Source organism: Mammaliicoccus sp. B-M6, from assembly GCF_022386965.1.
Taxonomy (GTDB): domain Bacteria; phylum Bacillota; class Bacilli; order Staphylococcales; family Staphylococcaceae; genus Mammaliicoccus; species Mammaliicoccus sciuri_A.
In genome coordinates this window covers 1-57,671 of the sequence record NZ_JAJNHJ010000005.1, presented here as the reverse complement: position 1 = coordinate 57,671, position 57,671 = coordinate 1, and the positions used below count along the sequence as shown (strand labels likewise).

The following is a 57,671-nucleotide window of genomic DNA, read 5'->3' as shown; positions in this document are numbered from 1 at the left end:
ACAGTTCAAGCGCTAGGACTTAAAAAAACAAACTCAACTGTAGTAGTTGAAGATAATCCTGCGATTCGTGGGCAAATCAACAAAGTAAGTCACTTAGTAAAAGTTACTGAAAAATAAATTCATCTAAAGTATTAAGGAGGTGCCAAAATGAAATTACATGAATTGAAACCAGTTAAAGGTGCTCGTAAAGAACGTAACCGTGTTGGTCGTGGTATGGCTACAGGTAACGGTAAAACAAGTGGCCGTGGTACTAAAGGTCAAAAAGCACGTTCAGGTGGCGGTGTTCGTTTAGGTTTCGAAGGTGGTCAATTACCATTATTCCGTCGTTTACCAAAACGTGGATTCACTAACATCAACCGTAAAGAATATGCAATTGTTAATCTTGATCAATTAAATCGTTTCGAAGATGGAACTGAAGTTACACCAGCGTTATTAGTAGAATCAGGTGTTGTTAAATCTGAAAAATCTGGCGTTAAAGTTTTAGGAAACGGTTCATTAGAAAAGAAATTAACAATAAAAGCTCATAAATTCTCAGCTTCAGCAATTGAAGCAATCGAAGGTAAGGGCGGAACGCATGAGGTGATCTAATGTTTGAAACGATCATTAGTTTTTTGAAGACTAAAGATATTCGTAACAAGATATTATTCACACTAGCAATGCTCGTTATATTTAAAGTTGGAACTTACATTCCAGCTCCTGGTGTTAATCCAGATGCTTTTAATCAAAATAAAGGTTCGCAAGGTATTACCGATTTGTTTAACACATTCGGTGGAGGTGCCTTGCAGAACTTCTCAATTTTAGCGATGGGTATTATGCCTTACATTACTGCTTCAATCGTAATGCAATTATTACAAATGGATGTTGTACCTAAGTTTACAGAGTGGTCTAAACAAGGCGAAGTTGGTCGTAAAAAGATTAATCAATTTACACGTTACTTCACAATTGTATTAGCCTTTGTTCAAGGCTTAGGTATGTCGTATTCATTTAATAATATGCTCGGTGGTAATTTAATTGAAAATACTTCAGTCTTAAATTATGTGTTAATAGCACTTGTTTTAACTGCAGGAACAGCTTTCTTAATGTGGTTAGGTGAGCAGATAACACAATTTGGTGTTGGTAATGGTATTTCTATTATTATCTTCGCTGGTATTTTATCTTCTATGCCAAACTCATTGATTCAGTTCTACCAACAAAGTTTTGTTGGTGCAGATGATACTACTATGGCTTGGTTAAAAGCGATTGGTTTATTCGTAGGTATGATTTTACTTACTGTTGGTGCAGTTTATGTACTTCAAGCAATTCGTAAAATTCCTATTCAATATGCTAAACGTCAAACTCAAGGTGCAGGTGGTTCATTATCTGCAAACGCAACATATTTACCTTTAAAAGTTAATGCAGCTGGTGTAATTCCTGTAATCTTTGCGATGGCATTCTTCATGCTTCCGAAGACATTAACATTGTTCTTCCCAGATCAAGAATGGGCGCAAACAGTTACTAATTACGCAGATCCATCTCATAATATTGGTATGATCGTATACGTTATTTTAATTATAGCTTTCGCATACTTTTATGCATTTGTTCAGGTTAATCCTGAAAAAATGGCAGAGAACTTACAAAAACAAGGTAGTTATGTACCAGGTATTAGACCTGGAGATCAAACTAAAAAATACATCACTAAAGTGCTTTATCGTTTAACGTTTGTGGGATCAATTTTCTTAGCTGTAATTTCTATTATTCCAATTTTAGCAATTAAGTTAATGAATTTACCTCAAGCAATACAAGTTGGTGGTACTAGCTTACTAATCGTTATCGGTGTTGCAATTGAAACAATGAAAACTTTAGAAGCTCAACTCAATCAACGTGAATATAGAGGCTTTAGAAGACGATAAGCAAGTAGGAGGGTTTTTATGAACATCATTTTAATGGGTTTACCTGGAGCAGGTAAAGGTACTCAAGCGAGTGAAATTGTTAAGAAATACCCTATTCCTCATATCTCAACTGGTGATATGTTCCGTAAAGCGATCAAAGAAGAGACTGACCTTGGTAAAGAGGCTAAATCTTATATGGATCGCGGGGAACTTGTACCAGATGAAGTGACTATAGGTATCGTTAGAGAAAGACTAGCTGAAGAAGATGCGAAAAAAGGATTTTTACTAGATGGTTTTCCTCGTACAGTTGAACAAGCTGATGCATTAAATGAAATTTTAAGTGACTTAGATCGTAAAGTAGATGCTGTTATCAACATCGAAGTTGCGGAAGAAGAACTTATGAATCGTTTAACTGGTAGAAGAATTTGTGAAGTATGTGGAACAACTTATCATTTAGTATTTAATCCGCCAAAAGTTGAAGGTGTTTGTGATCTTGATGGTGGTAAATTATATCAACGTGAAGATGATAACCCTGAAACAGTAGCAAATCGTTTAAGTGTTAATGTTAAACAAACTAAACCACTTTTAGATTTCTATGAAAATCAAGGTGTCCTTAAAAACATCGATGGTTCTAGACAAATTGATAATGTTACTGAAGATGTTATTCAAATTCTTGAATCATTATAGTAATGACGCTTTCACCCCGAATTCGCCTAGCTTTAGGTGATTCTTGAACGCGTGAATGCGTTCAATTTTAAGAATCAAGATAGTATTTAGGTTTTTGGAATACAATCGGAGTGATTACAAGAAGCGATAAGTATTTGAAGTGTTGTCGAATGCAAATCTTAAGTATTAAATCATCCCAATTTTATAAACCTGTGCTTATTCTATGTGATTTAATCACCTAAAGTATGTCTCTAATTTTGGACCAGGTTTTAAAACATGAAATACGTTTGTATTTCACGAGAATGAATAGAAAAAGGGGGAAATGATCATGGCTAAACAAGATGTAATCGAATTAGAAGGTACAGTATTAGATACTTTACCAAACGCTATGTTTAAAGTAGAATTAGAAAATGGACATGAAATTTTAGCACACGTTAGTGGTAAAATCCGTATGAACTATATTAGAATTCTACCTGGCGACAAAGTAACAGTTGAAATGTCTCCGTATGACCTAACACGCGGAAGAATCACTTATCGTTATAAATAATCGTCACTCCAAATACAAGGAGGTATACAAAGATGAAAGTAAGACCATCAGTAAAACCAATTTGCGAAAAATGTAAAGTTATTCGTCGTAAAGGTAAAGTAATGGTGATTTGTGAAAATCCAAAACACAAACAAAAACAAGGCTAATAAAAGAGAGGTGTAAATAAATGGCTCGTATTGCAGGTATTGACGTACCACGTGAGAAACGCGTAGTAATCTCGTTAACTTACGTATATGGTATCGGAAAAACAACAGCACAAAAAATTCTTAAAGAAGCAAACGTATCTGAAGACACACGTGTTCGCGATTTAACTGATGACGAATTAGGTCGTATCCGTGAAGTTGTAGATGGTTACAAAGTTGAAGGTGACCTTCGTCGTGAAAGAAACTTAAACATTAAACGTTTAATGGAAATCGCTTCATACCGTGGAATTCGCCACCGTCGTGGTTTACCAGTTCGTGGTCAAAACACTAAGAATAATGCGCGTACGCGTAAAGGACCAGTTAAAACAGTAGCGAACAAGAAAAAATAATAAGTAAAGGAGGCACATATAAATGGCACGTAAACAAGTTTCTCGTAAACGTAGAGTTAAAAAGAATATTGAAAGTGGTGTAGCTCACATCCGTTCAACATTCAACAATACAATCGTAACGATCACTGATGATTTCGGTAATGCATTATCATGGTCTTCAGCAGGTGCGTTAGGATTTAAAGGTTCTAAAAAATCAACACCTTTTGCAGCTCAAATGGCTTCAGAAACAGCTTCAAAAGCTGCTATGGAACACGGTTTGAAAACTGTAGAAGTAACAGTTAAAGGTCCTGGCCCAGGTCGTGAATCAGCGATCCGTGCGTTACAATCAGCTGGATTAGAAATCACAGCAATTAAAGACGTAACACCAGTTCCACATAACGGATGTCGTCCACCAAAACGTCGTCGTGTATAATTTTTGTTAGTTCTAATGTTCAAGAGTCACTGGATAGAAATTAATAAAGTTTAATCGACGTTTATAAGGAGGATATATTTAAATGATTGAAATCGAAAAACCTAGAATTGAAACAATAGAAGTTAGTGATGATTCTACATTCGGTAAGTTCGTTGTTGAACCGCTAGAACGTGGTTATGGTACAACACTAGGCAACTCCTTACGTCGTATCCTATTATCTTCATTACCAGGTGCGGCAGTTAAAAATATCGAAATTGAAGGTGTACTTCACGAATTCTCAGCAGTTGAAAATGTAGTTGAGGATGTTACTACTATCATTATGAACATCAAGAAATTAGCTATAAAAATCTACTCTGAAGAAGACAAAACACTTGAAATCGATATTAAAGATGAAGGTGAAGTTACTGCGAAAGATATCATGCATGACAGTGATGTTGAAATTTTAAATCCAGATTTAAAAATTGCAACAGTTTCTAAAGGTGGACACCTTAAGATGCGCTTAATTGCTAATAAAGGTCGCGGATATGCTTTAGCTGAACAAAATAACACAAGTGATTTGCCAATTGGTGTCATTCCAATCGACTCACTTTATTCTCCAGTAAATCGTGTGAACTATACAGTTGAAAATACACGTGTAGGGCAAAGTAGTGATTATGATAAATTAACAATCGATGTGTGGACAGATGGTTCATTATCTCCTCAAGAAGCTGTTTCTTTAGGTGCTAAAATCATGACTGAACACTTAAACATTTTTGTTAACTTAACTGATGAAGCACAAAATGCTGAAATCATGATTGAAAAAGAAGAAGATCAAAAAGAAAAAGTACTTGAAATGTCTATCGAAGAATTAGACTTATCAGTACGTTCTTATAACTGTCTAAAACGTGCAGGAATTAATTCTGTACAAGAATTAGCAGACAAATCTGAGGCAGATATGATGAAAGTTCGAAACTTAGGTCGTAAGTCTCTTGAAGAAGTTAAATATAAATTAGAAGATCTTGGTCTTGGTTTAAGAAAAGAAGACTAATAAAGGAGGTTAATTCATGGGTTACAGAAAATTAGGTCGTACTTCTGATCAACGTAAAGCAATGTTACGTGACTTAGCTACTCAACTTATCGTTTCTGAACGTATCGAGACTACAGAAGCTCGTGCTAAAGAAGTTCGTAAAGTTGTTGATAACTTAATTACTTTAGGTAAAAAAGGTGATCTAGCTTCACGTCGTAGAGCTGCTCAAACGATTCGTGACGTTAAAATCTTAGAAGATGACAAAACAATTACTGCATTACAAAAATTATTCAATGATGTTGCGCCACGCTATGAAGAGCGTCAAGGTGGATATACTCGTATCATGAAAGTTGGTCCACGTCGCGGTGACGGTGCTGAATCAGTAATTATTGAATTAGTATAATCTATTCTTTATTGGAGTGACGAAAGTCACTTCAATCATTTCTATATAAATACAATTTATTTAACACACACAAAGCAAATGAGTGCAATGATAATGTTTACCACACATAGATATTGTCTAGCTCAGAGTACTCCACCACATTTGAATGACTTATCGCGTGAACTCGTCTATGGTGGAGTGCGCGCTTTTTTATTTTAAATCCGTTTTTACGGATTTTTTTTATTGCATTTTATTTTATAATAGGTAATATGTTTAAAGTAATTAATGCTTACAATTTCGTATGTATACTGTAAAATATATAGTAATTAACTTGTTGAAGGATGAATGTTATGGTGCAGGAAAATTTGATTAGGTTCTCGAACGTTACATTTAAATATGATGAAAATGAACCAGCTGCACTTCGCGATGTTTCGTTTAATATACAAAAAGGCAAGTGGACATCCATTGTCGGGCATAATGGTTCTGGAAAGTCTACAATTGCTAAATTAATGATGGGTATTAATCAAAATTATGAAGGTGAAATCGTTGTTGATGGCATCCTACTGTCGAACGATACAATTGATGAAGTGAGAAGACATGTAGGTATTGTATTTCAAAATCCTGATAATCAATTTATTGGTTCAACAGTGGAGTATGATGTAGCATTCGGTATGGAAAATCAAAGTATAGACTATCATGTAATGCATGAAATAGTTGATGAGGTATTAACGGAAGTTGGCATGTCAGACATGAAAACATTCGAACCAAGTCATCTTTCAGGTGGACAGAAACAACGTGTCGCGATTGCAGGCATATTAGCTATGTCACCAGACATTATGATTTTAGATGAAGCGACAGCTATGCTTGATCCTGAAGGTAAAGAGAGTATTATGAACTTAATTAAATCTATTCAAAGTGAACACCACTTAACAGTTATCTCTATTACACATGATTTAGAAGAAGCTGTTAATGCTGATGAGATTATTGTGATGAATAAAGGTGAAGTTTATAAACAAGACATACCTGAAGAAATATTTAAGCAAGGTGCCTATTTAACTGAAATTGGCTTAGACTTACCTTTTGCTATGAGAATGAACTACTTGCTCAATCATAATTATGAATATACAACATTCGAACAGTTGGTGAATCGAATATGAAAATAACGTTTGATCACGTTACTTATGACTACAGTATAAAGACACCTTATCAATATAGAGCTTTAAATCAAGTTTCGACGACATTCACAGAATCTAAATTTTATGCCATTGTTGGCCAAACAGGTTCTGGTAAATCAACATTAATTCAGCACTTAAATGCTATATTAAAGCCGACAGAGGGACAATTAACAATCGGTGATACGAATATTACGAAGAAGACGAAATCAAAGAAATTAGCGCCTGTACGTAAAAAAGTAGGTATCGTCTTTCAATTTGCAGAACATCAATTATTTGAAGATACAGTTGAAAAAGATATTATTTTTGGACCGCTCAATTACGGTATGGATAAAGAAGCAGCTATTCAAAAAGCAGAATCTCTTATGGATTTGTTAAACATGGATCGTAGCATATTAAAGAAATCGCCATTTGAGCTCTCAGGTGGTCAGAAACGACGAATAGCCATTGCTGGTGTATTAGCTATGGAACCTGAAATACTTGTCCTTGATGAGCCTACAGTGGGCTTAGATCCGAAAGGACAACATGATATGATGGAACTCTTCAATGACATTCATGAAAATCTCGGTATTACGGTTATATTAATTTCACACCAAATGGATATCGTACTTAAATATGCGGATGAAGTTAAAGTCATTAAAGCTGGAGAAATCGTTGCAGAAGATAAGCCAGTTAATATTTTTACAAATAAAGAACTTCTGAATCAAACGCATCTTGAACCACCTAATATTATTAAACTTCAACAAGCAGTTGAAGCTAAATATAATATGAAGTTTGATCAAATCGCGACAAGTGAAGAGATGTTTAAAGATATGTATGAAAAGCAGGTGAAGCCTCATGACTGATAAGTTAATAATCGGGCGATACATACCTGGTAATACAATTATTCATCGATTAGATTCACGCATGAAAATGCTGTATGTATTTATATTTATGATATTAATATTCTTTTGTAATTCATGGGCATCTTATGGCTTTATGGTGTTAACCGTGTTAATCATTATGTATTTAGCACAAATAAGATTTTGGTTCTTAATTAAAGGACTAACACCTGTTATGCTGCTGTTTATTTTTACGTTCATCATGCATTTAATTGTGACGAAAGGCGGACCAGTCATTATTGATTTAAAGCTATTCACAATTGAACAAAATGGTGTTGTACAAGGTGCATTTATTGTTTTAAGACTTGCGCTTTTAGTGATGATTTCAACAATCATGACGTTAACAACAAGTCCGATAAGCTTAACAGATGCAATAGAATCAATGTTGAGACCATTAAAAAAGGCTAAGTTCCCAGTACATGAACTTGCAATGATGATGTCCATATCCCTTAGATTTATCCCAACATTAATGGATGAATTAGATAGAATCATAAAAGCACAAACATCGAGAGGATCTGACGTAACAGCAGGTAGTATATTTAACAGGTTAAAAGCTATTATTCCACTACTCATACCAATGTTCATATCGGCTTTTAAACGAGCAGATGACTTAGCAGTGGCTATGGAAGCTAGAGGTTATAATGCTTCAAATCAACGAACAACCTATCGTAAATTAAAATGGAAACTAAGAGATAGTATTGGATTCGCAACAATTATTGTTGTTGCGATAGCATTATATTTATTAAGGAATTGAGGTGCAGACTTTGAGATTGTTAGTGAAAATTTCATATCACGGTGGACAGTTTATGGGATTTCAAATTCAACATCATGAACGAACTGTGCAATATGAATTTGAGAGAATTCTAAAAAGAATGCATCAAACATTTGTAAGAATACATCCTTCAAGCAGAACCGATAAAGGCGTGCATGCTATTGAGCAGTATTTCCATTTTGATACACCATTAAATATTAAACCTGATAAATGGGAATATGCTTTTAATTCAGCATTGCCTAAAGATATACATGTACAAAGTGTAGAACAAATTGATGAAGACTTTCACTGTAGGTATGATTGTGTAGGTAAGAAATATCGTTATAAAGTTTATATCGATCCAGAAAGACATGTATTTGAACACGACACAAAAGTACAACAAAAGAAACCTGTTGATATTGATTTGATGAATCAAGCTGCACAACATTTTATAGGTACACATGACTTTACAAGTTTCTGTTCACAAAAGACTGAAGTACAAAATAAAGAACGTACAATTTATCAAAGTGAAGTCGTTAAAACTGATGACGGATTTGAATTTATCGTCACAGGATCAGGCTTTCTTTACAATATGGTAAGAGTAATGGTTGCTTATTTAATACTCGTCGGTGAAGGGAAGAGAAGCGGTGATGATATTCATCAGCTTCTAGAAGAAAAAGATCGAAACAAAGTACCACATACAGCACCAGCACATGGGCTATATTTAGAAAAAATTTACTTAGATAAAGCAGAACTTATTAATGAGTTCGGAAATGATATCAAAATATATAATAAAAAGTCTTCAGAAAATGTTTAAAACCAATTGACAAAAAGACAAATAAATTATATTATAGACAACGGTATTGTTTTATATCACCACCACGATAAGCCCCGGAATCTTATTGTGTTTTAAGATATAGAAGCAGGAATCAGACTAAGGAAATAAGATGTATGTATGAAGCTTTGGTACAGGTTAATATATACATCTTAACCCAGAACTTTTTTAAAATTTAGGAGGACACTATAATGCGTCAAACATTTATGGCTAATGAAGCAAACATCGATCGCAAATGGTACGTTGTTGATGCTGAAGGACAAACGTTAGGTCGTTTATCATCAGAAATCGCATCAATCTTACGCGGTAAACATAAAGTAACTTACACACCACACGTTGATACAGGAGATAACGTTATCATCATTAACGCTGAAAAAATCTACTTATCAGGTAATAAAGAACAAGATAAAATTTACTACCGACACTCAAATCACCCAGGTGGATTAAAATCAGTATCTGCTGGTGAATTAAAAGAGAAAAACCCAGTTCGTTTATTAGAAACATCTATCAAAGGTATGTTACCTAAGAGCAAACTTGGTGAAAAACAAGGTAAAAAATTATTCGTATATGCTGGTGCAGAGCATCCACATGCTGCACAACAACCTGAAAACTACGAGTTACGTGGTTAATTAAGAGGAGGATACTACATTGGCACAAGTTGAATATAAAGGCACAGGTCGTCGTAAACATTCAGTAGCACGTGTACGTTTAGTACCTGGTGAAGGTAACGTAACAATTAACAAACGTGACGTACGTGACTACTTACCATTTGAATCATTAATTTTAGATTTAAACCAACCATTTGATGTAACTGAAACAAAAGGTAACTACGATGTTTTAGTAAACGTTCAAGGTGGAGGTTTCACTGGACAAGCACAAGCTATCCGTCACGGAATTGCACGTGCATTGTTAGAAGCAGATCCAGAATACCGTGGATCATTAAAACGCGCTGGATTACTTACACGTGACCCACGTATGAAAGAACGTAAGAAACCTGGTCTTAAAGGTGCTCGTCGTTCACCACAATTCTCAAAACGTTAATATGCCAAAGTTGTTGCGAACTTGTTCGCTTACAAATTTGTGTTCAATTGAATCAACGTTTAAAGCACTCTTTGGATTATTCCAAAGAGTGCTTTTTTGTGGTTTTATTGATGTATTCAATTACCTTTTAGTTACCCCTAGGGGAACTATTTTGTGTGAAGCTTGCTTAAAAATCAATGATATGAAACTGTTTGAAACTATATGAAATGACCTGGTTTTTCTCTGGTATTTATACATATTACATATTTTTTGAATGTGTATATACTTATTGAATATTAAATTAACTTCCTTCCTATAATTTCTGTACAAATTTAATAGATAATATTTCTCTATTATTTTATATGATGTATGTATGGAGGGATGGTATGAAATATTTTGGCGATGCATCATTGTGTTATAGTAATTCTTTGTTGATGTTATTGGAATCATATGGATATGAATACACTATTGAGTACATTGAAGCTATTATGTCTATGGGAAATGGAGCGACTTTAATTAACAATAACTCACAATATCCATTGGTATATTTTGATAATGGATTACCTGATAAATCAATTTCCAATACTCTGAATATTTTGGGGTATGGTTTTGAGGAATTTTATGTAGAAGATATTGAGGTAAATGTTTTAGAAGAAGTAATACACAAACTCAATAAATATTTGGAAAATGGAAGTGTAATTGCTGGGCCAATAGATATGGGGTATTTAAAATATAATCCAAATCATAGTAATTTATTAGGTGTCGATCACTTTGTATGTATAACGAAATTTGTAAAAAGTAATATCTATTTACATGATCCGGCAGGATTTCCATTTATGAAAGTGCCTCTTAAAGAGTTTATTAAATCTTGGGAAGCTAAAAATATTGAATATAAACGTGGATCTTTTTCAATGTGGGGCAACTTAAAAAAAGTATCAGAACCTTGTGATAGAAAGATATATAATTCGGTAATAAGTATTATCAAAACTAGATATATGCATAGTGAAGAAAATGTAATAGAAAATTATGCAGAAGCAATATTTCAAAATGGTCTAAATGAAATGCAAGAAGAAATGCATAAATACTTTAGTTTTAGATTGGCATCTGTTAGAAATCTTTATATAAGTAATTTTTTAAGAGAATTTGATAAAGAGAAGGCATTGATTAAAGAAAAGATAGCAATCAATTTTAGTAAAGCACATATTGAAAGTGTGAATAAAGAGTTCAAGAAATTATCAAATACTTTAAAAGAAATATCAATATTAGATAATAAGTTTAAACAGTTATGTATTAATTAGGAGGAGGAAAAACTATGAATGAAATATTAAAAACAGAATTAGGTAATGTACAGAAAGTTCAAATAGATAAGCTTCATTTAATTTATTCAGAGATTGACAATAGCATAGAAGATCAGCAGAAAGGTTGGCCGGAATTTGAAGCGAAATTTCCATCTCTTACAGGGCGTAAGCTTTTAGGTTTAGATTATGGTGAAAAAAACAAATATCGAATGTGTTCGATTGTTAAAGAAGAAGATAATGGAGATACATTTGGATTTAAAACTTTTATGTTTGAAGGAGGTACTTTTATGAGATTACGTTTAAATTATGAGCCTCCTGAACTTTATGAGAAAATAGGTCCTGCATATAAATTGCTTATAAGTAACTATGATCAACAAATTGATTGGTCATTACCCTTCATTGAACAGTATAAAGCTAGAAATATTCTTGATATAATGGTACCAGTTAAACAATAAAATAGATTAAGCAAGGAGATTGTTTATGGTAATCATTAAATCATTTAACGATACCATTCGTTATATTGAAAATGTTCTTGATGATGAAATTGATGAAGCTGAAATTACTCGATTATCAACTTATTCTTATGCTATGTTCAGTAGATTATTTTCAATTTTAACGAATATGACTTTATCTGAATATATGCGATTAAGAAAATTGTCTAAAGCTGCAATAGAAATAAGGAGTTCAGATATAAAAATAATTGATGTAGCCATAAAATATGGTTATGAATCTTCTGATGCTTTCACTCATGCGTTTAAATTATTTCATGGTGTTACACCGAGTGACGTTAGAAGAGGTTTAGCTTATAAAGTCATATCACCTATACAATTATCCCTCAGTGTTAGAGGTGGTAAAGACATGGAGGTTACTATCCAAAGAAAAAAATCAATTTATGTTTGTGGCGTTCTTTTAGAAAATATTGATGCTGAACAATGTTCAAATGCATGGTTAGAGCTATATAAAAGATATAGTCATAAAGAATTATCTCATTTTGGTAATGGAAAATCATATGGAGTATGCTTGATAACAAATGAAGCGAATAAATTAAATTATATGGCTTCATATGATATTAGAAAGAGTGAGATTGATAAAAAAATGAATTTAGATTTTATGGAAATTGAAGAAACAGAATATGCTATTATTAAATTAAAAGGCAAAGTTCCAGAATGTATACAAGAAGGCTGGAAATACGCAATGGAAGTTTTCTTTCCTGAAGAAGGATACCGTCATTCTGGCAAACCAGATTTAGAAGTATATTTTGAAGGAGATATGAAAAAAGAAAATTATAGTATGGAACTTTGGATTCCAGTTGAAAAAGAAAATTGAAATAACCACCGGCCAGCAGTTTATTTAGTTACCCTTTAGTTACCCCTGAGTGATATTTGGCGCTATTCTATGCAATCGAAAAAATCAGAAATCCTTTAATATCAATGCTTACGATAGTCTATACAACTGTACGAAATCCTAAAGTTTTTTGAACGTAAGAAACCTGGTCTTAAAGGTGCTCGTCGTTCACCACAATTCTCAAAACGTTAATATATTTCAAATATATCAAGGTTTCAACACTTCTCGAACAACTTCGAGGAGTGTTTTTTTATGTAATGGTATAATATATTCCATAACCTTATAGACTAAAAGGGGTTTTTTCGATGTATAAACATATTTTATTTGATTTGGACAATACGTTATTAGATTTTAATGCTGGTGAAAGGGAAGGGATTATGGCGGTTTTTGAATCTGAGGGTATTGTGTTTAATGAATTGAATTTTAAACAGTATCAGGATATTAACAAGCGTTTATGGTTAGAGCTTGAGCAGGGCAAGGTTTCTAAGGATGAAGTGTTAACGACTCGCTTTAAAGAGTTTTTTGAGCTATTTGATTTAAATGTTGATGCGCGTGCTAAAGAGGCTATTTTTAGAAAGACATTGAATGATAATCATGAGCTGGTTGATGGTGGGAAAGATATATTAAGTTATTTGAAAGAAGCGGGTTATCATCTTTATAGTGCTTCTAATGGTGTTTATAATACTCAGATGAAACGCATGAATGACGCAGGTATTTTTGATTATTTTGATGATCATTTTATTTCAGAGAAAATTGGATTTGAAAAGCCTCATAAACAATTTTTTGATCATTGTTTAAATGTTATTAAAGACGATGATGTGTCACATTATTTAATGATAGGAGATACGTTAACATCTGATATTGCTGGTGCTAATGAATATGGTATTGATTCATGTTACTTTGACCATCAAAATCTTGGTAACGGCGATCTTGCGACATATGTTATTAATCATTTAGAAGCGTTAAAGGATATATTGAAATAAGCTGAGACGTATTGTCTCAGCTTTTATTGTGCTTATATTTAGTTCTCTTCGTTGATATACATTCTATAATAGAATCCTTGTTTCTCTATAAGTGTATCGTGATTACCAGATTCTATAATGCCTTCTTTTGTTAGGACGTATATGTTATCTGCATTTCGAATTGTTGATAATCGATGGGCGATGACGATAGTTGTGCGATTGAGTGTCAGTTGTTCCAATGATTGTTGAACGACTTTCTCACTTAAATTATCTAAAGAACTTGTGGCTTCATCTAAGATGACGACTTCTGGGTTTTTTAAAAACATTCTTGCGATACTAAGTCTTTGCTTTTGACCGCCAGAAAGTTTAGCACCTTTTTCACCAATTTGTGTGTGATAACCATTTGGCAGTTGTTGAATAAATTCATGTGCATTGGCTAATTTAGATGCATGAATAATTTCATCCATTGAAGCTTCAGGATTACCATATTTAATATTCTCATAAACTGTACTAGAGAATATATAGACATCTTGTTGAACGATACCTATTTTTTGTCTGAGTTCTTCAAGAGGCATCGTTCTAATATCTTGATGATTAATCTTTATGGATCCTGATGTAACATCGTAAAATCTTGGTAGCAGATTGGCGATTGTTGATTTACCTGAACCTGATGGGCCAACTATCGCAATATATGCACCGTGTTCGATTGTTAAATTTAAATTATGGATAATATATTCTTGGTCATATTGAAAGTAAACATGGTCAAATTGAATAGCACCGATTGAATGTCGTGTTTGTTGTTGGTGAGTATTCTCTGATGTTATATCCGGTTTAAGTTGCATTAATTTAAAGAAGCGGTTAAAACCTGAAATACCTTCATTATATTGAACAGACAGCTTAACAAGTACTTCAATAGGTGTTGCGATATTACCTACATAAAGTACAAATGCTAACAAATCCCCGATAGAAATTTCTTTTTTCATAATTAGTAATGCACCGAGCACAATGATGATGACAGGCATTGCTTGAATAATTGACCCTATAATCTCATTATATAGAGCTTCATATTTATGAACTTTCTTTTTAATTTCAATTGCTTTTTTATTAAGTGATTTATACTGATTACTTTCAAATGATTCATTCGTAAATGATTTTGTAACTTTAATTCCTGATATCGTATTTTCTAAAAATCCATGAATTTCAGCATTGGTAGCTTTATCTTGTTCATAGATAGAAGAGAGCTTTTTGATGTAATACCAATAAACCACAATCATAATAGGAATAAATAGCATCATCACAATTGTTAATTCTACATTGATATACAAGAGAATGACGACAGCACCTATAAAACGAATAATGTACATTAAGATATCTTCAGGACCGTGATGATATAACTCTGATAAGTTCTCAAGATCACCCGTTAATCTCGACATCAAACCACCCGTACTATTTCGGTCGAAAAAGTGATGAGGTTGGCTTTGAATATGTTCATATAACTCTTCGCTCATATCTTTCTCCATCTTTGCACCCATAACATGACCATAATAATCTATAAAAATATGGCACAAAAATTGAATCAATATGAGCAATACCATAGCAGCACCTAGTAAGTAAATTTCTTTAACATGCACTTCAGAGAAATGTTGAATTAAATTCTCTGTGATATAACGAATAATCAATGGTATTACAAGCGTTATAACCGTAACAAGTAATGAACAAATTAAAGTTAAACCGAAAATTCGTTTATAAGGTCTGTAGTATGATATGAATTTTTTAAATTTCACAATAATAGCTCCTTAAGTTTTATTGGTGTCGTTTACCAATAAACTTAATACATTTCACTTAAAGGTAAACGACCTCAGTGGCAGTAGTTAAAAGGATACGATTATTATTTTTTCTCATGGTAATCTTCCTCTCTAGTGTAAAATTACAGTAAAGACTGTTACTGAGAGTATAAGTTAAAATCGAATAAAACACAACGCGGATGAGAATTATAAATATATGACTCATTTTTATCGAAAAACGATAATTTTTATTGATAAACAATAAAAAAGGTGTTAAACTTTTATTGAAAAACGATAAAAGGGTGAGATTTCGATGAGTAAAATTAGTAATACTGAAAAACGTAGTTATTTGATTACATTAATAGCGATGATCATACATGCTTTGTTAGTAGTTGTTAATCTTGTGGTTTTCTTTAGAAAAGTACCTTTGAGTACTGCATTTGATATAAAGAGTGGCGTATTATACTACATGATATGTTTTATTATTCAAGCACTGTTGTTAATTGCTTTCTTTATATTCGTGTTGAGCTTTATAAAGAACATCAACAAAAAGGATTTCTTTAATTCAGGAAATTATAATAAAATATTCTTTTCTTCAATCATTATTATGGTATATGGTACATTAAACTCAATGAAGAGTTTAATTGGTGTTGACGTCACATATAAAGAATTATTAAGTACTACTCCTTATACAACGGTATTATTGCTGAGTATCTCTTTAATGATGTTAAACTTCTTAACAATTTATAATGAATCTGAATCAATGAAAGAAGAACATGATTTGACTGTTTAAGGGTGACAAGATGATAAAAATTAAATTAGATGAAATATTAAAAGAGAGACATGTTTCTCTGACTGAACTTGCTCAAGAGGTAGATATTACGATTGCAAATTTATCTATTTTAAAGACTGGAAAAGCTAAAGCGGTTAGATTTAGTACGCTAGAAGCAATTTGTGAATACTTGGATTGTCAGCCTGGTGACATCATGGTTTATGAAAAGGATGCAGAGTAAAATTAAACTTTGTTATTTTTGCACTTGAATCATATATAGCGTATTCTAAATGTAATAAATGAATGAAGGTGATATATATGATTGAAAAGTTACATCAAGTCATGTTATACGTTGATGATCAAGAAAAGGCTGTTGAATTTTGGAAAGATGTAATGAACTTTGTTGTGAAGTCAGAAGATGAGTTGCCTGAAGGTTTCAAGTCTGTAGAAATTGCACCTAGTGAAGAGGCTGAAACGTCATTTGTATTATTTGATAAAGCTTTTATTGAAAAGTACAGTCCTGAAGTGAGTTTAGAAACACCTTCTTTAATGTTTAAAGCTTCGAATTTTGATGAATTATATAAGTCGTTAAAAGAACAAGGATTAACTGGTCATGATATTATAGAAATGCCTGAGGGTAGAGTATTTAATTTTCATGATAAGCAAGGTAATTATTTTGCAATTACTGAGTAAAAACGGAGGGAATTGAAATGATAGAATCACAGTTCCGAATTTCTTATAGTATGTTATCTGATGTTGTCAAAGATATAGATGAGAAACAAGCGGATTTTCAACTGGAGTTAGAGAAAAACAATATTAAATGGCAACTTGGTCACGTAATTGTGGCAAATGAATCATTTGTCTTTGGTACAAGTGAAGAAGGTAATATACTCGGTGAAAAGTTAGGTAAATCATTCTCACCAGGTACTTCACCACAAGATTTTACAGGTGTAGAACCAACTTTCCAAGAATTAAAAGGTATATTAAATCAACAACTAGAAAGAATATTAAATGCACTTGATGAACAAATGGACAAATCAAGAAAAGCACCGATAGCAAATATGGATACTTTTGCAGAAACAATTTCATTTGGCATATTGCACACGAATTATCATACTGGTCAAATTAAGTTGATGAAATCAATGTTAGATAAATTAGATCAAGGCGTATAAAAATATTGAGAGAAAAGAAACGTTTAAGTTTCTTTTCTCTCTTTTTCATTAGAACAGTCAAAGCATAATAATGCTTTGTCTTCTTGCACAACACCTTCTATAAAGCCACTATTACAATAAATATCTGTTTGGCATTTTGCACATTTACCTACGAATTCTTTTTCCATAGAATCACACCTTAAAATTCATTTTATGTACTTAAAAGTGATATGATAATTATGTATATACTAACATATTTTTATGGAGTGATAGAAATGGCTTTAGAGATGAAACCAAATTGCGAAAAATGCGGATATGAATTTCATAAGAAAAGTAATGCTTTTATATGTGTACAAGAAACAACATACTGTAGAGAATGTGCGGAAAATTTATATTATGTATGTCCAAAATGTAATGGGGAACTTGTCGTTCGTCCGAAAGCAAAAGCTGATACTAAAACTGTAATGGGAGACCGATAATAATAAATGAGGTGATGGATTGAATATTCGAAGATTACAACTCAATGAGATAGAGAAAGTTGTTGCTGTATTTGATGACTATCGTGTTCATTTTGGTCAACAATCAGATATAAAGGCGACGTATGAATTTATATATAGAAATGTTTCTCGTGAAGATGCTGTTATATTTATAGCTGAAGCGAATGAGCAAGTGATAGGATTTGTACAACTATACAAGATGTTGTCATCGATGAAAATGTCAAACCTACTTATTATTAATGATTTATTTTTAACAGCAGATGCGAGAGGTCAACGAATTGGTGAGCAATTAATGAATCAAGCATTTACTTATGGGAAAGAAAATGGATATGAGACAATATATTTAGAAACCGAAAAATCAAATATAGCTGGTAATCGTTTATATCAAAAATTAGGCATGCAAATCGATGATGAACATAACTATTATCATAAACATTTATAAACAAGAGGTGACTTTTAGATGAAAGCAATTGGGTTTAGTAACAGTTTTGATTTGAAAGTATCAAATGAATTTGAAGAAAGAGATATACCAGTTCCAGAAGCTAAAGGAAGAAATATTTTAGTGAATGTGAAGGCTGCGAGTATAAATCCTATAGATACGAAATCAAGAAATACATCTGATGGGGAATTTAAAATATTAGGGTATGATGCAGTAGGTGTCGTAGAAGCGGTTGGAGAAGAAGTAGAATTATTCCACGTAGGTGATGAAGTATATTATTCTGGCACAAATACGAAACAAGGGTCGAATGCAGAGTATCAATTAGTTGATGAACGACTTGTTAGCATTAAACCAGAACACTTATCTTACGTTGAATCAGCAGCTTTACCTTTAACTGCACTAACGTCATTTGAAGCATTATTAGAAGGACTAAACATTTCATCTAACCCGGAAGATAATAAAGATAAGAAGTTACTAATTATTAATGGTGCAGGTGGTGTAGGTTCTGTCGCAACTCAAATTGCGAAGCATTTGGGGCTAACAGTTATCACGACAGCATCTCGTAAAGAAACAAGAAGATGGTCAGAGAAAATGGGTGCTGACATCGTGCTCAATCATAAACACCACTTACCAGATGAATTAAGAGCACATAAAATTAATCAAGTAGATTATATCTTTAATACACATAGTAGCGATGCATACTTTAATGTCATGGCAGAAATGATTAAGCCAAGAGGAAAAATCGTAGCACTTGTTAATTTTATGGATAAAGTAGATTTAAATTTATTAAAAGATAAAAGTGTGACATTCTCATTTGAGTTTATGTTTACTAGACCAAAATATGAAACAGACGACATGATCGCACATCATGAATATTTAAGAAAGTTAACATATTTATTGGATAGAGGAACGATTAAAACGACAGTAAATAAGACACTAAAAGGATTAAGTGTAGAAACAATTACAGAAGCACATCGTTTAATAGAAGAAGGAAAAAGTATTGGTAAAATAGTAATAGAATATTAAGAGTATTATTAGAGATGACATTACGAACACTTCTGGTCAAACTTGTTCATAACGGCTGCGTTAATTACAAAAGTCGCAACAACTGTAACTAACGGCGCCGTCACTACTTAAAATAAACTACAAAAAAAGCACAACCTCACGAGAGGTTGTGCTTTTCTACATCTTAATAGTCGTTTTCGTTTGCGATACGTCTTAAGTGTGGATATTTAGAACGTATTACATATACAAGTAATGTTAGTGCTGCGAATACAATTGCGATAAGTCCGATTATAAGCATTGATTGTCCATAAGTTACGTCACTAGTGAAGTTAAAGATATTCTCTCTTAATGCTTTAATTACATAACTCATTGGAGAGAATGGGTGTAAGTCTTGGAAGAACTTACCTGATAATTCTATTGGGAATGTACCTTCACTTGATCCTAATTGTAAGATTAATAGTATAATCGCTAAGAATTTACCGATATTACCTAATACAACTGTTAGGAATGTCACAATCATATATGCTGCAATACTCCATAAGATGAGTGTTAAAGTGAAGTGTCCTGGATTAGCGATATCAATTTCAAATCCGTATAAACATAGTACCGCTAATGCTAATGCTGATCCTAAAGCTTGCATCATGAATATTGCAAACTTACTTAACCACCATTTGAATCCCGTAGAATCACCAATTCGTTTATCAATAGGGTAAACTGCTGAGAATGCAACTGCACCTACATATAAACTTAATGATAGGATATATGGTGCAAAGCTTTGACCATAGTTATTAACTTCTGTTAAATCATCTTCGTTTGATACGACTGGATTATTGATTGCTTTAACATTTTTATCTTCAAAGTATTTATCATCTGATTGCTTAATAGCTTTATCAATATTTGCTTTTAATTTGTCATTGTTAGCTTGTAAATCACTTAAACCTTGAGATACTTTCATACTGCCTTGTAAAAGTTGTTGTCCTTCTGCGCCAGCCATTGGAGCAAGTTGTTCTAATCCAGATTCAACTTGTTTATTACCATCAATCAGTTGAGATTCTGCATCTGACATTTGTCCAAGTGCTTTAGAAGTATCTTTATAACCATCTGTTAATTTATTCATACCTTTAAATGATTCTGAAATGTATTTCTCACGAACAGATTCACTTAAATTATCTTCAACAGCTGTAATAGCTTTAGATGCGATTTGTGAACCAGTGTAACTATAACCAGGGTTCGTTTTGACATTTAAGTCGATTTTTTTAGGATTTTTATCTAACATAGAACCTGCATTTTTAGTCGTTTCAGCTGGTATTGAAATGACAGCATAAGATTCACCATGTTCTAAATGTTTGTCTGCAGTTTCTTGAGAAACAAATTCCCATTTAAATTTATCATTGTCTTTTAATTTATCTACTACGTCTTTACCGATGTCTGCCTTTTCACCATTGATTTTTCCACCGTTATCGCTATTCACTACAGATATCTTTAATGAATCCGTCTTTCCGTATGGATCCCATAAAGAACCTACAAATACTGAACTATAAATAAGTGGAATAAGCATAATTGCTATAAGTGATACGAGTAGAAACTTATGTGTCCATAAATTTTTTATATCATCAAACATGATTAACATTGTCCTTTCCTGTTATAAGTTTATTAGCTTTCTCTAATTGTTTAACAAACGTTATAATCTCTTCGTTTGAAAAGTGAGAAGACAATTTACGATTAAATGTTTCGTAAATAACATCTTCAGTACGCTTTACAAGTTCTAAACCTTTATCTGTTAGCAAAACAGATTTCTCTCTCTTATCTTCGCCTTGCTGAATAGCAATGAGGTCTAGATGCTTTAATTTATTAATCCTGTTTGATATAGCAGTCTTAAAGACGCCTTGTTTAGCAGCAATAAAACTGTATGTGCATCTAGGAAAATCTTTAATAATTTTTAAAGTTTGATATTGTTCTTTAGAAACAACTTCATCTAACCCAGAATTATTTAAAATCTTTGCAACTTCACTGTGTATATTAATGATGGATTCTTGGAATAGGTTAAAAGCTTTTTTTAATTCTTCTTCCATAATTAGTACACCTCCTGTACTTAATACAAAGAGTATAGTACACCCTATGTACTATAATTGCAAGAGGTTCAACTCAAAAAAATACAATCGTTTGCGTGTAAAGGCTTTCTTTTGAAAATAAATGGTTTATATTGTCGCGAATTATTAAAGCAATCGTTTGCATAAAATTGTTGACTTTTTAACTTTTTACACATATGATAAATCTATATTAAATTTTGAAAGCGATTACAATTATGGAGGGTTTATCTATGGCTGAAATGAAATTAGAGAATATAAAGAAGACTTACGACAAAGGTAATACTGTAGTACATGATTTTAACTTACATATAAAAGATAAAGAGTTTATTGTTTTCGTTGGTCCATCAGGGTGTGGAAAGTCTACAACTTTGAGAATGATCGCAGGATTAGAAGACATTACATCAGGAAATTTTTTAATTGATGATCGAAGAATGAATGATGTCGCACCGAAAGATAGAGATATCGCAATGGTCTTTCAAAATTATGCTTTATACCCACATATGACAGTATATGACAATATGGCATTTGGTCTTAAACTACGAAAAATGAATAAAAAAGAAATAGATAAAAGGGTTCAATACGCAGCTGAAATTCTTGGATTGAAGGAATATTTGCCAAGAAAACCTAAAGCTTTATCAGGTGGTCAAAGACAAAGGGTTGCATTAGGTCGAGCAATTGTAAGGGATGCGAAAGTATTCTTAATGGATGAGCCTTTATCTAATTTAGACGCGAAATTAAGAGTTCAAATGAGAACAGAAATATTAAAGTTGCATGAACGATTACAAACTACAACGATTTATGTCACACATGACCAAACAGAAGCTTTAACGATGGCAACACGTATTGTTGTCTTAAAAGATGGCGATATTATGCAAATAGGTACACCACGTGAAGTATATGATGCACCAGAAAATGAATTTGTTGCCCAATTCATTGGATCACCTGCAATGAATATTTTTGACGCAAAAGTTAATAAAGACGAGTTAGTGATTGGCAAACAAGTGATTAAATTAAATGAAAGTAAAGCACGCATGCTTAATCATAATGGCTATGATGGCAAGACGATACGATTCGGTATTCGACCAGAAGACATTCATGATGAACCTGTATTTATCAATGCTAATAAGGATGTAACCTTCAAGACTAAAGTACTTGTTAGTGAATTATTAGGTTCTGAAATTATGATTCACGGATTATTTAACGATGAAGAAATTTGCGCCAAGTTAGATGCTAGAACAGTGATTCATCCAAATGAAGAAATTGAGCTCGCATTAGATTTAAATAAATGTCACTTCTTTGATAAAGAAACTGGAGAAAAAATAAAAAATTAATTGATTGAGTGAATTAACAATTAATGAAAGAAGGGGATTAGATGAAACATTTAATAAAAATTTGCTCAATATTACTCGTGACATTATTGCTTGCAAGTTGTGGTCCTAATCGAACGCAAGAAGATATTGATAAAGCACTGAATGATGATGAAAAAACAGCCAAACCTAAGTCACTTACGATGTGGGTAGATGGCGATAGACAAATGGCTTTTTATAAGAAAGTAACAGAAGATTATACAAAAAAGACAGGTATTAAAGTCATTCTTAAAAATACAGCTCAAGATGATCAAGTAGATAACTTGTCACTTGATGGTCCTTCAGGTAATGGACCTGACTTATTCTTTCAACCGCATGACCGTGCAGGAGATGCTTATTTACAAGGATTAGCGGCAGAAATTGATTTTACAGATGAAGAATTAAAAGGTTATTCCAAAGAAGCATTACAAGCTTTAAATTATGAAGGTAAACAGTTAGCATTACCCGTTATCGTAGAATCAACGGCTGTTGTCTATAACAAGAAACTCGTTAAGACACCACCAAAGACGATGGATGATGTTGAAAAAATCGCAAAAGATGTAACTGACAAAGATAAAAAGCAATATGGATTTATGTTTGATGCAAAGAACTTCTACTTTAATTATCCATTTTTATTCTCACAAGGCGGATACATATTTAAAGAAGAAAAAGATGGATTTAATACAAATGATGTAGCAGTAAATGATCCATCTGTCGTGAAAAATGGAGAGAGATTACAATCATGGTATGACAAAGGTTATATTACGAAGTCAGCTAATCAAGATGTAATTGTAGGACTTTTTAAAGAAGGTAAAGTAGGCATGTTTGTAACAGGTCCTTGGCAAACGAATGAGTTTAAAGAAGCACTTGGCGATGATTTCGGTACAGCAACATTCCCAACTGATAATGGTAAAGAAATGAAACCATTCCTAGGGGTAAGAGGTTGGTTTATATCCGAATATAGTGAAGAGAAATACTGGGCTAAAAACTTAATGCTGTATTTAACAAATAAAGATAATATGCAGAAATATACAGATGAAATGCAAGAAATTACAGGTCGTACAGACGTCTCTTCTAAAAATAAATTATTAAAGCCATATGAAGAACAAGCTCAAAATGCTATTCCAATGCCAAATATTCCGGAGATGAGTCAAGTATGGGATCCGATGGGAAATGCAGCGACATTTATGTCCAACGGTAAAGACCCTAAAGAAGCACTTGATGAAGCGAAAAACGGTATTGATGAACAAGTAGAAATTATGAATGCATCTAAAAAATAAAAGAAGGTGTGAAAATGAGAAATCCAAAATTAGCAGCCATGCTATCGATTATTCCAGGTATTGGCCAATTCTATAATAAAAGATATATAAAAGGTAGTATATTTATCGTATTTTTTATTAGTTTCATTTCAGTATTTTATCAATTTATGAATATTGGATTCTGGGGATTATTCACTTTAGGTACAGTTCCTAAATTAGATGATTCAAGAGTTCTATTAGCACAAGGTATCATTTCGTTATTATTAATTGCATTTGCGATCACTTTATATGTCGTGAATATCATAGATGCTTATCGTAATGCAGATCAATATAATAAAGGATTTGAAATTAAAGATCGTAAAGGTCGAATGACGGCGACATGGGATAAGACTTTCCCATATTTATTAATATCACCAGGTATCTTTTTATTAATATTTGTTGTCGTATTTCCACTTTTATTCATGTGTTTTTTAGCTTTTACAAATTATAATTTATATAATGCACCGCCTAGACATTTATTAGAATGGGTAGGATTTGATAACTTTAAATCATTAGTTACAGTACCTATTTGGAAGACAACATTCTTTAACGTATTAACTTGGACGATTGTTTGGACTTTAGTAGCGACTACTTTACAAATCGCGTTAGCGTTATTACTCGCTATTATTGTTAATCATCCACTTATTAGATTTAAAAAGCTTATTAGAACAGTATTAATCTTACCTTGGGCAGTTCCATCGTTTGTGACAATATTAATCTTTGCGGCCATTTTTAATGATGATTTTGGTTCGATTAATAATGATATCCTACAACCATTATTCGGTATTGCACCAGCATGGTTAAATGATCCATTCTGGGCAAAGGTTGCTTTAATTTTAATTCAAGTATGGCTTGGATTCCCATTTGTATTCGCTTTATTCACTGGTGTTCTACAAAGTATTTCATCAGATTGGTACGAAGCGGCAGATATGGACGGCGCATCAAGTTGGCAAAAATTTAGAAATATTACGTTTCCACATATTTTATTTGCGACTGCACCATTATTAATTATGCAATACGCAGGAAACTTTAATAACTTTAATTTAATTTACTTATTTAATAAAGGTGGTCCACCTGTTTCTGGTCAGAATGCAGGTAGTACAGATATCTTAATTTCATGGGTTTATCGATTAACATTTGATATGCAAAATTATAATATGGCTGCAACGATTTCATTAATTATCGGTGTGTTTATTGCCATTATTGCATTCTTACAATTTAGAAAGACAAGTACTTTTAAAGATGAGGGGGATATTTAATGAATAAGAAGAATAAAAATATATTAAGAGCGATTATCATGTATGGCATTTTGATTATTATGTTTATTATCATTATTTATCCATTACTGTGGACTTTAGGGTTATCACTTAACTCAGGTTCCAATCTTTATGGTTCTTCTATGATTCCGAAAGATGCATCTTTGAAAAATTATATTTATTTACTAACTGATCCATCGAGTGATTATCTCACTTGGTATAAGAATACATTAATCGTGGCAACGGCTAATGCGCTATTCTCAGTAATCTTTGTTGGTTTAACGTCATATGCATTTTCAAGATATCGTTTTGTCGGCAGAAAATACGGACTAATTGCATTTTTAATTTTACAAATGTTCCCGGTATTGATGGCAATGGTAGCAATTTATATCTTATTAAATACAATAGGCTTATTAGATTCATTATTCGGTCTTACTTTAATTTATATAGGTGGTTCCATTCCGATGAATGCTTTCTTAGTAAAAGGATATTTCGATACAATTCCTAAAGAATTAGATGAATCTGCTAAAATAGATGGTGCAGGACATATGAGAATATTTTTCACAATTATGTTACCGTTAGCTAAACCGATTCTAGCAGTTGTTGCTTTATTTAATTTTATGGGACCATTTATGGACTTTATTCTGCCAAGAATTTTATTAAGAAGTCCTGAAAAATACACACTAGCAGTCGGACTATTTAATTTTATAAATGATAAATTCGGAAACAACTTTACAGTATTTGCTGCTGGAGCAATGATGATTGCAATTCCAATCTCAATAGTATTCTTATTATTACAAAGATACTTAGTGACTGGTTTAACGGCAGGTGCTACAAAAGGATAATAAAGGAGTGATCTCGTGGTTACAATAAAAGATGTTGCGAAAGAAGCAAATGTTGCACCATCAACAGTATCAAGAGTAATTAGTGGACATAAAAGTATAAGTGAAAAGACATCAAAGAAAGTTAAAGCTGTGATGAAGCAATTGGGCTATCAACCTAATATTGCCGCGAGAACACTTGTAACACAAAAATCTAAAACGATTGGTTTAATTTTAAAATCAGCTTCTAAAGAAATGACGCAAAACCCATTCTTTACAGATGTTCTGATGGGGATATCAATAGCTTGTAAACAAAGAGAATATTCAACGATTATGACAACGTCGGTTGAACAAGCTGACTTATTAGTTGAAGTAGAAAATCTCATTAAATCTAAATCGATAGATGGCTTTATTATGCTTTACTCAAAAGAAAATGATCCGGTTACACAACTACTCAAAAAATATCAATTTCCGTTTGTTGTTGTAGGTAAACAACTAGGCGAAAGAGAAATTATTCATATCGACAATGATAATGTCGAAGCAAGTCAAATGATAACTGAATTTATGATTGATAAAGGGCATAAACATTTAGCTTTTATAGCTGAACCAGATTCATATGCTGTTGCATTAGACAGGGTAGAAGGCTTTAAGAAAGCTTGCGATAAACATGGTATCAACCAATATGAAATTTACCATGCAAATCCTAACAGAGATGAAATATTAGCAATCATTAAAGAAATGAAAGAAAGTGCGACTTTCCCTACAGCGATTATTACATCAGATAGCATGATCAATATTAATTTATTAAGTGCATTATATGAACTTAATATAAGTGTGCCAGATGAAGTGATGACAGCAACTTTTAATGATTCATTTATTAATACTTTTGCTTCACCACCTCAAACGGTCGTGAATATTTATCCTGAACATTTAGGTGAGGAAGCGGGTATAGCTTTAATTAAACTGATTGAGAATCCTAATATTTTAAGAAAAAATACGATTATTCCAACAGATATAATAGAGAGAAAATCAACGATAAAATAAGAGGTGACTGAATGATGGAGGAACGAATTTGGTGGAAAGAAGCGGTATGTTATCAAGTTTATCCTAGAAGTTTTAATGATTCTAACAATGATGGTATTGGTGACATAAATGGTATTAGAGAAAAGTTAGATTATTTGAAAGATCTAGGTATAGATGTGATTTGGGTTTCACCAATATTTAAATCACCGAATGATGATAATGGCTATGATATTAGTGATTATCAAGATATTATGGATGAGTTTGGTACGATGGAAGACTTCGAATTACTTTTAAAAGAGACGCACGATAAAGGTATGAAACTCATATTGGATTTAGTCATCAATCATACATCAGATGAACATCCATGGTTTATCGAGTCTAAATCGAGTAAAGACAATCCTAAAAGAGATTGGTACATATGGCAAGAAGGAAAAGACGGCAAAGAACCTAATAACTGGGGAAGTATTTTCAACGGTTCGGCTTGGGAAAAAACTGAAGAAACAGATGAATACTACTTGCATATTTTCAGTAAAAAACAACCAGATTTAAATTGGGAGAATGAAGCGGTTCGCTCTGAATTATATAATATGATTAACTGGTGGTTTGATAAAGGTATCGATGGTTTCCGCGTAGATGCAATTACACATATTCAAAAATCATTTGAAGATGGCGATATACCAGTCGAGCCAGGTGATGAACAGTATAAAGCGGCATTTGAACGCTATACAAACAGACCAGGTATATTAAATCATTTACGTGAATTGAGAGATGAAACATTCAATAAATATGACATTATGACAGTAGGAGAAGCAAATGGTGTCAGTCCTGATGATGCGAATGATTGGGTAGGCTTTGATAATGGTATATTTAATATGATTTTTCAGTTCGAACATTTAGGATTATGGAATACTGAAGATAGCGGATTTGATGTTATACAATATAAAAATATTATGTCTAAATGGCAAGACCAACTTGAAGGAGTTGGCTGGAATGCGCTATTTATCGAAAATCATGATCAACCAAGACTCGTTTCAACTTGGGGAGATGATGAGCATTATTGGTATGAAAGTGCAACAAGTCATGCGACAAATTATTTCTTACAAAAGGGCACACCATTTATTTATCAAGGACAAGAAATAGGGATGACAAACTATCCGTTTGAATCATTAGAAGATTTTAATGATGTTTCTGTTAAAAATGAAATTAAATTGAAAGAACAAAATGGAGAAGATGCATCATCTTTATTAAATAATTTGAGTAAAGTAAATAGAGATAATTCTCGTACAATGATGCAATGGGATAATCGTGCGTATGCAGGATTTTCAACAACAGAACCATGGTTCCACGTAAATCCAAATTACAAAACAATCAACGTAGCAGATCAGTTAGAAGATGAACATTCTGTATTAAATTATTATAAGCGTTTGATTCAATTGAAAAAAGATTACGACGTGTTTAATTACGGTAAATACGAACTAGTCGATAAAGATCATAAACAAATTTATAGCTATAAGCGCGTATTAGATAACGAAGAAGTTATTATTATGAGTAACTTAACAGGCGAGAAAGCTAGTATCACATATCCACTCAATTTAGAAAAAAGTAAGTTATTATTACACAACTATACAACGATAGAAGATACAAACATATTAGAACCATTTGAAACAAGAGTATATCTAATAGAAGAATAAGAGTGGGAATCCGAGACAAAGCATGTTGTCTCGGATTTTTTATTTGTGTGTGGGAATGTAACTACCAGAATTCGGAATAGTGGTAATAAGAACGCTGTCCGTAAGCGCCCATGTTAGGGACATTATTCGGAATTCTGTCCGTAAGCACCCTCGTTAGGGACATTATTCGGAATTCTGTCCGTAAGCCCTACATACAAGCTCATTCCCAAATTATCATTTCTTATTAACTCATATTGTTAACGCTTACCTATCTAAACGTTTTATAATGGAATAGAAAACATAGAATTCAACGGGAGGTCATTATATGAAGAAATTAATGAATGAAAAAACAAACTTTGTAGCGGATATGCTTAAGGGAATCGAAGTGATGGATAACTCAGTTGAAATTATTAGCGACAATGTTGTCGTTCGTAAAAATGTTAAAAAGAGTGGTGTTGCTTTAGTTTCTGGTGGTGGATCTGGTCATGAACCTGCACATGCTGGTTATGTTGCTGAAGGTATGTTAGATGCAGCTGTATGTGGTGAAGTCTTTACTTCTCCAACACCGGATAAAATTCTCGAAGCGATTAAACATGTCGCGACTGATGAAGGTGTCTTATTAATCATTAAGAACTATGCCGGAGATGTTATGAACTTTGAAATGGCGCAAGAGATGGCAGAAATGGAAGGTATTTCTTGCCAATCCGTTATCGTACGTGATGATATTTCTATTGAAAATGAACAAGATAGAAGAGGTGTAGCGGGTACAGTTCTTGTACATAAGTATGCCGGCTATCTATCTGATAATGGATATAACTTAGCAGCTATTAAAGAAAAAGTAGAATCATTTATTGAAAATATTAGAACGATTGGAATGGCCATTTATCCTTGTTTAGTACCAACAACTGGTCAATACGGATTTGATTTAGATGATAATAAAATGGAGATTGGTATTGGTATTCATGGTGAACGTGGTATTTACCAAGAAAATATTGAAACAATCGATAAAATCATTAACCGTTTAATGCATGAACTTGAAAAGGAAGTTTCTGATAAATCATTAATTGTTATGATTAATGGTATGGGTGCGACACCAGATTCAGAACTTGCAATCATCGCGCATTATTTTAATGAATATGCAGAACAAAATGAATTAGATGTTAAAAAATACTTTGTTGGCAATTATATGACTGCATTAGATATGCAAGGATTTTCTATTACATTAGTGCCTTATCAACAAGAAGTTGAAGAAGCATTTAACGCACCGACAGAAAGTAAATATTTTAAATAGGAGGCATTTTAAATGAACGCAGAAACATTGTTAAACAAACTTAAAGCTTTAAGTCATACGTTTGAACAAGAAGAACAAAATTTAACACAATTAGACAGAGCAATTGGTGATGGAGACCATGGTGTTAATATGTTACGCGGATTTAAAGCAGTAGACGAAAAAGTTACAGGAGATACAGTGAGTGATGTATTGAAATCTACAGGCATGACTTTAATGAGTTCTGTAGGTGGTGCATCAGGTCCACTATATGGATTTAGCTTTGTTAAAATGGCAGGTCTAGATTATGACGAAATCACTTCTGATAATTTATTAGAATATGTTAATACTTTTAAAGATGCAGTTGCTGCTAGAGGTAAAGTATCAGGTGGCGAAAAAACAATGTATGATGTGTTATTAAAAGCCTCAGATCATTTATCAAATGGAGAGTCATTATCTGAAGATGTGTTGCAACAGTTCGCTGAAGATACGAAAGATTTAGAAGCAACTAAAGGTAGAGCAGCCTATTTCAAAAAGGATTCTATTGGACATATAGATCCTGGTGCACAAAGTATGGTATATGTATTAAAAGCTTTAAGTGAGGATGTGTAAACATGGCGACAATAGGTATTATTAGTCATAGTAACGATATCGCACAAGGTGTAAAAGCATTATTGGAGCAAATGTCTCCAAGTGTCACAGTAATCGCAAAAGGCGGGACAAATGAAGGTGGAATCGGTACAAGTATCGATACAGTTAATGAAGTAATTGATGCATTAACTGAAGATGCATTATTATTTTATGATATCGGTTCATCTGAAATGAATTTAGAAATGGCGTTAGACTTATATGACGGCGAATATAAATTGTACAAAGTAGACGGTCCCATTGTAGAAGGTGCATTTTTAGCAAGTGTATCTTTATCAACAGGTGCAACATTAGAAGAAGCAATGGAAAGTATTAAAAGAGAATTTCATCAATAATTTAAATTCTTTAAGATGAAATATATTTTAAATGATATAATTGCTCTACTAATGATTTTAACAAGGTGGAGAAAGAAGAATGAAGATATCGAACAAGAAATTATATGAAAAAGTTGCAGATGTCATCATATTAGATATTAATGAAGGTCGTTTGAAAATAGGAGACCGCTTACCATCTATAAAGGCTTTATCTGAAAGTTTTGGGGTAGGACAAGCAACGATAAGAGAAGCATTGAATGCGTTAAGAGCAATGGGCTATGTAGAAATTAAACACGGGCAAGGGACTTTCATCGTTGAAAGAGAAGAAGTTTATTTTAATATCGAAGCAATCAATGGAGACGTTAAAGATATTGAAAATTTACTAGAAGTCCGTAAAATTGTTGAAGTCGGTGTATCAAGACTAGCAGCTGAAAAAAGAACAGATGATGACTTGCATGCTATTGAATCTGCATTAAAAGATATGAAACAAGCCATTCAAGACAATGAATTAGGAGAAGCTTCTGATTTGAAATTTCATTTAGCTGTAGTAGAAGCGGCTAAAAATGATATGCTTAAACAATTATTGTTAAATGTATCTGAAATTATGAGACATACAATGAAAGAAACGAGAAGGATTTATTTATATACGAAAAGTAAATCAATCGAGAAGTTATATAACGAGCATAAAGAAATTTTTGAAGCTATTAAATCTCAAAATGCAGAGCTCGCGCAACATAAGATGGCATTTCATTTAGAAGAAGTAGAAAAAGTTGTACTCAGTAATATTAAAAAAACAGAACAATAATACTTGATGATGATAACTGCTATTGATGTCTAACATAGACATGATAGCAGTTTTTTATTTTATGCAAAATTAAAAGCGATAAGCTTCAGGAGGCTTATCGCTTTAGGGTATGTAACCCCATCCGTTCCATTTCATAATCATATATAAAGACTTCTTACAGTTAATAATAAATTGCATGATGTCTATTCGAAAATGAAGTACATTTATTACAACTTATCATCTGTATACTTAGTATAAGGTCAACGGTGCACTTTATCAATGTTAATTCTTAAAAAAAGATGCCAAATTTACACTTAAATGTGATTTAAAAATATATATAAAGACTTGTTATAAAAACATTTGTAAAATTATCAGAACCTTCAAAAATTAAACACAGTTTGATATACTGTTTTTAATTTACTGATGGGAGGATAATATATGAATCAAACAAAAGAAAAAGTTTCAATCATTAATAGATTTCTAAATTTAATAGAAAGAGCAGGGAATAGATTACCCGATCCGAGTATACTATTTTTCTTCTTATGTGCAGCGTTAATATTTCTGTCTTGGTTTATTTCATTATTTCACATAAAAGTTGAAAGTCCTGCAACTGGGAAGACTGTAGAAGTTACAAATTTAATTTCTAGAGAAGGTTTTGGAAAAATTATTAGTGAATCTATCACGAATTTTTCAGAATTTCCTGCGTTAGGCTTAGTACTAGCAGTTATGTTAGGTATAGGTGTTGCTGAAAAGACGGGTTATTTTGATAAGTTAATGATCCAAGTTGTTCAAAAAGCACCTAGAAAAATTATTGTTCCCATTATTATATTTGTAGGTATTATCGGTAATGCTGCAGGAGATGCAGCACCAGTCGTGTTACCACCATTAACAGCGTTAGTCTTTATAAAGTTAGGTTATCATCCGATTGCTGGACTTGCGATGGCTTATGCCTCAGCACTAGGTGCATTTGCTGCGAACGTTACGTTAGGTATGAGTGATGCGTTAGTATATGCATTTACGAAACCAGCAGCTGAAATTATTGATAAAGACATCAATTTAAATGTTGCGATGAACTGGTATTTTATTGCAGCATCAACAATCATCTTATTACCATCTATTTATTATGTCAGTATGAAAGTCGTTATTCCGCGTTTAGGTACATACAAACCTGATGAAGGTTCTGAGGATCAAAGTGATGATAATAAAATTAGTGCAAAAGAAAGTAAAGCATTGAAGTTTGCGAATATTAGTTTCTTTATTGTTGTAGCGTTATTACTTGCTTTAGCAATTCCTGAAAATGGCTGGTTAAGAAATCCAAAGACAGGTAGTTTAATTGATAAAGCACCGTTAATGGATGGTGTAGGTATCATTATTTTAGTTATCTTTTTCGTGCCTGGTTTTGTATATGGTATTCTTTCAGGGAAAATCTCAAATACAAAAGATTTAGGAAAAATGTTATCAGATTCCATGTCCACAATGGGTAGCTTTATCGTTATTGTATTCTTTGCTGCTCAACTTTTAGCATATTTAGAATGGAGTAATCTAGGTATTGTCATTTCTGTAAAAGGTGCAGAATTATTACAAGGTCAAAATGGGGTCATCTTGATTATTGGATTTATCATTCTAAGTAGTTTAATTAATCTGTTAATCGGAAGTGCTTCAGCTAAATGGGCAATATTGGCACCAATCTTTATACCAATGTTTATGTTATTAGGTTATCATCCAGCATTTACACAAATGGTTTATCGTATCGGTGATTCCATAACAAATCCGATTACACCAATGATGCCATACTTACCATTATTACTTTCATATGCTCAAAAATATGATAAAAATATGAAACTAGGTACATTAATTTCAAGTTTAATGCCATATTCAATTGTGTTAGGTATAGTTTGGCCGTTATTCATGATTATTTGGTTCTTACTGGGCATTCCATTAGGACCAGGTGGAGATATTCATTTGAATAAATAGTATTATACATTTTAATAATTATAAAATTGTTAATAGTTATAAATTCAATCTATCTGTGTTATGAGTATTCCACAATATAGTGTCGTTATGGTACAATCACCATTGGTACATTAAAACGATTATAAAAATAAGCGGTATACAATATATAACAACAATTAGAAAAGGATGATTGAATGTCTCCATTAATTTTAAAGCCTGTATTCAAAGAACGTATATGGGGTGGTAGAAATTTAGAAAATATGGGATATAACCTGCCTGAAGGACGAATCGGTGAATGTTGGGGGATATCTGCACATGTAAATGGGCCAAACGAAATCGCAAACGGACCATATAAAGGGCAAACTTTAGATGAAGTTTGGTTAAATCACCCAGAACTTTTCGGTAATCCTACAGAAGAAAAGTTCCCATTATTAACTAAGATTCTTGATGCAAATGATCAACTATCAGTACAAGTACATCCTGATGATACATATGCACATGAACATGAAAACGGTGAATTTGGTAAGACAGAATGTTGGTATATTATAGATGCTAAAGAAGATGCAGAAATTATATATGGTACATATGCAAATACAAAACAACAATTAGAAGAATTTATACAAAATGAAGATTGGGATCATTTATTTAAACGCGTAAAAGTAGAAAAAGGCGACTTCTTCTATGTACCTAGTGGCACAGTTCACGCAATAGGTAGCGGTATTATGATTCTAGAAACACAACAAAATTCTGATACAACTTATAGAATTTACGATTATGACAGAATTGATAAAGACGGCAAGAAAAGAGAACTTCATTTAGAAAAGAGTATCGACGTTATAACTGTCGGTGCACAAAGCCCAAATGTACCACCTAAAAGGATTGATGATGAAGACCAAAAAGGAACATTATTAATCGAAAGCGACTTCTTTACAGTTGCTAAGTGGGAAATTAGTGGGACATTTAATTTTAGAAAACCTAGAGACTATTGCTTAGTAAGCGTGATAGCTGGAAGCGGAGAAATCATTACAGATGGTAATGTATTTGAAGTTGAAAAAGGCGATCATTTAATCATGACAGCAGATGATTTAGATAATCACATAAATGGTGAATTAGAAGTCATCATTAGTTATGTGTAGATTGGGGTCTATCAAATGAAAAAATTTCTATATTTATCATTAGTATGTGCAGTCATTGCAGGATTAGGATTATTTTTCGGAATGCCTAAGTATCCAACGCCAGTCATTCCATTTATCATTGCGTTAATTGGTTTAATACTTGCAATCTCTACATTAAAAGACAAAGACATATCAGCAGGACTCAAAATAGGTGGCATATTAGTCAACCTTATGCCATGCTTAGCAGGGTTATCGTTGATCGTATAAAGCATAATAAATCAACAGTAGAAATTCTGTAAAAGAATTTCTACTGTTTTTATGTATGATAGGATAATATCGCCCGAACTTGGAGATATCGTGCGCTAAGGCACAAAAACAGGGTGTGTCGCACGAACACTCACACATATTACCTTCCTACCCACCTCCAATTTATCTTGCGCTAGTTATAATATGCGATTTATTATATTTGTTCATTTTCTAATTAATCTTTAAAAGTAATATACTATTATAGGATTAATGAAAATGAAATAAAACTGTAATATAAACGGTAAAGGTTACGGTGTATAATTAATAAGAATTCATAAATAAACTGTAAGAAGATGGAGGTAAGTTATTTTGAAGAAAAAGACAATAGCGGCATTTGTTGGTGCTTCGGTTGCAGTTGCAGTATCTTCTCATCAAGCGGAAGCAGCAACTTATAAAGTTAAAAGTGGAGATTCTTTATGGCTGATTGCTGATAAGCATAATACAACGATTGCGAAAATTAAAAGCTTAAATAATTTAAGTTCAAATCTTATTTTCCCAAATCAAGTATTACAAGTTCCTGGTACTTCAAACTCATCAAGTACATCGAACACGAGCTCAAGATCTACTTCAACTTCATCAACGACATATTACACAGTAAAATCGGGAGATACATTAGGGGTTATTGCTGGTAAATATGGTACGACGTATCAAAAAATTATGTCATTGAATGGGTTAAGCAACACGATTATTTATCCGGGACAAAAATTAAAAGTTAATGGAACAGCAAGTTCTAGTAGTAACACGGGTAGCTCTAGTAACAGTGGAGCGTCTAATGCTTCAGGTAGCACTTCTACTTATACAGTTAAGTCAGGAGATTCACTATCAGCGATTGCAGCTAGATATGGAACGACATACCAAAAAATTATGACATTAAATGGTTTATCAAACTTTATCATTTATCCGGGACAAAAATTAAAAGTAAGTGGAACAGCATCAAGTTCAGGTTCTACTTCTAATTCAAATAACAACAGTGGATACACATCACCGACATTCAATCATCAAAACTTATACGACTGGGGTCAATGTACTTGGCACGTATTTAACCGTCGTCAAGCTATAGGTAAACCAATTAGTACTTACTGGTGGAATGCAAATAATTGGGCAAGTGCAGCTGCTAAAGATGGTTATGTTGTTAATCACACACCATCAGTTGGATCAATCCTTCAATCATCAGCTGGATACTATGGTCATGTATCATTTGTTGAAAGAATTAATTCAAACGGAAGCATTCAAGTATCAGAAATGAATTTTAGTTCATCACCAGGTGTACTAACTTACAGAACGGTACCAGCTTCTCAAGTTTCAAGTTATAATTTTATACATTAATCATTGAAGAGTCTTGGACATTATGATGTGTCCTCGGCTCTTTTTTTATGATTGTAAACATAGACATGAGTGTGAATGTCTTATACAATGTTAATATTAATGTGTTGTTAAGAAAGTAAATTTTAAGCGTAGTTTTTTATATAAAAATAAAATTAAGATATCAAAGTAAACATCATTATGAAAATCGATCATTATAGATATTAAGGAGTATACATATGTCTGAAGAAAGAAACTACTTTTGGTTAAATTGTGGATATAATAGGTGGCGTCATACGGAACCATTAGAAGGCCAAACTGCAGTGTTTGAATCAGGTGCAAGCTTTAATCCAACGCAAGGTTATCATGCATTTAAGACAGCCAAACCAGGAGATAAAGTCATTTATTATCAAGTACAAAATCAAGTCGGCTTACTTGGATTCGGCGAAATCTTACAAGTTCAAACGGGTGGTAATCAAAAAGTAAGCATCCAATTTAAGTTTGAGCAATCTTTAACAATGTTATCAATTGAATATTTAAAGAGAAGTGAACAATTAGAATCTAGAATTAAACAAATGACAGAACAATTGTTTAATCGCATTACGAAAGAAGAATTCGATTTAATTATAGGGTTAGGACAAGGCGCTATAAAAATTCCTAGGTATTTCTTACTTACAGAAGAAATTCAATTTGAACCAGATCAAACGTATACAATATTTACACATACTGTAAATGGTATTAAGCGAAATGGTTATACGTACTATACTCAGTTAGAAATAGGAGATCAGATTATATTTTTAAGTAGAAATGCTAATCAGTCGATTATCGGAACTGGGGAAGTGTCAGATAGTATACATAAGTTGCCACCTCAACCTGGTAGAACAGATTCTACATGTATTGAAGTTAAATATCATGAAGATATTAATCCTGTGAATATTGGCGAATTAAATAGACATCAAACGTTAAAGAAATTATATTTCTTACAAGACAGTTCGAAACAGTCTATTGCTAATTTAACAAAAGCACAATATGATGCGATGTTAGATATGAGTAATGGTACTTACAAAGAAAGTTCTAGTAATCAATATGAGATGTCTGTTCAACGTGAGCAGGAAAATGAACCTAAAAAAGATAAACCTATTATTTTAATGCTTTGTGACAATAAAGAAGACGGTTTGAAAAAAGCGAAACATTATGTTGAACGTGAACTTGCGAAAGGTATATATACAGTAGGTCATCCTGATTTCTCAGAAGAAATGTTATACGGTCGATATTTACCAAATGAAAGTGGCGCTTTATATTATAGAGAAGGTTTCATTACAGGACATATTACGAACTCAGAAAGAGAATGGCTAGTGATTGACCAGTTTGAAAGAATAGATCCAGAAATCTTTCAATTATTCTTAAATGTGCTTGATGGTCATGAAATGACATTACCAAGGTATAATCATGAAGGTAAGATGGTGAGGTGGAGTTTAGAAAAGGACTCTTTCTATCGTCATAATCCTAAATGGCGTATGATTGGTTTATGTTACGGTTCGATTGAAGACATTAAAGAACAATATTCACATCAATTCTTAAAACATTGTAGAGTATTACATGTAGGATAAAATAGACGGAATAAAATCTTAACACTTAAGATTTTATTCCGTTTTTATTTTTTTAAAGGTTTATAAATTGCAGAATATTCTGTAATATAGAATTATGCTTGGTTTATATTTCACAAATAAAATTACAAAGGGGTCATTTTATGGAGAAAATCGTAGCATTCTCAGATTGGTTATGGGGATATCCAATCGTCACACTTTTATTAGTATCAAGTTTATTTTTAACATTGTATTTAGGTTTAATACAATTTAGGCATTTTGGTTATATGATGAAACAAACTTTTGGAAGTATTAATAAAGAGCCTAAAGGTGAAGGTACAATTACGCCGAGGCAAGCGTTAACGTCAGCTTTATCATCAACAGTAGGTGCAGCAAACATTGTCGGTGTACCTACAGCCATTATGATGGGTGGACCTGGTGCAGTATTTTGGATGTTAGTAATCGCATTTCTAGGAATGGCATTAAAATATTCCGAAAACGTACTAGGTATATATTATCGTGAGAAAAACGATAAAGGAGAATTTGTTGGTGGACCTACATATTATATGAAAAAAGGTTTCAAAAATAAGAAAGTCGGATTAGTATTTTCATTTGTATTTGCATTTGCTTTAATGCTTGAACTTATTCCAAGTATTATGGTACAAGGGAATTCAGCTGCAAGTACTGTTCAAGATACATTCGATATTCATATGGGTATAACAGGAATCGTGCTAGCTGTTATTGCTGCTTTAGTTGTATTTGGTGGTATTCAACGTATCGCAACATTTACCGAAATGATCGTACCGGTTATGGTAGGTTTATATTGTATTATGGGATTCTTGATTATCATACTGAATATTCAACATGTACCTAGCGTAATTGCGTTAGTTATTGAGAAAGCATTTAATCCAGATGCAGCATTAGGAGGTAGTTTCGGTGCTGCACTTGCCACAACAGTACGTTGGGGATTTGCACGCGGGATTTATTCTAACGAAGCAGGTCTTGGTACATCGCCAATTGCGCATGCTGCTGCAAAGACAGACCATCCTGTAAGACAAGCATTCTGGAGTGTTAGTGAAATCGTTGTTGATACATTAATTATCTGTAGTACGACAGCATTTGTTGTTTTAGTATCTGATGTTTGGAAAGATAATGATGCTAAAGAACAATCGGCTGCACTTACAGCTCGCGCCTTTAATAATGCATTTGGAACATTTGGAAGTTGGATTGTATCTATTTCAATGGTCTTCTTCGTATTCTCAACAATCATCGTAGTTATATACTATGGATCAAGAATGGCAGAATACTTATTTGGCTTAACAGCAGGCTTTATTATGAAGATTGTTTATGTACTCTCAATCGCGCTTGGTGCATTCGGTGCTGGTACACAACTTTGGAATTTATTAGACATCGCACTTGCATGTATATTGATTCCGAATATTATCGCAGTAGTGATGTTAGCACCTAAAGTTAAAAGTTTAACAACAGAATTCTTTACAGGAAAAGAATTCTATTTAAAAGATAAAGCTAAAAAGTAAATATCTACAATTAATTGAATACAAGAAAAAGATTATAACGATTACAGTTATAATCTTTTTTTATTTGTAAAATAATAGTACTTCTATACACTTTGTGAGTTAGTCATTTCAGTTTGATTATTTACCTCTAGAAAAATACATAAATTGGCAAATATATATTTAAATTCCATATTGATGTTATTTAATTTTGTGTTAAAATTATTTTAAGAAAATCTAATTAGCGGAAAAACAGGAGGTCATACTATGAAGACTCAATCTTATTCAGAAGCAATTTCAACATGTTCAGCGTTTTTCGATCAGCAAAATAAAATTGATAATATCTTTTTAGTTATTGAACAAAAGTATGGTCTAAAGAAGCATGAATTTTTCTTTTTAATGAAATTAAATGAAGTGGAAGAAGTGCATCTAAAAGATGCTATGAAAAAAGGCTATATCAAACAAAATAAATCAGCGAGAGCGATTAAACGTTTATTTGAAAAAAGGTACATTTTAAAAAATCGCTTAAAATCAGACGAACGAGCAGTTATTTTACGTTTTAACAATGAATATAAAGAAGAATTCAATGAAATTATGCAAGAAGTTATATATATGCTTAATGAATAATTATATGAGTTATAAGTATGAGTCTGGTACATAAATATTTGTCCAGGCTTTGTCATTATGGGATTGTAATATGTAGTATAAACCAGTAAAATTATAAATGTAAGCGCTTTATTTTAGGGGGTTATCTATGGAGAATAATAGTACATCTAAGAAAGAGATTAGTTTCTTTTGGGCCGTTGTGCCATTTTTATTTATGATTATCAGTATGTTATTTACAGTAGTCGTTTTAGAGCAAGCTCCGCACATACCGTTAATGATAGGAACAGCAATTGCAGCAATTGTAGCTTACTATCATGGGTATAGCTGGCAAGACATCGAAGAAATGATGTATAAAGGTATTAGACTAGCCTTACCAGCAATCGTCATTATCATTTTAGTTGGACTGATCATTGGTGCTTGGATAGGTGGAGGCGTAGTAGCCACAATGATTTACTATGGCTTGAAATTAATAACGCCATCATTATTTTTAGTAACCATCGCAGTTATTTGTGCAATCGTATCATTAGCTATTGGTAGTAGTTGGTCAACAATGGCTACAGTTGGTGTAGCTGGTATGGGAATTGGATTAAGTATGGATATACCAGCAGGCATGATAGCAGGTGCTATTATATCTGGATCATACTTTGGTGATAAGATGAGCCCATTATCAGATACGACAAACTTAGCAGCAGGTCTAACAGGTACAGATTTATTTGATCATATTAAACACATGTTCTATACAACAGTACCTGCCGTTATCATTTCATTAATTGTATTTTTTATTTTAGGACAACAATTTTCAGCTGGTAATATGGACCAAGCAAAAATTGATGCCATCAATAATGAAATGCTAGACAAATTTACAATTTCGCCGTGGCTGTTGCTCGTACCTGTAATAGTTATTATATTAGTTGCATTTAAAGTGCCAGCAATACCAGCATTAGTTGTCGGTATTGTTTTAGGATTCTTATCACAAATATTTATTCAAGGTGGAAGTCTTCATGACAGTGTGAAGACATTACAAACTGGATTTGTATTAGAGTCTAAAAATGATTTAGTCAAAGAATTGTTCAACAGAGGTGGATTAGAATCCATGTTCTATACAATTTCAATGACTATCGTTGCGATGACATTTGGAGGCATTCTAGAATATTCAGGCATGCTAAAATCAATCATTTCAAAAATCTTAAAAATTGCAAAAGGTACTGGTGGTTTAATAGCATCTGTTATTATTTCATGTATAGGTACAAACGCTTCATGTTCAGAACAATACATATCGATTGTAATACCTTCAAGAATGTACATTAATACATTTTTAGAAAGAAGATTACATCCGAAAAACTTATCACGTGCACTTGAAGACGGTGGTACTGTAACATCCGTATTCTTCTTGTGGAATACATGTGGGGTATTTATCGCTCAAACATTGAATGTGAACGTATTAGATTATAGCATTTATGCAATCTTCAACTATACAGTACCAATCATATCCGTCATCTTTGGATATGTAGGATTTAAAATTATCAAAATTAATGAAGAAGAATATAAAGAATTTAAAAAACAAGCTGCTTAATTATAGAATTGAAGAAGTGCTAGGATAGAAGAGTCCTAGCACTTTTTGTTAGGGACATTATTCGTAATTGTGTCTCTAAAACTTTTAATTATCATACTGTCGTGTTACGTTTAAGAAAATGATAATTGGAGTGATTGTTATCGCTATTGTTTATTATGATGGGGATTGTGGATATTGTAATCGTGCTGTGATGTGGTTAATTCATCATAAGATTTCGACTCGTTTTCAATTTGCTCAACTAGAATCTTCATATGGTGATCATTTATTTGAAGCACGACCTGATTTGCAAAATATAGATAGCATTATTGTTTTAGATGGCGACAAAGTATGGATTAAATCAAAGGCGATAATTCATTTATTAGGTCAAATAAAAGGCTATCAATTTTTAGGATTGGCTTTGAAATGGATACCGAAATTTGTACGAGATGTTGGCTATGATGCATTTGCCAAAATCAGACATAAAGTGATTTTGAAAAATGCTTGTCGATTACCGACACCTGAAGAAAGAAAATATTTTTTAAATTAATATTGCATAAATAAAGATTGCGTGATATCCTTTTGTGTAAACGGTTACATAAAAGGAAGTTGAAGTATGGCAACAATTAAACAAGTTGCGCAACATGCAGGAGTATCTGTTGCTACTGTATCTAGAGCGCTTAATAAAAGTGGTTATGTTAAGAAGGAAACACAAGATAAAATTGATAAAGCAATTCAAGAATTAAATTATCGACCTAATGAAACAGCAAGAACTTTATATAAACGACAATCTAGAATGATAGGACTATTATTACCAGATATGAGTAACCCTTTTTTTACAGTAGTTGCTAGAGGTGTTGAAGATGAAGCGATGGCGATGGGCTATCATATCATTATTGGAAATGGTGATGGCAATGATGAGAAAGAGCTTGCTTATTTAAATACATTTAACGTACATAATTGTAGTGGTATTATTGCTTCACAATTATCGAGTAAGGAAACTTTTGATTCATTTAAATCTTATAATATGCCTTTTGTTCTATTAGACCGTGTGTACGAAGATCATGAATTTGTTGAAACAAATCATTACAAAGGTGGACAACTTCAAGCTCAGGCAGTGATTAACGGTAAAGCGCAATCTGTTCTTATTTTGGAACAAGATTTAAATTACAAATCATTTAGAGAGCGATTCAATGGTGCGAAGTTAATGTTAGATGAAGCGGGTATCAACTATGTTTCAGCTAATGAATTATCTTTATCAGAAGATGATTTGCTTAACTTAATTAAAGAACACGACATTGATAGCATTATTTGTAGTAATGATGTTGGCGCATTTAACGTCATGAGTATTCTTTATAATCATCAATACACAGTACCAGACGATATACAAGTGGTTGGTTATGATGATATACCGTTATCACGTACATATTCACCAAGTTTAACAACGATTCATCAACCTGCTTATTTAATTGGTCAAAAAGCATGTCAACAATTGATTAAACAGTTGGAAGGTAAACAAAGAGAACATCATCAAATATTAGATGTAACTTTAGTGGAAAGACAATCAACAAGGAGAGATTAATATGAAGAAAATTACAGTTATCGGAAGTATGTCTATAGATTTAGTTGTATCAGCGTCTAAAAGACCAGGTAAAGGAGAAACAATTCTTGGGGACGATTTCTTTACAACACCTGGTGGGAAAGGTGCAAACCAAGCAGTCGCAGCTGCAAGATTAGGCGATAACGTACATATGATTGGTAGAGTTGGCGATGATGATTTTGGTAAAGAAATATATGAAAATCTTCAAAATAATCACGTTATTGTGGATGGTGTGGAACCCGTTACACAAATGCCATCTGGAACAGCACATATAACATTATCTGAACAAGATAATAGTATTATTGTCGTACCTTCAGCTAACAATGAAGTGACGCCAGACTATGTTAAAAAACATTTAGAAGCATTGTCAGAAGGCGATATCGTTTTATTACAACAAGAAATTCCAAGTGAAACAGTTGAATTTGCTGTTGAATATTGTTCAGAACACGGTTTGATTTCAATTCTGAATCCTGCACCATATAGAGAAGTAAGCAACACTGTTATTGAAAAAGTTGATTACTTAACACCTAACGAAACAGAAAGTGATGAGATGTTTAAAGGTGAATTAGATGAAGCGTTAGCAGCATATCCAATGAAATTGATTGTAACTTTAGGTGATAAAGGTGCAGCTTATCATAATGGTAAAGAAAAAGTTCAAGTACCAGGTTATAAACGTGAAGTGAAAGATACGACAGGTGCTGGCGATACATTTAATGGTGCATTTGCAGTAGCGCTTCAAAAAGAATACAGCTTAGATCAAGCATTAGCATTTGCTAATATAGCAGCAAGTCACTCAGTAACTGGATTAGGTGCACAAGGCGGAATGCCAACATTACAAGATATTGAAGGAGAATGGCATGTATAAGACAGGGATATTAAACAGTGAAATTTCTAAAGTATTAAGTGATCTTGGTCATACAGATCGTATTGTGATAGCAGATTGTGGATTACCAGTACCAAAAGGCGTGCGAAAAATTGATTTAGCACTGACTTTTGGTGTACCAAGTTTTGAAAGCGTTTACGACATTTTGTTAGAACATATGTCTGTACAGAAAATGATTTTTGCAGAAGAAATGAAGACGGATAATTCAGCACTTTATGAAAAGATTCAAGAAACAGATGTTGAAAGAGAATTTGTATCACACGAAGAATTAAAAAAATTAACACAAGATACTGTCGCAATTATAAGAACAGGGGAAGCAACACCATATGCAAACGTCATATTAGAAAGTGATGTTTTATTTTAAGGAGGGATTTCATGCTAGAAATGTCTGGTGTACATAAAGCGTTTGGCCAAAATAAAGTGTTAACTGGCGTAGATTTTAAATTAAAAGAAGCTTCAGTTCATGCGCTTATGGGAGAAAATGGTGCAGGGAAATCAACTTTAATGAAGATTCTTGTTGGTATTCATGAAAAGGATGCAGGTCAAATTAATTATCACAATCAAGAAGTTGTCTTTAAAGATGCTCAAATGTCAGAAGAAGCAGGTATTACGTTTATACATCAAGAGCTTAATATTTGGCCAGAGTTAACAGTGCTTGAAAATTTGTTTATCGGGAAAGAAATGCGCAATAAATTTGGCATATTAAATGAGAAGAAAATGAAGCAAGAAGCATTAAAAGTCTTTGAAAAATTAAACTTTAGTATTTCATTGAAGAAAGTTGCAGGAAAATGTTCAATCGGTGAACAACAAATGATAGAAATTGCTAAAGCTTTAATGACCAATGCAAAAATTATTATCATGGATGAACCAACTGCAGCACTTACAGATAAAGAAATCACACAGTTATTTAAACTTATTAAAAATCTTCAAAATCAAGGCGTTTCATTCGTTTATATTTCACATAGAATGGCTGAGATATTTGAGGTTTCTGATGAAATTACCGTTATGAGAGATGGTAAAACTGTATTATACAAACCTACAAGCGAAACCAATTATGATGAAATTGTTAAATCAATGGTAGGTAGAGACTTAACAGAGCAATTCCCAGAAAGAACCGTTGAACCAGGTGAAACATTGATGCATGTTAAATCACTTAATAATGATGAACAAGGCATCAAAGATATTTCATTCTCATTAAGAAAAGGTGAGATATTAGGATTTAGTGGTTTAATGGGTGCAGGTAGAACTGAGATTATGAGAAGTCTGTTCGGAATTGATAAAGGTCATAAAGATATAGACATTAAAGGTGAATCCGTATTGATTAAGTCACCGGAAGATGCAATGAAACATGGTTTAGGCTTAATTACTGAAAATAGAAAAGATGAAGGACTCATTCTCGATTTCTCAATCGAACATAATATGGTTCTACCATCTCTTGAAAGCTTTTCGAATAAAGGGTTTATTAAAGAGCAAGCGACGCATGTGTTTGCAGATCAAATGAGCAAAAGGCTCAATATTAAGACACCACGAAAAGCACTAGTATCCTCACTTTCAGGTGGTAACCAACAAAAAGTAGTATTGGCAAAATGGATTGGTACAGGTGCTCAAATCTTGATCTTAGATGAACCGACAAGAGGGATAGACGTTGGTGCTAAGCGAGAAATTTATCAATTGATGAATGAGCTAACTGAACGTGGTGTATCGATTATTATGATTTCTTCAGAGTTACCTGAAGTTATCGGCATGAGTGATCGCGTTATTGTTGTTCAAGAAGGCAATATTAAAGGTGAAGTTGAAGGCGAAAATATAACAGAAGAAAATATTATGACATTAGCTACAGGAGGGGAATTACATGCAACAACTAACAGCTAAGACTTCATTAGTCGAAAAAATTATTCCATTTATAGGACTTATATTATTAATCGTTGTGATTAGTATTATGAACTCAGCATTTCTAGATTTATCGAATTTATTAAACTTATTAAGACAAGTTTCAATTAACGGGTTAATTGCTTTTGGTATGACATTTGTTATTTTAACTGGCGGCATAGACTTATCAGTCGGTTCGATACTCGCATTATCAAGTGCATTTACTGCAATCTTAATTACAAGTGGTTTAGATCCAATTGTTGCATTGATTGTCGGAGTACTTGGTGGCTTCTTATTAGGTGTATTTAACGGTGTATTAGTAACATTCGGGAGTATGGCACCATTCATCGCAACACTTGCAACGATGACAATATTTAGAGGTTTAACACTCGTTGTAACAGATGGTAACCCTATTACTAATTTAGGTGATAGTTATATGTTCCAACTATTTGGTAAAGGTTATTTCTTCGGCATTCCAGTACCAGCAGTCACAATGATTATTGTATTTATTATATTGGCGATTATTTTGCAAAAAACAACATTTGGTAGACATACATATGCTATCGGTGGTAATGAAGTCGCTTCAAAAATTTCTGGTATTAAAGTAAACAGAGTAAAGATTTTAATTTATGGTATTTCTGGTTTAATGTCTGCATTAGCAGGTGCAATTTTAACATCACGTTTAAACTCAGCTCAACCTACAGCCGGTACATCATATGAGTTAGATGCTATCGCTGCAGTTGTATTAGGCGGAACTTCTTTAACAGGCGGTAAAGGTAGAATTGTTGGAACGTTTATTGGTGTACTTATTATTGGTGTACTTAATAATGGTCTGAATTTATTAGGAGTATCATCATTCTACCAACAAGTCGTAAAAGGTATTGTTATTTTAATTGCTGTATTAATAGATAGAAAAAAATAATCAATTAGATTGAGGGGAAAACAAATGAAGAAATTATTAATACTTTTAATGACAACTGTGTTATTTTTAGCGGCATGTTCACTTGAATCGCCATTGAAAAAAGATAATGAAGGTAAAACAAATAAGAAAAAATCTGATATAACGATTGGTGTCAGTGTTTCAACATTAAATAACCCATTCTTCGTTTCAATTAAAGAAGGTATTGAAAAAGAAGCTGAAAAACAAGGTATGAAAGTAAAGGTAGTTGATGCAAGAGATGATTCAGCTAAACAAACAAATGATATAGAAGATTTAGTTCAACAACAAGTTGATTATTTAGTTGTCAATCCTACTGATTCTAGTGCAATTTCTAGTGCCGTTCAGTCAGCAAATAATGAAGGTATACCTGTTATTACATTAGATAGATCAGTTGATAAAGGTGATGTTGCAACATTTATCGCTTCAGATAACGTTGAAGGCGGTAAAATGGGCGGACAATTTATTTTAGATAAATTAAGTAAAAATGCTAAAGTTGCTGAATTAGAAGGTGTTCCAGGTGCAAGTGCAACAAGAGAAAGAGGAGAAGGCTTCCATAAAGTTGCCGACAAATCACTTGATGTCATTGCTAAACAAAGTGCTAAGTTTGATCGAGCAGAAGGATTAAACGTGACACAAAATATCTTACAAGCACATCCAGAAGTAGAAGCGATATTCTCACACAATGATGAAATGGCACTCGGTGCTATCGAAGCAATTGGTGATAAAGATGTAATCGTAGTTGGATTTGATGGTAATGAAGATGCAATGAAAGCAATTAAAAGTGGCAAACTAGATGCAACTGTCGCGCAACAACCTGATAAGATGGGTAAAGCTTCAGTAGACTCTATCATTAAATTGATGGACGGTAAGAAACTTGAGAAAGAAATTAAGATTCCACTTAAGCTTGAGAAAGCAGAATAAATGTTTATAAAACGATAAAGAAGGTATAAGTCTAATGTAGGCTTTACCTTCTTTTTTATGTAGATTTAAACTCTTATTTATAATTATTATAAATAAGTTGCTAATTATTGTTGACAGATTAGAATGATTATAATATAATAATTAATGTAATCAAGAAAAGATAACTACAGAGGAGTGTAAAATAAATGGCAAATAATAAAGAAGTAATCGAAGCATTAAATAAACAAGTAGCAGAGTGGACAGTATTATATACTAAATTACACAACTATCACTGGTATGTTAAAGGACCAAATTTCTTCTCACTTCATGAAAAATTTGAAGAACTTTACAATGAAGCAAGTGTGTATGTTGACGATTTAGCTGAACGTATTTTAGCAATTGAAGGTAACCCAATCGCTACTTTAAGAGAAGCATTAGAATGGTCAGTTATTGAAGAAGCTGAGAAAAACTTAACTGCAAACCAAATGGTTGAACAATTATCTAAAGACTTCACAACTGTAATTGCTCAATTAGAAGAAGGTATTCAATTAGCAGAAAAAGTTAACGACGATATGACTGGTGACATGTTATTAGCAATGGTAACAAGTCTTGAAAAACACAACTGGATGTTAAAATCATTCTTAAAATAATATTGAATTAAAAATACCTAATCCATGAACATATTGGATTAGGTATTTTTTTAAATCATAAATGTAAACGTATTCACTTGGAATGAAAATTAAAGTAAACAGTGCTATCATGAATATAATTTCATATTGAGGGGGGGATAACATGGAAGAACTCTATCATGCTTTAAAGAAACATTTAGATAATGGGCGCGTTTCTAAAGAAGTAGCGGATCTTTCAAGTTATAGTTTTGATGCTTCTTTCGGAGAATACATGCCTGATATTATTTGTCAGCCAATGTCTACTGAAGAAGTGGTGCATATTGTAAAGTTAAGTAATCAATATGACGTACCAATTTATCCAAGAGGTAGTGGCACAAGTTTAAGTGGAGGACCACTTGCTGTTCATGGTGGTATTGTGTTGGATTTTTCAAGATGGGACAATGAAATAACAGTTTACGAAAATGATTTAATGATGGAAGTTTCACCAGGCGTTATCACTGAGAAAATTCATAAAGTTGCTGAATCATATGGACTGATGTATCCACCTGATCCATCCAGTTCTCGTGTTTCAACAATTGGGGGTAACTTAGCTGAAAATGCAGGTGGACCAAGATGTTTAAAGTATGGTGTCACGAAAGACTATGTTGTTGGATTAGAAGTCGTAACGGCTAATGGAGATATTATTCACTGTGGTGGACGCACAGTAAAAAATGTAACAGGTTATGATATGACAAAATTAATCGTAGGGTCAGAAGGTACGCTCGGTATTATTACAAAAGCTACTTTACAATTGATTCCTAAGCCGATTGATACAAAGACAGCAATGTTGCAGTTTGATGATTTTATTACATCAGGTGAAGCGGTATCCAAAATTTTAAGATCGGGTATATTACCTTCTAAAATCGAAATCATGGATAAATATTGTGTTGATGCTGTGTTGTCGACACATCCAATTGAGAATGTGACAGCCGATGCTGAGTCGGTATTGTTAGTCGAATTAGATGGTCATCCTTTAGCACTTGAAGCAGAAATGAAAATCATCGAAGAAACATGTGCTGCGTTACCTGGTTGTAAAGTCATTATTGCTGAAGATGAAAAACAGGCATCCGAACTTTGGGAAGTGCGTAAACTTGTGTCACCAGCTATCGTGAAATTTGGACCAACAAAGATAAGTGAAGATACAAGTGTGCCGGTCAGTCAAATTCCAGCTTTCTTTGAAGAAATTGAAAGAATTCGACAAACTTATCAATTAAATTTAGTTGTGTTTGGGCATGCTGGAGATGGCAATTTACATCCTAATATTATTACGGATAAACGTAAGCCAGAAGAAATGAAACGAGCTGAAGAAGCAGTTGCTGAAATTTTTAAAGCTTCACTGAAATTAGGTGGTACATTAAGCGGTGAACATGGTATTGGATTGTTTAAAAAGCCATTTATGTATAACGAATTTGATGAAGCAGGCATGAAATTTATGAAAGATGTAAAACAGGCATTGGACCCTAATAATCGTCTGAATCCAGGTAAAATCTTTCCAGACGAGCATGAAAGGTTTGTGTTAGTCCATGACGAATAATCTAATTGCAAAATTAGCATATGATGCGACTTTTGATTGTGTTCAATGTGGCTTTTGTTTACCATCTTGCCCTACATATTTAACGATGAAAGAAGAAAAACATTCTCCACGAGGTAGAATCAATCTTGTTAAATATGCAGTTGAAGGTAAAGCTGAACTTAAAGATTTAGAAGAAGCAATTGATTTATGTTTAGGCTGTAGACAATGTGAAACAGTTTGTCCAACGAATGTTCAATACGGCGACATTTATGAATCGGCAGTCGAAGTATTAAGAGAAAAGCGAAATAAAAAATTAGACACGCAAATTATGTCTGTATTTTTAGAACGTCAATATATGATAGATGCGATGTATAAAGGCTTGAAGCTCTATCATACGTCTTTTGTTTCAGGGATTTTAAATAAGACAAATGCATTGAAATTACTACCAGAAAGATTAGGTAATATGGCGATGATTTTGCCACCAGTTCAAAAAGATAAACGACCTTACCAAACACCTTTTAGAACGAAAAAAACAACAATTGGCTTTTTCAGAGGTTGCATGATGAATTCATTTTTCTCACATATAAACGATCTTGCGATAAAAATTTTAGAAGCGCATAATATTCAAGTTATAGAAATTAAACAACAAACTTGTTGTGGCGCACTTCAACATCATGCTGGAGAAATGGATAAAGCAAGAAAATTAGCCAAACTCAATATTGAAGCGCTAGAAAAATACGATGTAGATTATTATGTCAATGCTATTGGCGGTTGTGGCGCTTCGTTAATAGAATATGATCATTTATTGAGAAATGAAGCGGAGTGGAAAGCTAGAGCTGAACAGTTTGTTGATAAAGTGAGAGACATATCCGTTATATTAGAAGACATTGACTTAAACTTAGAACACCCGATTAATATTCAAGCCACTTATCAGCCATCATGCCATTTGCAAAACGTACAACATGTATTCAATGAACCTGAAAAAGTAATCAACCAAATAAAAGGACTAACATATAAAGTATTACCCGAAAAAGACATCTGTTGCGGTTCAGCAGGTATATATAATATCGTGAATTATGATGCATCGATGGAAATCTTAAATCGAAAAATGAGTCACGTAAAAGAAATAGAGCCACAATTAATCATCACATCAAATCCAGGATGTCACTTGCAAATGTTGTTAGGTGTTAAAAATGAAGGATTAGAAGACAAAATACAAGTCAAACATATCGTAGAAGTCGTAGCAGAAGCGTGCGGTATAGAATAATGAGGAAGTTGAGATGAAGAGAGATAATCGGTGTAGGTGTTAGGGACAGAATTCCGAGAAATGTCCGTAAGAGTGGCCCGCCTAATTACCAGAATTCAGAATAATGGAAGTTAGCGACCTCTAATTATCTAAATCCTGGAACCTAACGCAACCAATATTACTCCTTCACTATCACAAATGAAAAGAGCTAAGACGGTCATAATCGTCTCAGCTCTTTTTTTATAATTATTCTGCGATTTCTAATGCAATTTCCATCATTTGTGTAAATGAATTTTGTCTTTCTTCTGCTGTTGTTGCTTCATCTCTTAATAAGTGGTCACTTACTGTGAAGATACCTAACGCTTTTTTACCAGCTGCTGCGGCATTTATATATAATCCTGCTGATTCCATTTCAACGCCTAAGATACCTAATCTTGCCCATTTGCTTGTTACTTCTGAGTCTGCATTATAGAAAATATCACTTGAGAAGATATTACCTACGTGTGATGTTGCGCCGATTTCGTCTGCTTTGTTTTTAGCGCTTGCTACTAAACCGAAGTCTGCGATTGGTGCGAAGTAACCTGGTACGTTGAATTGATCAACATAACGAGAGTTTGTAGATGCACCTTGAGCGATAATAATATCGTATAAGTTGATATCTTCTTGCATAGCACCACATGATCCGATACGAATAATTGTGTCTACGTCAAAGAAATTATAAAGTTCATAAGAATAAATACCGATTGAAGCAATACCCATACCTGAACCCATAACAGATACTTCTTTACCTTTATAAGTTCCTGTGTAACCTAACATATTTCTTACATCGTTGAATTGTTCTACATTTTCTAAAAAGTTTTCAGCGATAAATTTAGCACGTAATGGATCCCCCGGCATTAGTACTGTTTTTGCGATTTTTACACCATTTGGTTGAATATGTGGTGTCCCTTGAGTCATAACTATCTTCTCCTTTAAATAAAATAAAAGTTTTTTCATCTTAAAGATAACATTTGTTTAAATTTTTTGCGAATTTTTGTACGATAAGAGTGAAAGAAAGTGGTGAATAGGGATGAATTTACAAAAGAACAAGGATAGTATCAAGATTGCAAAGCTATATTATCAAGAAGGTTTGAGCCAAGAAGCGATTGCGAAAAAGTTAAATATTTCAAGACCAACGATATCAAGATTATTGAATCATGCTAAAAATCAAGGCTTTGTTACGATTAAAATTGATGACCCTTATCAAGATGCAGAAAGTTTAGCTTCACTTTTAAAAGCGAAATACAATTTAAAAGATTGTGTTGTTGAACATGCATCTTATAACGATTATTCAAATATTCAAACGGCAATTGGTAAAAAGACTGCTGAATATTTAAATAAAATTGTGAAAAACGGGGATAATATTGGTATAAGTTGGGGTAAAACGATGTATCAAGTTTCTCAATATCTAGAACAAAGTCATTTTAATGATATTGGTATTATCCAGTTGAAGGGCGGTATTAGTTTTTCAGATGTTGATACAAGAAGTCATCAAATTCTAGAAAGATTTGCTCAAGCTTATAATGCGACACCGAGAGATTTACCGTTACCCGTTATTTTTGATGTAAAAGAAGTAAAAGATATGGTTGAAAAAGACCGACATATTAAATCAATACTCGATCAAGGTAGACAAGTTGATGTTGCGATTTTTACTGTAGGAACTGTAAGAGATTCTGCCCTATTATTTAAACTAGGATTTTTGAGTGAAGAAGAAAAAGACAGACTTAAAAAATCAGCAGTCGGAGATATTTGTTCAAGATTTTATAATAGCAAAGGTGAAGTAGCAGACGAAGCTATTAATAATCGAACAATAGGTATTGAACTTGATGCATTGAAAGGTATAGAACATTCAGTATTAGTTGCTGGAGGTGAGCATAAAGTCGCTTCAATTAGAGGTGCACTTGAAGGTAAATTGAGTAATATTTTAATTACAGATCAATACACTGCACAGGCGTTATTAGATTAGTGAACAATATTTCAGTTATCGTTTTACAAATGTTCAATAACGTTATATAATAGACTTAATCAAAAAATATTAGGAGGATTCAACATGTCATTAGCTAAATATATCGATCACACAGCACTAAAACCAGATACGACTTTGGAACAAATTGATGCTTTATTAAGTGAAGCGAAAGAATATGGATTCAAATCAGTATGTGTCAATCCTACACACGTTGCACATGCCAAGAAAGCTTTAGAAGGGTCAGATGTACTTGTATGTACAGTAATCGGATTCCCTCTTGGAGCAAACACAAGTGAAGTTAAAGCATTTGAAACAGAAGATGCAATTAAAAAAGGTGCTCAAGAAGTAGATATGGTTATCAACATTGGCGCATTAAAAGACGGTAGAGATGAAGATGTTAAAAAAGATATCGAAAGTGTTGTTTCAGCAGCTAACGGTGTAACAACTAAAGTTATCATTGAAACTTCATTATTAACAGATGCTGAAAAAGTGAGAGCATGTGAACTTGCTGTTGCAGCAGGTGCTGATTTTGTTAAAACTTCAACAGGATTTTCAACTGGTGGTGCAACTGCAGAAGATATTAAATTAATGCGTGAAACAGTTGGTCCTGATTTAGGCGTAAAAGCTTCTGGCGGTATCCGTTCATACGAAGATGTTAAAACAATGATAGATAATGGTGCAACACGTATTGGTGCTTCAGCAGGCGTTAAAATTTTAAAAGGTGAAGCGTCAGATTCAGATTACTAAAAATTAATGGTACTTGAAATAGTACCTTTAATTTTTCAAATTAAGGTAAGCGTATTCATACAAAAAATGGAGGGTATTAACGATGAGAATGGTTGATGTAATTGCAAAGAAACGTGACGGGAAAGAATTAACGAAAGAAGAAATTGAATTTTTTGTTAAAGGATATACTGCAGGCGATATTCCGGATTACCAAGCGTCTAGTTTAGCAATGGCTATATATTTTCAAGATATGACAGATGAAGAACGTGCGAACTTAACGATGGCTATGGTTGAATCAGGCGATCAAATTGATTTATCTGAAATTGAAGGCATTAAAGTTGATAAGCACTCTACAGGTGGTGTAGGTGATACAACAACACTTGTACTTGCACCTTTAGTAGCAGCATTAGACGTACCAGTCGCAAAAATGAGCGGACGTGGTTTAGGTCATACAGGTGGTACAATCGATAAACTTGAAGCGGTTGAAGGGTTCCATGTTGAAATCAGTGAACAAGAATTTATCGATTTAGTGAATAAAGATAAAGTAGCCGTAATCGGTCAAACAGGTAACTTAACACCTGCAGATAAAAAGCTTTATGGCTTACGAGATGTTACAGGTACAGTCAATTCAATTCCATTAATTGCATCTTCAATTATGAGTAAGAAAATTGCAGCAGGTGCAGATGCGATTGTCTTAGATGTTAAGACTGGTGCAGGTGCATTTATGAAGACGATTGAAGATTCTGAGTTACTTGCGCATGCAATGGTAAAAATCGGGAATAATGTAGGTAGAAATACAATGGCAATCATTTCTGATATGAGCCAACCTTTAGGCAGAGCAATTGGTAACGGTTTAGAAGTGAAAGAAGCGATTGAAACATTAAAAGATGAGGGTCCAGAAGATTTAACTGAACTTGTATTAACTTTAGGTTCTCAAATGGTTGTATTAGCTAAGAAAGCTGAAACTTTAGATGAAGCGAGAGAAAAACTTTTAGAAGTGATTCAAAATGGTAAAGCATTAGAAAAATTCAAAGTATTCCTTGAAAATCAAGGTGGAGACGGTTCTGTAGTAGATGACGTTACAAAATTACCACAAGCTCAATATACTTTCGAAGTTAAAGCTGAAACTTCAGGTTATGTATCACACATCGTTGCAGATGAAATTGGTGTTGCTTCAATGCTTTTAGGTGCAGGTAGAGCAACAAAGGATGATATAATTGACTTGGCAGTTGGTTTAGTATTAAATAAAAAAGTTGGCGATAAAGTTGAAGCGGGTGAATCGTTAGTAACGATTTACGCAAATCAAGAAGATGTTAAAGATGTAGAAGCTAAAATTTTAGAAAACATCACAATTTCTGACGAACAAGTTAAACCAACATTAATTCATAAAGTGATTACAGATTAGGAGTGTGTCAAATGACAAACCGATTTAAACGTATTCATTTAATCGTAATGGATTCAGTAGGTATTGGTGAAGCACCAGATGCTAAAGCATTCGGTGATGAAGGTTCTCATACATTAAAACATACACTTGAAGGTTTTAATGAAACATTACCAAACTTAGAAAAGTTAGGCTTAGGTAATATTGCAGACTTACCAGTAGTTCAAAAAGTATCAAATCCAGAAGCATTCTATACTAAATTAAGTGAAGCTTCAGTTGGTAAAGATACAATGACAGGACATTGGGAAATCATGGGTCTAAATATTGATAAACCTTTTAAAGTCTATCCAGAAGGTTTTCCAGAAGAATTGGTGAAAGAAATTGAATCAATCACTGGTAGAAAAGTTGTTGCAAATAAACCAGCATCAGGTACTGCAATTATCGATGAATATGGTGAGCATCAAATGGAAACTGGAGATTTAATTGTATATACATCTGCAGATCCAGTGTTACAAATTGCAGCACATGAAGATATTATTCCTTTAGAAGAATTATATGATATTTGTGAGAAAGTTAGAGAGCTTACGAAAGATCCTAAATATCTAATAGGAAGAATTATTGCTCGTCCATACGTTGGCGAACCAGGTAACTTCACTAGAACATCAAACAGACATGACTATGCATTGAAACCATTTGGTAAAACAGTTATGAATACTTTAAAAGATGCGGATTACGATGTCATAGCAATCGGTAAAATTAATGACATTTACGATGGTGAAGGTGTTACGAAAGCTATTAGAACGAAAGATAACATGGACGGTATGGATCAATTAATCGATGTTGTAAAAAGTGATTTCACTGGAATCAGCTTCTTAAACTTAGTTGATTTTGATGCATTGTATGGTCATAGAAGAGATAAAGAAGGTTACGCACAAGCTATTAAAGACTTTGATAACCGATTAGAAGACTTACAAGCAGTATTAAATGAAGATGACTTAGTCATTATTACAGCAGATCACGGTAACGATCCAACTGCTCCAGGTACAGATCATACACGTGAATATGTACCATTATTAATGTATAGTCCAAGCATTAAAGAATATCATGAACTATCAGGTGATGATACATTCAGTTCAATTGGTGCAACAATTGCAGATAACTTTAATGTGACGTTACCTGAATTCGGTAAAAGCTATTTAAATGAGATGGGGATTAAGTAATGAATATAGTTAGACGATTATTTGGAATAGGATTTTCATTTGCAGGTGTGATGCATTTAGTGAGATCAGAAGGTTTTGAAGCAATCGTTCCAAACTATTTACCATTTAAAAAAGCAATTGTTTGGATAACAGGCGTGATGGAAATCGTATTTGGTATCATGTTAATGATCAAAAAGCCAAGTAGCTTAATGAAAAAATTAATCGAATGGTTCTTAGTAGCTGTATTTCCAGCAAATGTTTATATGGCACAAAAGAACATCCCATTAAACGGTAAACAATTACCAAAATGGGCGTTGTGGGGTAGATTACCACTACAATATGTGATGATTAAATTAGTAAGAAAAATGTAATCTTTATATAGAGAGTTTGGGATATCGTATCCCAAACTCTTTTTTTATTTGTGGGTGAGTGTGATGTAGGAATTAGGTGAATATTATGTTGGGGAGTTGGGTGTTAGGTGTCGTTATTAGCAGATTTGGCTAGAAGTGCAAATAGTGGGGTCGTTATTAGCAGATTTGGTAAGAAGTGCAAATAAGGAGACCAGTAATTACAATTCTCAGTAGTTTTGTAATTAAGGCGGCCCATAGTAACACTTCGGCCGAGTTTTGTAATTAAGGGGGCCCTTAGTAACACTTCGGCCGAGTTTTGTAACTAAGGCGTTCCTTAGTAACACTTCGCGCGAGTTTTGTAACTAATGCAGTCCGTAGTAACACTTTGACTGATTTTTGTAACTAAAGCCCCCGTTATAAACAAGTTTACCCGAAAGTGTTCACAACGCCCCGCCATTCCAACATAAAAAAGCCCAGGTCATATCCTGGGCTTCAGACTGTGGACAAACTGAACTTAAATTTATAAGTTCAGTTTGTTTTTTTATATGGATTAATATTTTCCACTAAAATCATGATTAAACTACGTTTAATCTAGGCTATTTGTGGCTCTTTTACGAGC

At 33.0% G+C, this 57,671-nt stretch carries 66 protein-coding genes (1 of these 66 running past the window's edge); 61 read left to right on the top strand and 5 right to left on the bottom strand.

All coding sequences use genetic code 11. The features are described from left to right. From rpmD to LQ693_RS03000, 21 genes are all read left to right on the top strand, one after another. Positions 1 to 117: the 3' portion of a 50S ribosomal protein L30 gene (gene rpmD / locus LQ693_RS03095; protein ID WP_037589015.1), read on the top strand. The gene continues 63 nt to the left of window position 1, outside the view; only the last 117 of its 180 coding nucleotides appear in the window; its start codon lies beyond the left edge, outside the window; it ends in the stop codon at positions 115 to 117. 30 nt (positions 118 to 147) lie between these two features. Continuing rightward, positions 148 to 588 carry a 50S ribosomal protein L15 gene (gene rplO / locus LQ693_RS03090; protein ID WP_049320032.1) on the top strand — a complete coding sequence of 147 codons (441 nt, stop codon included), beginning with the start codon at positions 148 to 150 and terminating at the stop codon, positions 586 to 588. Continuing rightward, positions 588 to 1,889, top strand: coding sequence for a preprotein translocase subunit SecY (gene secY, locus LQ693_RS03085; protein WP_103360706.1), 1,302 nt, complete (start codon positions 588 to 590; stop codon positions 1,887 to 1,889). Before rplO ends, secY begins: the two co-directional genes overlap by 1 nt. An 18-nt stretch (positions 1,890 to 1,907) precedes the next feature. Further along, entirely contained in the window at positions 1,908 to 2,555 is a 648-nt protein-coding gene (locus tag LQ693_RS03080) for an adenylate kinase (RefSeq protein WP_025906780.1), read from the top strand. Between the two features lie 307 nt (positions 2,556 to 2,862). Beyond that, positions 2,863 to 3,081, top strand: coding sequence for a translation initiation factor IF-1 (gene infA / locus LQ693_RS03075; protein WP_001118443.1), 219 nt, complete (start codon positions 2,863 to 2,865; stop codon positions 3,079 to 3,081). 32 nt (positions 3,082 to 3,113) lie between these two features. Further along, on the top strand, positions 3,114 to 3,227 hold the full coding sequence (rpmJ, locus tag LQ693_RS03070) for a 50S ribosomal protein L36 (RefSeq protein WP_003156543.1): 114 nt from the start codon (positions 3,114 to 3,116) through the stop codon (positions 3,225 to 3,227). Between the two features lie 20 nt (positions 3,228 to 3,247). Beyond that, positions 3,248 to 3,613: a 30S ribosomal protein S13 gene (gene rpsM, locus LQ693_RS03065; protein WP_048541062.1), complete on the top strand. Its 366-nt coding sequence runs from the start codon at positions 3,248 to 3,250 to the stop codon at positions 3,611 to 3,613. A 22-nt stretch (positions 3,614 to 3,635) separates the two neighbouring features. Further along, on the top strand, positions 3,636 to 4,025 hold the full coding sequence (gene rpsK / locus LQ693_RS03060; protein ID WP_025906484.1) for a 30S ribosomal protein S11: 390 nt from the start codon (positions 3,636 to 3,638) through the stop codon (positions 4,023 to 4,025). An 82-nt stretch (positions 4,026 to 4,107) separates the two neighbouring features. Further along, positions 4,108 to 5,052: a DNA-directed RNA polymerase subunit alpha gene (locus LQ693_RS03055; protein ID WP_025906483.1), complete on the top strand. Its 945-nt coding sequence runs from the start codon at positions 4,108 to 4,110 to the stop codon at positions 5,050 to 5,052. 16 nt (positions 5,053 to 5,068) lie between these two features. Beyond that, a complete protein-coding gene (gene rplQ / locus LQ693_RS03050) occupies positions 5,069 to 5,434 on the top strand; it encodes a 50S ribosomal protein L17 (protein WP_025906481.1) in 366 nt (121 codons plus the stop codon). Positions 5,435 to 5,763: 329 nt separating this feature from the next. After that, a complete protein-coding gene (locus tag LQ693_RS03045; RefSeq protein WP_025906480.1) occupies positions 5,764 to 6,570 on the top strand; it encodes an energy-coupling factor transporter ATPase in 807 nt (268 codons plus the stop codon). Continuing rightward, on the top strand, positions 6,567 to 7,430 hold the full coding sequence (locus LQ693_RS03040; RefSeq protein ID WP_049320034.1) for an energy-coupling factor transporter ATPase: 864 nt from the start codon (positions 6,567 to 6,569) through the stop codon (positions 7,428 to 7,430). The genes LQ693_RS03045 and LQ693_RS03040 overlap by 4 nt, the downstream gene beginning before the upstream one ends. Continuing rightward, complete coding sequence (locus LQ693_RS03035) at positions 7,423 to 8,220, top strand: energy-coupling factor transporter transmembrane component T family protein (protein WP_119593755.1); 798 nt, start codon at positions 7,423 to 7,425, stop codon at positions 8,218 to 8,220. Before LQ693_RS03040 ends, LQ693_RS03035 begins: the two co-directional genes overlap by 8 nt. 10 nt (positions 8,221 to 8,230) lie before the next feature. Further along, on the top strand, positions 8,231 to 9,034 hold the full coding sequence (gene truA / locus LQ693_RS03030) for a tRNA pseudouridine(38-40) synthase TruA (RefSeq protein ID WP_103360704.1): 804 nt from the start codon (positions 8,231 to 8,233) through the stop codon (positions 9,032 to 9,034). 209 nt (positions 9,035 to 9,243) lie between these two features. After that, positions 9,244 to 9,681 carry a 50S ribosomal protein L13 gene (rplM, locus tag LQ693_RS03025; RefSeq protein ID WP_025906474.1) on the top strand — a complete coding sequence of 146 codons (438 nt, stop codon included), beginning with the start codon at positions 9,244 to 9,246 and terminating at the stop codon, positions 9,679 to 9,681. 19 nt (positions 9,682 to 9,700) lie between these two features. After that, on the top strand, positions 9,701 to 10,093 hold the full coding sequence (rpsI, locus tag LQ693_RS03020; protein ID WP_025906473.1) for a 30S ribosomal protein S9: 393 nt from the start codon (positions 9,701 to 9,703) through the stop codon (positions 10,091 to 10,093). A 365-nt stretch (positions 10,094 to 10,458) separates the two neighbouring features. Next, entirely contained in the window at positions 10,459 to 11,370 is a 912-nt protein-coding gene (locus LQ693_RS03015) for a hypothetical protein (protein ID WP_198644249.1), read from the top strand. Between the two features lie 14 nt (positions 11,371 to 11,384). After that, positions 11,385 to 11,825, top strand: coding sequence for a hypothetical protein (locus LQ693_RS03010; RefSeq protein WP_107509257.1), 441 nt, complete (start codon positions 11,385 to 11,387; stop codon positions 11,823 to 11,825). 25 nt (positions 11,826 to 11,850) lie between these two features. Then, positions 11,851 to 12,696: an AraC family transcriptional regulator gene (locus LQ693_RS03005; RefSeq protein WP_101152909.1), complete on the top strand. Its 846-nt coding sequence runs from the start codon at positions 11,851 to 11,853 to the stop codon at positions 12,694 to 12,696. A 120-nt stretch (positions 12,697 to 12,816) separates the two neighbouring features. Continuing rightward, positions 12,817 to 12,906, top strand: a complete 90-nt coding sequence (gene rpsI, locus LQ693_RS13795) for a 30S ribosomal protein S9 (RefSeq protein ID WP_111626126.1) — start codon at positions 12,817 to 12,819, stop codon at positions 12,904 to 12,906. Between the two features lie 113 nt (positions 12,907 to 13,019). After that, on the top strand, positions 13,020 to 13,697 hold the full coding sequence (locus LQ693_RS03000) for a YjjG family noncanonical pyrimidine nucleotidase (RefSeq protein ID WP_107565189.1): 678 nt from the start codon (positions 13,020 to 13,022) through the stop codon (positions 13,695 to 13,697). A gap of 38 nt (positions 13,698 to 13,735) precedes the next feature. Here the strand turns inward: LQ693_RS03000 and LQ693_RS13735 are convergent, their stop codons facing one another. Next, complete coding sequence (locus LQ693_RS13735) at positions 13,736 to 15,460, bottom strand: ABC transporter ATP-binding protein (protein ID WP_107565190.1); 1,725 nt, start codon at positions 15,458 to 15,460, stop codon at positions 13,736 to 13,738. A gap of 313 nt (positions 15,461 to 15,773) precedes the next feature. Between LQ693_RS13735 and LQ693_RS02990 the strand changes: the two genes are divergently transcribed. The 4 genes from LQ693_RS02990 to LQ693_RS02975 all read left to right on the top strand — a co-directional run bounded on the left by LQ693_RS02990 (position 15,774) and on the right by LQ693_RS02975 (position 17,404). Next, positions 15,774 to 16,253, top strand: coding sequence for a hypothetical protein (locus LQ693_RS02990; protein ID WP_107565191.1), 480 nt, complete (start codon positions 15,774 to 15,776; stop codon positions 16,251 to 16,253). 10 nt (positions 16,254 to 16,263) lie between these two features. Further along, positions 16,264 to 16,473, top strand: coding sequence for a helix-turn-helix domain-containing protein (locus tag LQ693_RS02985; protein WP_025906456.1), 210 nt, complete (start codon positions 16,264 to 16,266; stop codon positions 16,471 to 16,473). A gap of 80 nt (positions 16,474 to 16,553) precedes the next feature. After that, positions 16,554 to 16,925 carry a VOC family protein gene (locus LQ693_RS02980; protein WP_107565198.1) on the top strand — a complete coding sequence of 124 codons (372 nt, stop codon included), beginning with the start codon at positions 16,554 to 16,556 and terminating at the stop codon, positions 16,923 to 16,925. Between the two features lie 17 nt (positions 16,926 to 16,942). After that, positions 16,943 to 17,404: a DinB family protein gene (locus LQ693_RS02975; protein ID WP_107565192.1), complete on the top strand. Its 462-nt coding sequence runs from the start codon at positions 16,943 to 16,945 to the stop codon at positions 17,402 to 17,404. 23 nt (positions 17,405 to 17,427) lie between these two features. On the opposite strand, the gene LQ693_RS02970 is transcribed toward LQ693_RS02975, so the two are convergent. Further along, complete coding sequence (locus LQ693_RS02970; RefSeq protein WP_182461805.1) at positions 17,428 to 17,571, bottom strand: hypothetical protein; 144 nt, start codon at positions 17,569 to 17,571, stop codon at positions 17,428 to 17,430. Positions 17,572 to 17,658: 87 nt separating this feature from the next. Between LQ693_RS02970 and LQ693_RS02965 the strand changes: the two genes are divergently transcribed. Genes LQ693_RS02965 through LQ693_RS02955 form a run of 3 tightly spaced genes read left to right on the top strand, consistent with a single transcriptional unit; the run spans position 17,659 to position 19,345 of the window. Then, complete coding sequence (locus LQ693_RS02965; RefSeq protein WP_025906452.1) at positions 17,659 to 17,862, top strand: DUF1272 domain-containing protein; 204 nt, start codon at positions 17,659 to 17,661, stop codon at positions 17,860 to 17,862. 19 nt (positions 17,863 to 17,881) lie between these two features. After that, entirely contained in the window at positions 17,882 to 18,322 is a 441-nt protein-coding gene (locus LQ693_RS02960; protein WP_037589001.1) for a GNAT family N-acetyltransferase, read from the top strand. A gap of 18 nt (positions 18,323 to 18,340) precedes the next feature. Continuing rightward, positions 18,341 to 19,345 carry a zinc-binding alcohol dehydrogenase family protein gene (locus tag LQ693_RS02955; protein WP_107565193.1) on the top strand — a complete coding sequence of 335 codons (1,005 nt, stop codon included), beginning with the start codon at positions 18,341 to 18,343 and terminating at the stop codon, positions 19,343 to 19,345. A gap of 163 nt (positions 19,346 to 19,508) precedes the next feature. Here the strand turns inward: LQ693_RS02955 and LQ693_RS02950 are convergent, their stop codons facing one another. Both LQ693_RS02950 and LQ693_RS02945 read right to left on the bottom strand, forming a co-directional pair. After that, a complete protein-coding gene (locus LQ693_RS02950) occupies positions 19,509 to 20,945 on the bottom strand; it encodes a YhgE/Pip domain-containing protein (RefSeq protein WP_025906449.1) in 1,437 nt (478 codons plus the stop codon). Next, on the bottom strand, positions 20,938 to 21,396 hold the full coding sequence (locus LQ693_RS02945) for a MarR family winged helix-turn-helix transcriptional regulator (RefSeq protein WP_103360699.1): 459 nt from the start codon (positions 21,394 to 21,396) through the stop codon (positions 20,938 to 20,940). Before LQ693_RS02945 ends, LQ693_RS02950 begins: the two co-directional genes overlap by 8 nt. Positions 21,397 to 21,644: 248 nt before the next feature. Between LQ693_RS02945 and LQ693_RS02940 the strand changes: the two genes are divergently transcribed. From LQ693_RS02940 to LQ693_RS02805, 28 genes are all read left to right on the top strand, one after another. Next, complete coding sequence (locus tag LQ693_RS02940; protein ID WP_025906444.1) at positions 21,645 to 22,745, top strand: ABC transporter ATP-binding protein; 1,101 nt, start codon at positions 21,645 to 21,647, stop codon at positions 22,743 to 22,745. A 41-nt stretch (positions 22,746 to 22,786) separates the two neighbouring features. Continuing rightward, a complete protein-coding gene (locus tag LQ693_RS02935; RefSeq protein WP_107565845.1) occupies positions 22,787 to 24,040 on the top strand; it encodes an extracellular solute-binding protein in 1,254 nt (417 codons plus the stop codon). 8 nt (positions 24,041 to 24,048) lie between these two features. Then, positions 24,049 to 25,317 (top strand): sugar ABC transporter permease, encoded by a 1,269-nt coding sequence (locus tag LQ693_RS02930; protein ID WP_103354225.1) that lies wholly within the window; start codon positions 24,049 to 24,051, stop codon positions 25,315 to 25,317. Continuing rightward, on the top strand, positions 25,317 to 26,159 hold the full coding sequence (locus tag LQ693_RS02925; protein WP_025906438.1) for a sugar ABC transporter permease: 843 nt from the start codon (positions 25,317 to 25,319) through the stop codon (positions 26,157 to 26,159). The genes LQ693_RS02930 and LQ693_RS02925 overlap by 1 nt, the downstream gene beginning before the upstream one ends. 15 nt (positions 26,160 to 26,174) lie before the next feature. Further along, positions 26,175 to 27,179, top strand: a complete 1,005-nt coding sequence (locus LQ693_RS02920; RefSeq protein ID WP_103360695.1) for a LacI family DNA-binding transcriptional regulator — start codon at positions 26,175 to 26,177, stop codon at positions 27,177 to 27,179. 14 nt (positions 27,180 to 27,193) lie between these two features. Continuing rightward, positions 27,194 to 28,849 carry an alpha-glucosidase gene (locus tag LQ693_RS02915; RefSeq protein WP_103360733.1) on the top strand — a complete coding sequence of 552 codons (1,656 nt, stop codon included), beginning with the start codon at positions 27,194 to 27,196 and terminating at the stop codon, positions 28,847 to 28,849. A 304-nt stretch (positions 28,850 to 29,153) separates the two neighbouring features. After that, positions 29,154 to 30,119, top strand: a complete 966-nt coding sequence (gene dhaK, locus LQ693_RS02910) for a dihydroxyacetone kinase subunit DhaK (RefSeq protein WP_025906431.1) — start codon at positions 29,154 to 29,156, stop codon at positions 30,117 to 30,119. 12 nt (positions 30,120 to 30,131) lie between these two features. Continuing rightward, a complete protein-coding gene (gene dhaL, locus LQ693_RS02905) occupies positions 30,132 to 30,707 on the top strand; it encodes a dihydroxyacetone kinase subunit DhaL (RefSeq protein WP_103360694.1) in 576 nt (191 codons plus the stop codon). A 2-nt stretch (positions 30,708 to 30,709) separates the two neighbouring features. Then, on the top strand, positions 30,710 to 31,078 hold the full coding sequence (gene dhaM / locus LQ693_RS02900; RefSeq protein WP_025906428.1) for a dihydroxyacetone kinase phosphoryl donor subunit DhaM: 369 nt from the start codon (positions 30,710 to 30,712) through the stop codon (positions 31,076 to 31,078). 79 nt (positions 31,079 to 31,157) lie between these two features. After that, on the top strand, positions 31,158 to 31,862 hold the full coding sequence (locus tag LQ693_RS02895; protein ID WP_025906426.1) for a FadR/GntR family transcriptional regulator: 705 nt from the start codon (positions 31,158 to 31,160) through the stop codon (positions 31,860 to 31,862). A gap of 417 nt (positions 31,863 to 32,279) precedes the next feature. Further along, positions 32,280 to 33,815: an AbgT family transporter gene (locus tag LQ693_RS02890; protein ID WP_103360693.1), complete on the top strand. Its 1,536-nt coding sequence runs from the start codon at positions 32,280 to 32,282 to the stop codon at positions 33,813 to 33,815. A 173-nt stretch (positions 33,816 to 33,988) separates the two neighbouring features. Continuing rightward, complete coding sequence (manA, locus tag LQ693_RS02885; protein WP_107572794.1) at positions 33,989 to 34,930, top strand: mannose-6-phosphate isomerase, class I; 942 nt, start codon at positions 33,989 to 33,991, stop codon at positions 34,928 to 34,930. Positions 34,931 to 34,945: 15 nt separating this feature from the next. Continuing rightward, positions 34,946 to 35,176 (top strand): hypothetical protein, encoded by a 231-nt coding sequence (locus LQ693_RS02880; protein WP_048541014.1) that lies wholly within the window; start codon positions 34,946 to 34,948, stop codon positions 35,174 to 35,176. A 348-nt stretch (positions 35,177 to 35,524) separates the two neighbouring features. Beyond that, the gene (locus LQ693_RS02875) at positions 35,525 to 36,541 is read left to right on the top strand and encodes a LysM peptidoglycan-binding domain-containing protein (RefSeq protein ID WP_119594113.1); all 1,017 of its coding nucleotides are present in this window, start codon (positions 35,525 to 35,527) and stop codon (positions 36,539 to 36,541) included. A gap of 215 nt (positions 36,542 to 36,756) precedes the next feature. Further along, positions 36,757 to 38,127, top strand: a complete 1,371-nt coding sequence (locus LQ693_RS02870; RefSeq protein ID WP_239702943.1) for an EVE domain-containing protein — start codon at positions 36,757 to 36,759, stop codon at positions 38,125 to 38,127. Positions 38,128 to 38,267: 140 nt separating this feature from the next. Next, a complete protein-coding gene (locus LQ693_RS02865) occupies positions 38,268 to 39,641 on the top strand; it encodes an alanine/glycine:cation symporter family protein (protein WP_103360690.1) in 1,374 nt (457 codons plus the stop codon). A 243-nt stretch (positions 39,642 to 39,884) separates the two neighbouring features. Then, positions 39,885 to 40,244, top strand: coding sequence for a transcriptional regulator, SarA/Rot family (locus tag LQ693_RS02860; RefSeq protein ID WP_103360689.1), 360 nt, complete (start codon positions 39,885 to 39,887; stop codon positions 40,242 to 40,244). Positions 40,245 to 40,371: 127 nt separating this feature from the next. Beyond that, positions 40,372 to 41,796 (top strand): Na+/H+ antiporter NhaC, encoded by a 1,425-nt coding sequence (gene nhaC, locus LQ693_RS02855; RefSeq protein ID WP_103360688.1) that lies wholly within the window; start codon positions 40,372 to 40,374, stop codon positions 41,794 to 41,796. Positions 41,797 to 41,914: 118 nt separating this feature from the next. Beyond that, on the top strand, positions 41,915 to 42,322 hold the full coding sequence (locus LQ693_RS02850) for a thiol-disulfide oxidoreductase DCC family protein (protein WP_232339601.1): 408 nt from the start codon (positions 41,915 to 41,917) through the stop codon (positions 42,320 to 42,322). Between the two features lie 66 nt (positions 42,323 to 42,388). After that, positions 42,389 to 43,354, top strand: coding sequence for a LacI family DNA-binding transcriptional regulator (locus tag LQ693_RS02845; RefSeq protein ID WP_103360687.1), 966 nt, complete (start codon positions 42,389 to 42,391; stop codon positions 43,352 to 43,354). A gap of 1 nt (position 43,355) precedes the next feature. Then, positions 43,356 to 44,237, top strand: coding sequence for a ribokinase (rbsK, locus tag LQ693_RS02840; protein ID WP_103360686.1), 882 nt, complete (start codon positions 43,356 to 43,358; stop codon positions 44,235 to 44,237). Beyond that, a complete protein-coding gene (gene rbsD, locus LQ693_RS02835) occupies positions 44,230 to 44,619 on the top strand; it encodes a D-ribose pyranase (protein WP_103360685.1) in 390 nt (129 codons plus the stop codon). The genes rbsK and rbsD overlap by 8 nt, the downstream gene beginning before the upstream one ends. An 11-nt stretch (positions 44,620 to 44,630) precedes the next feature. Beyond that, complete coding sequence (locus LQ693_RS02830) at positions 44,631 to 46,127, top strand: sugar ABC transporter ATP-binding protein (protein WP_103360684.1); 1,497 nt, start codon at positions 44,631 to 44,633, stop codon at positions 46,125 to 46,127. After that, positions 46,108 to 47,046 (top strand): ABC transporter permease, encoded by a 939-nt coding sequence (locus tag LQ693_RS02825; RefSeq protein WP_025906404.1) that lies wholly within the window; start codon positions 46,108 to 46,110, stop codon positions 47,044 to 47,046. Before LQ693_RS02830 ends, LQ693_RS02825 begins: the two co-directional genes overlap by 20 nt. 24 nt (positions 47,047 to 47,070) lie before the next feature. After that, positions 47,071 to 47,985 (top strand): D-ribose ABC transporter substrate-binding protein, encoded by a 915-nt coding sequence (locus LQ693_RS02820; protein ID WP_037588978.1) that lies wholly within the window; start codon positions 47,071 to 47,073, stop codon positions 47,983 to 47,985. A gap of 185 nt (positions 47,986 to 48,170) precedes the next feature. Next, a complete protein-coding gene (locus tag LQ693_RS02815; protein WP_103360683.1) occupies positions 48,171 to 48,614 on the top strand; it encodes a Dps family protein in 444 nt (147 codons plus the stop codon). A 142-nt stretch (positions 48,615 to 48,756) separates the two neighbouring features. Continuing rightward, complete coding sequence (locus LQ693_RS02810; RefSeq protein ID WP_025906398.1) at positions 48,757 to 50,166, top strand: FAD-binding oxidoreductase; 1,410 nt, start codon at positions 48,757 to 48,759, stop codon at positions 50,164 to 50,166. Then, positions 50,156 to 51,412: a (Fe-S)-binding protein gene (locus LQ693_RS02805; protein ID WP_103360682.1), complete on the top strand. Its 1,257-nt coding sequence runs from the start codon at positions 50,156 to 50,158 to the stop codon at positions 51,410 to 51,412. The genes LQ693_RS02810 and LQ693_RS02805 overlap by 11 nt, the downstream gene beginning before the upstream one ends. A gap of 225 nt (positions 51,413 to 51,637) precedes the next feature. Here LQ693_RS02805 and deoD read toward each other — a convergent pair whose 3' ends face one another. After that, positions 51,638 to 52,348, bottom strand: a complete 711-nt coding sequence (gene deoD, locus LQ693_RS02800) for a purine-nucleoside phosphorylase (protein ID WP_103360681.1) — start codon at positions 52,346 to 52,348, stop codon at positions 51,638 to 51,640. A 112-nt stretch (positions 52,349 to 52,460) separates the two neighbouring features. Between deoD and LQ693_RS02795 the strand changes: the two genes are divergently transcribed. The 5 genes from LQ693_RS02795 to LQ693_RS02775 all read left to right on the top strand — a co-directional run bounded on the left by LQ693_RS02795 (position 52,461) and on the right by LQ693_RS02775 (position 57,073). Beyond that, positions 52,461 to 53,396 carry a sugar-binding transcriptional regulator gene (locus LQ693_RS02795; RefSeq protein WP_103360680.1) on the top strand — a complete coding sequence of 312 codons (936 nt, stop codon included), beginning with the start codon at positions 52,461 to 52,463 and terminating at the stop codon, positions 53,394 to 53,396. Between the two features lie 84 nt (positions 53,397 to 53,480). Continuing rightward, positions 53,481 to 54,143, top strand: a complete 663-nt coding sequence (gene deoC, locus LQ693_RS02790) for a deoxyribose-phosphate aldolase (RefSeq protein ID WP_037589818.1) — start codon at positions 53,481 to 53,483, stop codon at positions 54,141 to 54,143. Positions 54,144 to 54,225: 82 nt separating this feature from the next. Beyond that, positions 54,226 to 55,527 carry a pyrimidine-nucleoside phosphorylase gene (locus LQ693_RS02785; RefSeq protein ID WP_103360678.1) on the top strand — a complete coding sequence of 434 codons (1,302 nt, stop codon included), beginning with the start codon at positions 54,226 to 54,228 and terminating at the stop codon, positions 55,525 to 55,527. 11 nt (positions 55,528 to 55,538) lie between these two features. After that, complete coding sequence (deoB, locus tag LQ693_RS02780) at positions 55,539 to 56,723, top strand: phosphopentomutase (RefSeq protein ID WP_103360677.1); 1,185 nt, start codon at positions 55,539 to 55,541, stop codon at positions 56,721 to 56,723. Further along, complete coding sequence (locus LQ693_RS02775) at positions 56,723 to 57,073, top strand: DoxX family protein (protein WP_103360676.1); 351 nt, start codon at positions 56,723 to 56,725, stop codon at positions 57,071 to 57,073. Before deoB ends, LQ693_RS02775 begins: the two co-directional genes overlap by 1 nt. Positions 57,074 to 57,671: the final 598 nt, after the last annotated feature.

What these genes read in the sequence shown, in the direction of transcription:
- rplO (WP_049320032.1), top strand. Translation starts at nt 148, where the DNA reads ATGAAATTACATGAATTGAAACCAGTTAAAGGTGCTCGTAAAGAACGT.
- secY (WP_103360706.1), top strand. Translation starts at nt 588, where the DNA reads ATGTTTGAAACGATCATTAGTTTTTTGAAGACTAAAGATATTCGTAAC.
- LQ693_RS03080 (WP_025906780.1), top strand. Translation starts at nt 1,908, where the DNA reads ATGAACATCATTTTAATGGGTTTACCTGGAGCAGGTAAAGGTACTCAA.
- infA (WP_001118443.1), top strand. Translation starts at nt 2,863, where the DNA reads ATGGCTAAACAAGATGTAATCGAATTAGAAGGTACAGTATTAGATACT.
- rpmJ (WP_003156543.1), top strand. Translation starts at nt 3,114, where the DNA reads ATGAAAGTAAGACCATCAGTAAAACCAATTTGCGAAAAATGTAAAGTT.
- rpsM (WP_048541062.1), top strand. Translation starts at nt 3,248, where the DNA reads ATGGCTCGTATTGCAGGTATTGACGTACCACGTGAGAAACGCGTAGTA.
- rpsK (WP_025906484.1), top strand. Translation starts at nt 3,636, where the DNA reads ATGGCACGTAAACAAGTTTCTCGTAAACGTAGAGTTAAAAAGAATATT.
- LQ693_RS03055 (WP_025906483.1), top strand. Translation starts at nt 4,108, where the DNA reads ATGATTGAAATCGAAAAACCTAGAATTGAAACAATAGAAGTTAGTGAT.
- rplQ (WP_025906481.1), top strand. Translation starts at nt 5,069, where the DNA reads ATGGGTTACAGAAAATTAGGTCGTACTTCTGATCAACGTAAAGCAATG.
- LQ693_RS03045 (WP_025906480.1), top strand. Translation starts at nt 5,764, where the DNA reads ATGGTGCAGGAAAATTTGATTAGGTTCTCGAACGTTACATTTAAATAT.
- LQ693_RS03040 (WP_049320034.1), top strand. Translation starts at nt 6,567, where the DNA reads ATGAAAATAACGTTTGATCACGTTACTTATGACTACAGTATAAAGACA.
- LQ693_RS03035 (WP_119593755.1), top strand. Translation starts at nt 7,423, where the DNA reads ATGACTGATAAGTTAATAATCGGGCGATACATACCTGGTAATACAATT.
- rplM (WP_025906474.1), top strand. Translation starts at nt 9,244, where the DNA reads ATGCGTCAAACATTTATGGCTAATGAAGCAAACATCGATCGCAAATGG.
- LQ693_RS03015 (WP_198644249.1), top strand. Translation starts at nt 10,459, where the DNA reads ATGAAATATTTTGGCGATGCATCATTGTGTTATAGTAATTCTTTGTTG.
- LQ693_RS03010 (WP_107509257.1), top strand. Translation starts at nt 11,385, where the DNA reads ATGAATGAAATATTAAAAACAGAATTAGGTAATGTACAGAAAGTTCAA.
- LQ693_RS03005 (WP_101152909.1), top strand. Translation starts at nt 11,851, where the DNA reads ATGGTAATCATTAAATCATTTAACGATACCATTCGTTATATTGAAAAT.
- LQ693_RS03000 (WP_107565189.1), top strand. Translation starts at nt 13,020, where the DNA reads ATGTATAAACATATTTTATTTGATTTGGACAATACGTTATTAGATTTT.
- LQ693_RS02990 (WP_107565191.1), top strand. Translation starts at nt 15,774, where the DNA reads ATGAGTAAAATTAGTAATACTGAAAAACGTAGTTATTTGATTACATTA.
- LQ693_RS02985 (WP_025906456.1), top strand. Translation starts at nt 16,264, where the DNA reads ATGATAAAAATTAAATTAGATGAAATATTAAAAGAGAGACATGTTTCT.
- LQ693_RS02975 (WP_107565192.1), top strand. Translation starts at nt 16,943, where the DNA reads ATGATAGAATCACAGTTCCGAATTTCTTATAGTATGTTATCTGATGTT.
- LQ693_RS02970 (WP_182461805.1), bottom strand. Translation starts at nt 17,571, where the DNA reads ATGGAAAAAGAATTCGTAGGTAAATGTGCAAAATGCCAAACAGATATT.
- LQ693_RS02965 (WP_025906452.1), top strand. Translation starts at nt 17,659, where the DNA reads ATGGCTTTAGAGATGAAACCAAATTGCGAAAAATGCGGATATGAATTT.
- LQ693_RS02955 (WP_107565193.1), top strand. Translation starts at nt 18,341, where the DNA reads ATGAAAGCAATTGGGTTTAGTAACAGTTTTGATTTGAAAGTATCAAAT.
- LQ693_RS02950 (WP_025906449.1), bottom strand. Translation starts at nt 20,945, where the DNA reads ATGTTTGATGATATAAAAAATTTATGGACACATAAGTTTCTACTCGTA.
- LQ693_RS02945 (WP_103360699.1), bottom strand. Translation starts at nt 21,396, where the DNA reads ATGGAAGAAGAATTAAAAAAAGCTTTTAACCTATTCCAAGAATCCATC.
- LQ693_RS02940 (WP_025906444.1), top strand. Translation starts at nt 21,645, where the DNA reads ATGGCTGAAATGAAATTAGAGAATATAAAGAAGACTTACGACAAAGGT.
- LQ693_RS02935 (WP_107565845.1), top strand. Translation starts at nt 22,787, where the DNA reads ATGAAACATTTAATAAAAATTTGCTCAATATTACTCGTGACATTATTG.
- LQ693_RS02925 (WP_025906438.1), top strand. Translation starts at nt 25,317, where the DNA reads ATGAATAAGAAGAATAAAAATATATTAAGAGCGATTATCATGTATGGC.
- LQ693_RS02915 (WP_103360733.1), top strand. Translation starts at nt 27,194, where the DNA reads ATGGAGGAACGAATTTGGTGGAAAGAAGCGGTATGTTATCAAGTTTAT.
- dhaK (WP_025906431.1), top strand. Translation starts at nt 29,154, where the DNA reads ATGAAGAAATTAATGAATGAAAAAACAAACTTTGTAGCGGATATGCTT.
- dhaL (WP_103360694.1), top strand. Translation starts at nt 30,132, where the DNA reads ATGAACGCAGAAACATTGTTAAACAAACTTAAAGCTTTAAGTCATACG.
- dhaM (WP_025906428.1), top strand. Translation starts at nt 30,710, where the DNA reads ATGGCGACAATAGGTATTATTAGTCATAGTAACGATATCGCACAAGGT.
- LQ693_RS02895 (WP_025906426.1), top strand. Translation starts at nt 31,158, where the DNA reads ATGAAGATATCGAACAAGAAATTATATGAAAAAGTTGCAGATGTCATC.
- LQ693_RS02890 (WP_103360693.1), top strand. Translation starts at nt 32,280, where the DNA reads ATGAATCAAACAAAAGAAAAAGTTTCAATCATTAATAGATTTCTAAAT.
- manA (WP_107572794.1), top strand. Translation starts at nt 33,989, where the DNA reads ATGTCTCCATTAATTTTAAAGCCTGTATTCAAAGAACGTATATGGGGT.
- LQ693_RS02880 (WP_048541014.1), top strand. Translation starts at nt 34,946, where the DNA reads ATGAAAAAATTTCTATATTTATCATTAGTATGTGCAGTCATTGCAGGA.
- LQ693_RS02870 (WP_239702943.1), top strand. Translation starts at nt 36,757, where the DNA reads ATGTCTGAAGAAAGAAACTACTTTTGGTTAAATTGTGGATATAATAGG.
- LQ693_RS02865 (WP_103360690.1), top strand. Translation starts at nt 38,268, where the DNA reads ATGGAGAAAATCGTAGCATTCTCAGATTGGTTATGGGGATATCCAATC.
- LQ693_RS02860 (WP_103360689.1), top strand. Translation starts at nt 39,885, where the DNA reads ATGAAGACTCAATCTTATTCAGAAGCAATTTCAACATGTTCAGCGTTT.
- nhaC (WP_103360688.1), top strand. Translation starts at nt 40,372, where the DNA reads ATGGAGAATAATAGTACATCTAAGAAAGAGATTAGTTTCTTTTGGGCC.
- LQ693_RS02850 (WP_232339601.1), top strand. Translation starts at nt 41,915, where the DNA reads ATGATAATTGGAGTGATTGTTATCGCTATTGTTTATTATGATGGGGAT.
- LQ693_RS02845 (WP_103360687.1), top strand. Translation starts at nt 42,389, where the DNA reads ATGGCAACAATTAAACAAGTTGCGCAACATGCAGGAGTATCTGTTGCT.
- rbsK (WP_103360686.1), top strand. Translation starts at nt 43,356, where the DNA reads ATGAAGAAAATTACAGTTATCGGAAGTATGTCTATAGATTTAGTTGTA.
- rbsD (WP_103360685.1), top strand. Translation starts at nt 44,230, where the DNA reads ATGTATAAGACAGGGATATTAAACAGTGAAATTTCTAAAGTATTAAGT.
- LQ693_RS02830 (WP_103360684.1), top strand. Translation starts at nt 44,631, where the DNA reads ATGCTAGAAATGTCTGGTGTACATAAAGCGTTTGGCCAAAATAAAGTG.
- LQ693_RS02825 (WP_025906404.1), top strand. Translation starts at nt 46,108, where the DNA reads ATGCAACAACTAACAGCTAAGACTTCATTAGTCGAAAAAATTATTCCA.
- LQ693_RS02820 (WP_037588978.1), top strand. Translation starts at nt 47,071, where the DNA reads ATGAAGAAATTATTAATACTTTTAATGACAACTGTGTTATTTTTAGCG.
- LQ693_RS02815 (WP_103360683.1), top strand. Translation starts at nt 48,171, where the DNA reads ATGGCAAATAATAAAGAAGTAATCGAAGCATTAAATAAACAAGTAGCA.
- LQ693_RS02810 (WP_025906398.1), top strand. Translation starts at nt 48,757, where the DNA reads ATGGAAGAACTCTATCATGCTTTAAAGAAACATTTAGATAATGGGCGC.
- LQ693_RS02805 (WP_103360682.1), top strand. Translation starts at nt 50,156, where the DNA reads ATGACGAATAATCTAATTGCAAAATTAGCATATGATGCGACTTTTGAT.
- deoD (WP_103360681.1), bottom strand. Translation starts at nt 52,348, where the DNA reads ATGACTCAAGGGACACCACATATTCAACCAAATGGTGTAAAAATCGCA.
- LQ693_RS02795 (WP_103360680.1), top strand. Translation starts at nt 52,461, where the DNA reads ATGAATTTACAAAAGAACAAGGATAGTATCAAGATTGCAAAGCTATAT.
- deoC (WP_037589818.1), top strand. Translation starts at nt 53,481, where the DNA reads ATGTCATTAGCTAAATATATCGATCACACAGCACTAAAACCAGATACG.
- LQ693_RS02785 (WP_103360678.1), top strand. Translation starts at nt 54,226, where the DNA reads ATGAGAATGGTTGATGTAATTGCAAAGAAACGTGACGGGAAAGAATTA.
- deoB (WP_103360677.1), top strand. Translation starts at nt 55,539, where the DNA reads ATGACAAACCGATTTAAACGTATTCATTTAATCGTAATGGATTCAGTA.
- LQ693_RS02775 (WP_103360676.1), top strand. Translation starts at nt 56,723, where the DNA reads ATGAATATAGTTAGACGATTATTTGGAATAGGATTTTCATTTGCAGGT.